This is a genomic window from Nonomuraea sp. NPDC048826 (assembly GCF_043198225.1).
Lineage (GTDB): Bacteria > Actinomycetota > Actinomycetes > Streptosporangiales > Streptosporangiaceae > Nonomuraea.
Genome location: NZ_JBICUQ010000011.1, coordinates 161397 through 216821 on the forward strand (window position 1 = coordinate 161397; position 55425 = coordinate 216821).

Here is a 55425-nt window from a genome sequence, read left to right on the forward strand (position 1 = left end):
AGGTCGGCGACTACACTGTGAGCCTCGACGGGCGGCTGAAGCCCGGCGAGTCGAGCAAGCTGACGCTCCGGGTGAGCAAGGACGGCAAGCCGGTCACCGACCTGCAGCCCTACCTCGGCGCCTACGGCCACCTGGTGGCGCTCCGGGCAGGCGATCTCGCCTACCTGCACGTCCACCCCGAGGACACCGGCCGGGCGGGTCCGGAGATCACGTTCTACGCGGAGGTGCCGAGTGACGGCGCGTACCGCCTGTTCCTGGACTTCAAGCACGACGGCAAGGTCCGCACCGCGGCCTTCACGGCCGAGACCCAGCCGCACGGCCACTGAGACGCCGGAGAGGAGATAGGTGATGTCATCGCTCACCGACGACCGCGGGAGCGCGGTCGAGCTCTCGATCGGCGGCATGACCTGCGCTTCCTGCGCCAACCGGATCGAGCGCAAGCTCAACAAGCTCGACGGCGTGACGGCGACGGTCAACTACGCGACCGAGAAGGCCAAGGTCGTCTTCCCCGCCGACCTGGACCCGCACCTGCTGGTCCAGGAGGTGGAGAAGGCCGGCTACACGGCCGAACTGCCTCGCGAGCAGTCCGAGGACGAGGCGGGGCAGGAGCCGGAGAAGCCGGACAACAGCCTGCGCGACCGGTTGATCGTCGCGGTGGTGCTGAGCGTCCCGGTGGTGGCCATGGCCATGATCCCGGCCCTGCAGTTCCGCAACTGGCAGTGGGCCTCGCTGGCGCTGGCGGGGCCGGTGGTGGTGTACGCGGGCTGGCCGTTCCACAAGGCGGCCTGGACCAACCTGCGCCACGGCGCCGCCACCATGGACACGCTGATCTCGATGGGCACGCTCGCGGCGTTCGGCTGGTCGCTGTGGGCGCTGTTCTTCGGCACGGCCGGGATGCCGGGCATGACCCACCCGTTCGAGCTGACGATCCAGCGCACCGACGGCTCCGGCAACATCTATCTGGAGGCCGCGGCGGGGGTGACGGCGTTCATCCTGGCCGGGCGCTACTTCGAGACGCGGTCCAAGCGGCGGGCCGGGGCGGCGCTGCGCGCGCTGATGGAGCTGGGCGCCAAGGACGTGGAGCTGGTCGACGGCCGTCGCGTGCCGACCAGCGGGCTCGCGGCCGGCGACCGGTTCGTGGTCCGGCCGGGCGAGAAGATCGCCACGGACGGCGTGGTCGAGGAGGGCGTGTCGGCCGTCGACGCCTCGATGCTGACCGGTGAGTCGGTGCCGGTCGAGGTGCGGCCCGGCGACGCGGTGACGGGCGCGACGGTGAACGCGAGCGGCCGGCTGGTGGTCCGCGCCACCCGGGTCGGCGCCGACACCCAGCTCGCGCAGATGGCGAAGCTGGTGGAGGAGGCCCAGACGGGCAAGGCCGAGGTGCAGCGGCTCGCCGACCGCATCTCGGGCGTGTTCGTGCCGATCGTGATCGCGCTCGCGGTGGGGACGCTCGGGTTCTGGCTCGGTACGGGCAACGGCGCCGGCGCGGCGTTCACCGCGGCGGTGGCGGTGCTGATCATCGCCTGCCCGTGCGCGCTGGGTCTGGCGACGCCGACGGCGCTGCTGGTCGGCTCGGGCAGGGGCGCCCAGCTCGGCATCCTGATCAAGGGTCCCGAGGTGCTGGAGTCCACCCGCAAGGCGGACACGATCGTGCTCGACAAGACCGGCACGGTCACCGAGGGCCGGATGACGCTCGCCGAGGTCCACGTGGCCGAGGGCGAGGACGAGGCCGAGGTGCTGCGCCTGGCCGGGGCCCTGGAGCACGCCTCCGAGCACCCGATCGCGCAGGCCGTGGCCAGGGCCGCCGAGTCCGACGCGACGGTCGAGGACTTCGCGAACGTCGAGGGGCTCGGCGTGCAGGGCGTCGTCGACGGGCACGCGGTGCTGGTCGGCCGGCCCAGGCTGCTGGAGGAGTGGTCGCAGCACCTCCCGCCCGAGCTGGAGGAGGCCATGGAGCGGGCGCGGGCGGCGGGCCGCACCGCGGTCGCGGTCGGCTGGGACGGCCGGGCGCGCGCCGTGCTGGTGGTGTCCGACGTGGTGAAGCCCACCAGCGCCGAGGCGGTGGCCGAGCTGAAGCGGCTCGGGCTCACGCCGATCCTGCTCACCGGCGACGACGAGAAGGTGGCCCGCACGGTGGCGGCCGAGGTCGGCATCGACGAGGTGATCGCCGGGGTGCTGCCGGCGGAGAAGGTCGACGTGGTCAAGCGCCTGCAGGGCGAGGGCAAGGTCGTGGCGATGGTGGGCGACGGCGTCAACGACGCGGCCGCGCTCGCCCAGGCCGACCTGGGGCTGGCCATGGGCACGGGCACCGACGCGGCCATCGAGGCGTCCGACCTGACGCTGGTCCGCGGTGACCTGCGGGTGGCGGCCGACGCCCTGCGCCTGTCGCGCAGGACGCTCGCCACCATCAAGGGCAACCTGTTCTGGGCGTTCGCCTACAACGTGGCCGCGCTTCCGCTGGCCGCGATGGGGCTGCTCAACCCGATGATCGCGGGGGGCGCGATGGCGTTCTCCAGCGTGTTCGTGGTGAGCAACAGCCTGCGGCTGCGCGCGTTCAAGTGATCAGCCCTTGGCCGACTCGGGCGTCATGCGGGTGGCGACGCCCATCCGGTTCCAGGCGTTGATGGTGGCCACGGCCACCACCAGCGCCGCCAGCTCCGGCTCGGTGAAGCAGTCCGCCGCCTGCCGCCAGATCTCGTCGCTCACGTCGTGGGTGGACAGCCGGGTGGCGGCCTCGGTGAAGGCCAGGGCGGCGCGCTCCTGCTCGGTGAAGAACGGCGCCTCCTGCCAGACGGACACCGCGTGCAGGCGGGCGTCGCTCTCCCCCGCCGCCTTGGCGTCGGAGCTGTGCATGTCCACGCAGTAGACGCAGCCGTTGATCTGACTGGCCCGCAGCCGGACGAGTTCCAGCAGCGGCTTGGGCAGGGTGCTCTCTCGTACGAACCGGTCGAGGCCGGACATGGCCTTGTAGGCGTCGGCGGCGAGGGCGCCGAGATCCATGCGTTCGGTCATGACGGCAACGCTAAATCGCGACTTGTCCCAAGATAAGCTCCAATTCACTGCGAGTTGATTGGGCCAACGTGGACGTGCACGTCTCTCTCACCGGGCGCGGCGACCTGGCGGCGCAGATCTACCGTCAGCTCCTGGACGCCATCCTGGACGGCCGGCTCCGCTCCGGCGAGCGGCTCCCGCCGACCAGGGAGCTGGCCAGGCGCCTGGAGGTCTCCAGGAACACGGTCGCCGTCGCCTACGAACGCCTGGTCGCCGACGGGTTCCTGATCGGCCGCGCGGGCGCGGGCACGTTCGTCTCCGGGGAGCCGGTGCGCGGCCGCGCCGCGCCCGCGGGCGTGGTCCTGCCGAGGCCCGTGTGGTCCTCGCTGCCGGAGCCCCCGCCCCTGGACGGCCCGGTCCCGTACGACTTCCGCGCGGGCGTCCCCGACCCCCGGCTCTTCCCGATGGCGACCTGGCGCAGGCTCGTCACGGCGGAGCTGCGGGGCGCACTCGCCGCGTACGGCGACCCGTCGGGGCACGAGGGCCTGCGCGAGGCCATCGCCCGGCACATCGGCATCAGCCGCTCGGTACGGGCGAGCGCCGCGGACGTGCTCGTCACCAGCGGCGCCCAGCAGGCGCTCGACCTGGTCGGCCGGGTGCTGATCGAGCCGGGGGCGGGCGTGGCGGTCGAGGAGCCCGGCTACCCGCCGGCCAGGGACCTGTTCCGCTCGCTCGGCGCCCGCGTGATCGGCGTGCCGGTGGACGAGGAGGGCATCGACGTGGCGGCCATCCCGGACGGGGCGCGGCTGGTGTACGTGACGCCGTCGCACCAGTTCCCGCTGGGCACGCCGATGTCCCCGGCCCGCAGGGCGGCGCTGCTGGCCTGGGCGGAGCGGCGGCAGGCGGTGGTGATCGAGGACGACTACGACAGCGAGTTCCGGTTCGGCGACCGCCCGCTGGAGCCGCTGCAGAGCCTGGACCGGGCCGGCCGGGTCATCTACGTCGGCTCGTTCTCCAAGACGCTGCTGCCGATCCTCAGGCTCGGCTTCCTGGTCGCGCCGGCCTCGCTGGGGCCCGCGTTGCGCGCCGCCAAGCGGCTGGCGGACTGGCACGGCGAGCTGCCCACGCAGGCGGCGCTGGCCCGTTTCATCGACGAGGGCCTGCTGGCCAGGCACATCAGGAAGGCCACCCGGGTCTACGCGGCACGGCACGCGATGATCGCCGAGGCGCTGGCCGGGGACGACCGGCTGCTCCCCGTCCCGTCGTCCGCGGGCCTGCACCTGTGCGCGCGGCTCGCGCCGGGGCTGACGGTACGGGAGCGCGAAGGGCTGCGCGTCGAGCGGCTGGAAGCGTACTGCGGGCAGGCTCCGGCGCAGCCGGGACTGGTGATCGGCTACGGCATGATCCACGAGCAGGCCGTGCCCGCCGGGCTGCGCCTGCTGCGCGCGTCAATCGTGCCCGCGGCTCCAGAAGCGGCGCGAGCGGTCCTCTGACAGCTCCGGTTCGTCGGGCGGGGTGGGCTGCTGCACGATCACCACCGTCGTCTTGGCGTGGCGGGCGCAGTACATGCTGGTCGAGGGCAGGAACATGCGGCTGAACAGGCCGCGGCGGCTGCGTCCGAGCACCAGCAGGTCGCCTTCGCGGGCCAGGTCGACGAGGTGGTAGCCGGGGTCGCCGACCCTGGACACCATGACCGTGTGCAGGTCTTCGGGAAGCCCGCCCGCGACGTCCTCGAACACGCCCGCGATGAGCTCGTTGCAGCGGGCCTCCTCACCCGACCGGATGGCGTGCTGCACGGGCAGCGCCTCGGGGAACGGGTGCACCGGCGCCCTGCTGACATGAACCGCGACGAGAGCCATGCGGCGCAGCCTGGCGGTCCCGATGGCCCAGGCGAGTGCCCAGCGCGAGGCCGGGGTCTCGTCGATGCCCACGATGAGCCGCGCGCCGCCGGGCAGGTCCTGATCCACCACGCCCCTCCCTAGTCGAGGTACGTACCATAGTGCGCCTTTCGGCTAGTAACCGGGAGGTATGAGTTTCGGACCCTCACACCAGGGCGAGCAAGCCCTTGTGGAGGAATTCCCGGTCCTGTTCCGAAAGGCATGCGTACGGAGGCGCCGCGCGGCGGTTGGTGTCGGCCTCGATGCGCTCGCGCAGGCCGCCGGGCGCCAGCGCGACGACCTCCGCCGCGGTGAGACCGGCCGCCTGCCACGCCGCCGCGTGGGCGTCGGCGCGGGCGTAGCGTAGCGCCGCCAGCCGGTTGAACAGCAGCAGCCCCGCCGGTGACTCGTCGGGCTCGTAGGGCGGGGTCATCACGGCGAGCGCGGGGCCCGGCTCGGCCATGGCCTTGCCGAGCACCCGTCCGGCCAGCTCGGCGAGGGTCTCGACGTCGTGGTCGGGCCAGATCCGCGCGGCCGTGGCGGCGTGTGTCGCGTACAGCTCGCGCACGGTCTCCAGGCCGCGCTCCGTCAGCCGCAGTGTGTCGCCGTCGTCGGCCAGCTCGCCGCGCCGGACGTGCTCCCTCACGTCTTCCTCGCGGTCGGTCCCGTACCGGTGGACGGCGGCGAGGTCGCGTCTCGTGAGAGGGCGCAGGGGGAGGGTGTACCGCAGATCGTTCAACAATCCGAGTGCTTCGGGTCTGCGGGTGGCGGCGTGCAGGGTGACGTGGACCGCGTCGATGACCGGGGCGATCGCCGCCGCGTACGCGTACGGATCCGTGGGCGTCAGCATCCCGCGCCATTATGCCCCTCTCGCCCGGATCGGGGGCCGGGCCGGGAAAAGGACCAGGGGGTGACGTGTGGATCCCGGGGTCGGGCCGAGGAAAGGACCGGCGGTCTCGCCGAGATCCGGGGCCGCGCCGGACGAGGGACCGACGGGGTGGCGTGGGATCATGGCGGCATCGTGCCTTCCAGCCTGCCGTTCCGCCTCGTCCGCGCCGCGGTGTTCGCCGCGGTGTGTCTTGGCCTGGGCATGGTGGCGCACGTCTTCGGGGGCGGGAGCGTGCCGGGGCCGGCCATGGTGGCCGGGTTCTGCGTGGCCGCCGCGTGCGCCTATCCGGTGGCGGGGCGGGAGCGGGGCCAGGGGACGATCCTGGCGCTGCTGGGCGGGCTCCAGCTCGTGCTGCACGTGCTGTTCTCGCTCTCGCACGGCGGCTCCCCCGCCGAGGTGGTCGCGCACGTGGTGCACCCCGGATCCGGGCTGGTGCCCGGGCTGGGGATGCTCGTCGCCCACGGCTGGGCGGTCGGGCTGACCGCGCTCTGGCTGGCGCGCGGCGAGGCCGCGCTGTGGGGTCTGCTGCGCCGCCTGGCCGTACGGCTCGTCGCCGTGCTGGTGCCGGTGCCGGTGACGCCGTTCGCGGCGCCGCCCCACGCTGAGCCCCCTGTGCTGCGCTCGGCGATCCTCCGGCATGCCGTCAGCGGGCGCGGGCCGCCCGCGGTCATCGGAACCCGCTGACCTTTTCCGATGACCGACGCCCCGGCGACTGCGCCGCGGGCGCAGGAAGGCATGTCCATGAACACCCGCTACACCCTGCTCGTCACCACCACGGCCGTGCTGCTCGCCGGCTGCGGCACCACCGCCACCCCGGCCGCCACCCCGGCCGCCGCGCCCGCGCCCACCGCGAGCGTCCAGGCGCCGGCGCTGACCATCACCGACCCCTGGGTGAAGGCGGTGGAGAAGGGGATGACCGCCGCGTTCGGCACCCTGGTCAACCACACCGACCGCCCGATCACCGTCGTCGGCGCCGCCTCGCCGCTGTCGCCCGAGATGGAGCTGCACGAGGTGGTCGCGTCCGACAACAAGATGGTCATGCGGCCGAAGCAGGGCGGGATCGTCGTCCCTGCTCGCGGCAGCCACGAGCTCAAGCCCGGCGGCGACCACATCATGCTGATGGGCGTCACGGAGGAGGTGCGGCCGGGCGCGGAGATCCCGTTCACGCTGACCGTGGAGGGCGGTCCGGCGCTGGAGTTCACCGCCGTGGGCAAGGACTTCGCGGGCGCGAAGGAGGACTACCAGCCGGGCATGGACCACTGATGGCCGAGCGGAGGATCACCCGGCGGGGGCTGTTCGCGGCCGGGGCGGTGACGGCCGTGGGCACGGCGGCCGGCGCGGTGGCCGGTATCGCAGCCGGGGCCTCGCCGGAAGACGCTCCCACGGTCGGCAGACCCGGCGGGACGGAGACCGAGCCGTTCCACGGCGTCCACCAGGCCGGGGTCGCCACGGCCCCGCAGGCGCACGCCGTGTTCGTCGCGTTCGACCTCAAGCCGGGCGTCGGCCGCGAGCCGATCGTCCGGCTGATGCGGCTGCTGACCGACGACGCGCGCCGGCTCGCCGAGGGCCGGGGCGCGCTCGCCGACACCGAGCCCGAGCTGGCCGTCTCCCCTGCCCGGCTGACGGTCACGTTCGGGTTCGGGCCCGGCCTGTTCGAGGCGGCCGGGGTGGACCCGCCGGTCCGGCAGCTGCCCGCGTTCGAGACGGACAAGCTGGCGGACCGCTGGTCCGGCGGCGACCTGCTGGCCCAGATCTGCGCCGACGACCCGATCACCGTCGCGCACGCGCTGCGGATGCTGGTCAAGGACGCGCGCGCGTTCGCCACGGTGCGCTGGACCCAGCGCGGCTTCCGGCGCGGCGCGCACGTCCAGCCCGCCGGGGCCACCCAGCGCAACCTGATGGGCCAGCTCGACGGCACGGTCAACCCGGCCGGCCTGGACCGCGCGGTCTGGGTCGGCCAGGGCCCGCTGCGCGGCGGCACCACGCTGGTGCTGCGCCGGATCCGGATGGACCTGGAGTCGTGGGACGAGCTGGACCGTACCGGCAGGGAGTTCACGATCGGCCGCCGTCTCTCCGACGGCGCCCCGCTCACCGGCGCGGCCGAGCACGACGAGCCCGACTTCGACCGGGTGAACAAGCTGGGCTTCCCCGTCATCGCCGAGTACGCGCACATCAGGCGGGCACGGGTGGCCGACCCCGGCGCCCGCATCCTGCGCCGCCCGTACAACTACGACGACGGGCTGGCCGGGGACGGCACCCCCGACTCGGGGCTGCTCTTCGCCTCCTACCAGGCGGACGTGGACAAGCAGTTCGTCCCGGTCCAGCGGCGGCTGGCCGAAGGCGACCTGCTCAACGCGTGGATCACCGCGATCGGCTCGGCGGTGTTCGCGATCCCGCCCGGGTGCGGCCCGGCGGGCTGGATCGGGGAGACGCTGCTCGTGGACGGGGCGGGCGGAGCCGCTCAGAATCGAGGGCATGGCTGACAGCGCGTACGTAGGATCCCGGACACCCCGAGTCGAGGACGCCCGGCTGCTGGCGGGCCGCGGCCGGTACGTCGGGGCGACCAGGCTGCCCGGCATGGCGTACGCGGCCGTGGTGCGCAGCCCGGTCGCGCACGCCCGGCTGACCGGGTGCGACGCCAAGGCGGCGCGGGCCGCGGCCGGGGTGCTCGACGTGATCACCCCGGCGGACGCGGCCGGGCTCCGGCTCCCCTGCGCGGGGCTGGTGCCCGGCCAGCCGGTCGACTCCTACCCCGTGCTGGACGAGACGGTCCGCTACGCCGGGCAGCCGGTGGCGCTCGTGGTGGCGGCCACGCCGGAGGCCGCCGAGGACGCGGCCGCCCTCGTCGACCTGGACCTCGACGAGCTGCCCGCCGTGGTCGGCGTGGAGCGCGCGCTGGCGGCGGGCGCGCCGCTCCTCTACCCGGAGTGGGGCGCCAACGTCGCCGCCGACTTCGCGCTGGGCGACGACTGCGAGGCCGCGATCGCCGCCGCCGACCTGGTGGTCGACCTGACGTTCACGTTCGGCCGCGTCTCCCCGTACCCGATGGAGACGCGCGGCGTGGTGGCCGCGTACGACGGCGAGGAGCTGACCGTCCGGCTGTCCACGCAGGCGGCGCACCAGGCGCGCGAGCAGGCGGCGGGCGCGCTCGGGCTGTCTCACGACCGGGTACGGGTGATCGGCGCGGACGTCGGCGGCGGGTTCGGCGGGAAGGAGCACGTCTACCCGGACGAGCTGCTGGTGTGCCTGGCCGCGCTGCGGCTGCGCCGCCCGGTGTGCTGGACCGAGTCGCCCGGCGACCGGCTGGTGGCCACGCTGCCGTCGCGGGCCGCGGTGCACCGGGGGCGGCTGGCGCTGGACTCCGGCGGGCGGTTCGTGGCGCTGCACGCGGACATCGCCGGCGACCTGGGGGCGCACCCGTCGAACGTGGGCGCGGGGCCGTTCGCGGTGACGGCGATGATGCTGCCAGGGCCGTACCGGTTCGACCTGGCCGGGGCGCGGGTGCGCGGGGTGGTCACCACGACCACGCCGACCGGCTCCTACCGCGGCTACGGCCAGCCGGAGGCGGCCTGGACGCGGGAGCGGCTGGTGGACGAGGCGGCCCGCAGGCTCGGCGCGGACCCGGTCGAGCTGCGGCTGCGCAACATGCTCGGGCCGGACGACCTGCCGTGCGGGAACCGGATCTGGCAGACCTACGACTCGGGCGACTACCCGAGGGCGCTGCGCACGCTGCGCGACCTGGTGTCGCCGCCGGTGCGGGACGACGGCCGCCGCCGCGGCGTCGGCTACTCGTGCCACGTGGAGATCACCGGCATGGGCGCGTCGGCGGCGATGAAGGCGGCCGGCATCATGAGCGGCGGGTTCGAGTCGGCGCGGCTGCGCATGGAACCGGACGGGTCGGTGGTGGTCGCCTCGGGGCTGGCCGGGATCGGGCAGGGCATCGAGACCGTGCTCGCCCAGCTCGCCGCCGACCGGCTCGGGGTGCCGATCGACCGGGTGCGGGTGGTGCTGGGCGACACGGCGTCGACCCCGTACTCGCCGATCGGCTCCATCGCCAGCCGGGCGGCGGCGGTCGGCGGGACGGCGCTGGTGCGGGCGGCCGACCGGCTGCGCGACAAGCTGCTGGCGATGGCCGCGCACCGCCTGGAGGCGGCCCCCGGCGACCTGGAGGTGGCCGGCGGGCTGGTGCGGGTGAAGGGCGACCCGCGGGCGTCGGTGCCGCTGGCCGAGCTGGCCGCGTCGGCGTGGCGCGGCTGGGACCTGCCCGAGGGGATGGCGCCGGGGCTGGAGGAGCGTGCGGTGTACGACCCGTCCGACTACACCTACGCCTACGGCGCGCAGGCGGCGGCGGTCGCCGTGGACGTGGAGACCGGGGAGGTGGAGGTCGAGCGCTACTGGGTGGTCAACGACGCCGGGGTGCAGCTGAACCCGGAGATCGTCGAGGGCCAGATCAGGGGCGGGGTGGCGCAGGGCATCGGCATGGCGCTGACCGAGGAGGTCGTCTACACCGACGACGGCCAGCCGGTCGCCGACTACCTCCCGCCGACCGCTCGGGAGGTGCCGGACATCGTCGTCGCGTCGCTGGTGACGCCGTCGGGGGTGACGCCGGGCGGGATGAAGGGCGTCGGCGAGGCGGGCACGATCGGCCCGCCCGCCGCGATCGGCAACGCGGTGGCCGCCGCGCTGCCCGAGATCGCCGACCTGGTCACCGGCACGCCGCTGACCCCGGAGCGGGTCTGGAACCTGCTCAGGGCGCGGCCAGCGCCTCGGTCGGAGAGAGACGGGAGGCCCGGATCGCCGGATACAGACCCGCCACCGCGCCGATGACCAGCGTCGCGGCCAGGCCGCCCACCGTCGCCTCCGCCGGGATCACCGACGGCCACCGCTCGTACGCGGCGTAGCCGACCGTGACGGCGGCGCCGACGCAGACGCCGCCGATCCCGCCGATCGCCGACAGCAGCAGCGACTCGGCGAGGAACTGGGTGCGGATCTGGCCCCGGGTGGCGCCCAGCGAGCGGCGCAGGCCGATCTCGGCCCGGCGCTCCAGCACCGAGATGACCATGGTGTTGGCCACACCGACCCCGCCGACGATCAGCGCCACCGCGCCGACGCCCAGAAGCAGGCCGGTGAACGCCTGGTCGGTGGCCTGCTTGGCGGCCAGCGCGTCCGACGGGCGGGAGACGTCGAGCTCGTTGGGCGCCTCCGGGTTGCCGGTGCCGGCCAGCACGTCCCGTACCGCGTCCATGCGCTGCTCGTCCACCCGCGTGTAGAGGACGGTGGGATGGCCGTCGAAGCCCAGCTTCTCCTCCGCGACGGGCCAGCCGACCAGCGCGGCGGTGTCCAGTTCCACGGCGAGCGCCACCGGCTCCAGGATGCCGACGACGGTGAACCGCTCGCGGCCGATCAGCACCTGGGTGGCGGGGCCGGCCTCGGCGACGCCGAGCCGTTCCGCCGCCGTCGAGCCGAGCACCACGGCCGGGTAGGTGTGCGTGGCCTCGTTGAGCCAGACGCCGCCGCGCAGCGTCGCCCCCACGGCCTCCAGCAGGTCGAGCCGGGCGGCGTAGGTGGTGATGCCGCCGGTCTGCCCCTCGGGGATCGCCTCGGACCGGTAGACCTTGGCGTCCGCGACCTTCCCGATCGACGACGCCGACAGCACCGGGCCTATCCGGTTGATCATCGCCTCGGCCTCCACCGGCATCGTGGCCGTCTCGCCGGAGAGTGTCTGCCCGTTGGAGACGGTCAGCAGGTTCGTGCCCAGCGCCGACAGCTGGCGGTCCAGCTCGGCCCCGGACGAGGAGGAGATGCCCACCACGCCGATCATCGCCGCGATGCCGATGGCGATGCCGAGCGCCGACAGGAACGCGCGCAGCGGGCGGGTGCGCAGCCCCACCGCGCCGACCTTGAGCACGTCGCGCGGGCGCAGCCGGGGCGGGGTGAGGTCGTGACCGGCCATCACGCGACCCCGGCCGGGTGCAGGGCCGAGTCGGAGACGATCCGGCCGTCCCGCATCCGCACCTGGCGGGGCAGGCCGGCGGCGATCTCCCGGTCGTGCGTGATGATCAGCACGGTCGTGCCGGAGGCGTGCAGGTCGCGCAGCAGCTCCATCACCCCCGCGCCGGACACCGAGTCGAGCGCGCCGGTCGGCTCGTCGGCCAGCACCAGCGGCGGGTCGCCGGCCACGGCCCTGGCGATGGCCACCCGCTGCCGCTCGCCGCCGGACAGCTCGTGCGGCTCGTGGTCCATCCGGTGGCCGAGCCCGACCCGCTCCAGCGCGACCCGCGCGCGGCGGCGCCGCTCGGCCGGCGGCAGCCCGCTGTAGAGCAGCCCGTCGGCCACGTTGTCGAGCGCCGGCACGTTCGCGGCCAGGTGGAACTGCTGGAACACGAACCCGATCCTGGTCCCCCGCAGCGCCGACAGCCGGTTGTCCGACAGCGTCGCGATGTCGTAGCCGTCGATCTTGACGGTCCCCGACGTGGGCCGGTCGAGCGTGCCGATGGTGTTGAGCATCGTGGACTTGCCGGACCCGGAAGGCCCCGCGATGGCGACCATCTCGCCGCGGCGGATCTCCAGCGACACCTCCGCCAGCGCGGTGACACCGCCCGGGTAGACCTTGCTCACGCGCGACAGCTCGATCATTTCGCCATCCCCACCGTCGTGCCCTCGGCGAGCCCCTCGCCGGTGATCTCGACCCGGCCGCCGGAGAACAGCCCGGTCTCGACCGGGACGTACCGGGTGGCGCCGCCCTCGACGACCTCCACGCCGAACCCGCCCTCGCGGAGCGCGACCAGGGCGGCGACCGGGACGGTGAGCACGTTCTCGCGCTTCTCGGCGGTGAACGCCACGTCCACCGCGGCCTGGTCGAGTGCGGCGGCCTTCTTGCCGGAGAGCGAGACGAGCGCCTCGATCTTGGTCTCCGGCTCCTGGTCGCCCTGGCCGGGGACGATCACGGTGGCGACCTCGGTGATCTTGCCGGTGACCTCGTCGCCGCCGGGCAGCGTGACCGTCACCTTGCGGCCCTCCTTGGCCAGCCGCTGGTCCGCCGAGTCGAGCTGGGCGGTGACGACCTTCGCGGTGCCCGTGTAGGCGAGCACCTTCTGGCCGGGCGCGGCCGGCTGGCCGGTCTCGGCGGCCAGCGTGTCCACCCGCACCCTACCTTCGGCGAACACCACCCGGCCCAGCTCGACCACGCCGGTCTCGGCCAGGCCGAGGTCCTCCTGCCACTCCTGGACCGCCTGGGCGGTGGACCAGGTGTAGGCGTCGTCGACGGTGAAGCCGTCGTAGCCGAGCTTGCTCAGGTTGCGTTCCAGGTTCGCCACGTCTCGGCCTTCCGTGCCGATCCGCAGGTCCCGGTACGCGGGCGTGCCCCCGTACAGGAGGACCACCGGATCGTTGTCGACCTTGTAGAGCGGCTTGCCGCGGCTGATCACGTCACCGCTGTCCGGCAACCAGGTGACGGTGCCGCGCATGCGGTTGACCGCCGAGGCGGCCGGGCCGTAGCCCAGCTCGCCGTCGACCTCGACCGTGTCCAGCAAGGTCTCCTCGGTGATCGTCGCGGTGGCCGGCGGCAGGGCGGCGGCGGGCTTCCCGGCCGGGCTCCGGTCGAGCAGGCCGAGACCGGCGGCGGCGACCGCCCCGGCCAGGAGGATCCCCGCAACAGGCCAGACCACCCGGCGCCCCCGGCGGCGTGGGGCCTTCACCGCCTGCCCGTCGAGCGTGGCCGTGCCCATCAGTCGCTCCCCGGGCTGGGGCGGCCCATCTGGCACTTCTTCTCCGCCTCCTTGAAGTCGGGATCCTCCCCGACCTCCTGGGTGATGCGGACCCGCCCGCCGTCAGGGTCGGGGAACTTCTCCACGCCGTTCTCGCGCATGCAGGCGGCGAGCTTGCGCAGCTCGTCGTTGCCTTCCTGGCGGGGCCGCATGCCGCCGGACGGCTGCCACTGCTTGCACGCCTCCTCGGCCTTCTTCATCTGGTCCTGGGTGCCCGGCTTCATCGTCATCCGGACCCGCCCGCCCGGCTCGGGGTCGGCCATGTCGACGCCGTTCTCGCGCATGCACTGCGCCCATTTCAGGCCCCGTTCCTCGCCGCTGAGGCTGGGCCCCGCGCTGGCGGTGGCGGTGGCCTCGCCTCCCGCCGAGGCCACGTCGGGGGACTCCGCGCTGCTCGCGCCGCATCCGGTCAACGCCAGCGCGAGCGCCGCGGCCAGGCCGAGCATTCGTACGCCCATCGGGTTCTCCTCGTCCGAGCGGCCGGACCCGTTCCGGCCGTCGGGAGGAGATGCAACCGGTCAGCCGGTTTCCCGGCGGTTTCCATGAACGCTAACGGCGAGCAAACAGGCGGTCCGTCACGATTCGGCCATGCGAGTGCTGGTAGTGGAGGACGAGCGGATCCTGGCCGACGCGATAGCCGAGTGGCTGCGGGACGAGACGCACGCCGTGGACACCGCCAACGACGGCGAGGCCGCGCTGGAACGGCTCGCGGTCAACGACTACGACGTGGTCATCCTGGACCGGGACCTGCCGCGGGTGCACGGCGACGACGTGTGCAGGGAGCTGGTGGACTCGAAGTCGACGGCGCGGGTGCTGATGCTCACCGCGGCGGGCGAGATCGGCGACCGGGTGGCCGGGCTGTCCCTGGGAGCCGACGACTACCTGGCCAAGCCGTTCGCGTTCGCCGAGCTGTCGGCCCGGGTGCAGGCGCTCGGCCGGCGCGCCCGGCCGGCGCTGCCGCCGGTGCTGCGCCGCGCGGGCATCACGCTCGACCCGGCCAGGCGCGAGGTGTACCGGAACGGGCGGTACGTGCCGCTGTCGAACAAGGAGTTCGCCGTGCTCTGCGAGCTGCTGCGCGCCGACGGCGCCGTGGTCTCGTCGGAGCGCCTGCTGGAGAAGGCGTGGGACGAGCACGCGGACCCGTTCACCGGCGTGGTCCGGCTGACGGTGCTCAAGCTGCGGCGCAAGCTGGGCGACCCGCCGGTGGTGCTGACCGTGCCCGGCGCGGGCTACCGCATCCCATGAGGCTGTCGCTGCGCCTGCGGCTCACGGTCGTGTACGGCGCGCTGTTCCTGCTGGCCGGCCTGGTGCTCGTCGGTGTCACGTACCTGCTGTTCAACCAGGAGCTGGTACGGATGTTCGACGAGAAGTACGGCGACCCGGGCGGGGATCGGCACAAGTTCTTCTCCCTCATCCACAACGGGGTGCCGCTCAGCCCCGAGGAGTCGTTGCAGCTGATGGCGGAGCAGGAGGCCGCCCTGCGGGCCGCCGCCACCACCTCCCTGCTGACCCAGGGGGTGATCGCGGTGGTGGTGGTCGCCTTCGTGGCGACGGCGCTCGGCTGGGTGGTGGCCGGGCGGGTGCTGGCCCCGCTGCACAAGGTGACCGCGACCGCTCGCCGGATCGCCGCCGCCCCCGACGCCGACCGCGGCCTGCGCGAGCGGATCGACCTGAGCGGGCCCGTCGACGAGGTCAAGGAGCTGGCCGACACCTTCGACACCATGGTGGCCAGGCTCGACCGGTCCTTCGACGGGCAGCGCAGGTTCGTCGCCAACGCCTCGCACGAGCTGCGCACCCCGCTGACGCTCAACCGCGCCCTGGTCGAGCTGGCCATGCACCGCCGCTCCGCGTCCACCGACGTCAAACAGCTCGGGGAGAGCCTGCTGGAGATCAACGCGCGGCACGAGCGGCTCATCTCCGGGCTGCTGCTGCTCGCGCGGGCCGAGCACGAGGTGACCGACCGCTCGCCGGTGGACCTCGCCGACATCGTGGCGCACGTGGTCGCCCAGACCGCCGCCGAGGCGGAGCAGGAGCGGGTCACCGTGTACGAGGAAGCGTTCCCCGCGCCCACGACCGGCGACGCGCTGCTGCTCGAACGGCTGGTGACGAACCTCGTCGAGAACGGCGTCCGGCACAACCTGCGTGACGGCACCGGCTGGGTCCGGGTCGCCAGCCGCTCGGCCACCGGCGGGCTGGCCACGGTGACGGTCACCAACACCGGGCCGGTCGTGCCGCCGTACGACGTGCCCGAGCTGTTCAAGCCGTTCCGGCGGCTCAACGGCGAGCGCACCGTCACGGGCAAGAGCGCGGGCCTGGGCCTGTCGATCGTCCGGTCGGTGGCCCGCGCCCACGGCGGCGACGTGACGGCCCGGCCCCGGGAGGGCGGCGGCCTGGTGATGACCGCCACGCTCCCCCGCGTCGGCTCAGGTCAGGGCGTCTGACCCGGCCGGTCCACGACCCCGGACCGAGGACCGGCATGGCCGGCTCGGAGCCGTCACGCACGGTGGGTCCGTTGAGCGGGACCCCGCGATCAACGGACCCACCACCGCGCCCCGGCCGTCCGACGGTGGACGGCCGTCCCGCGTGGAGGGTGCGGATGCCGACCACGATGGCCTGCGCGCCCGGCCGTTCACCAGGCCACTTCCTGCCCGGTTTCTGCTCACTCGCCCGGCACGACCGCCCAGGCGCCGACGAGCGGCGGGCCGATCACGTAGCCGTCCTCCGCCGTCAGCTCGGCCAGCAGCCGGTCGGCCAGCGTCTCAGGACCCACCTCGGCGACGGTGGCCACGCCCAGCCGGGCCATCAGCGGCGCCAGCCCGCCGACGAACCAGGCCCACCCCCAGGCCGGCGCCTCCGGACCGCCGCCGGCCACCGCCTCGAACGTCAGCCGCGGCGCGGGCAGCCCGGCGGCCCGGAACGCCCCGTACAGCTCCAGCCCCATGCGGCGGCGCACGCCCGCCTTCTCCAGCGTCTGGAAGAGCCACCCGCGCAGCTGCTCCCACAGCGGGGTGCGCGGGTACGCCCACAGGTAGTCGAGATCGGCTTCGTGCAGGCAGAGCACCCCGCCGGGGCGCAGCCGCCCGGCCGCCCGGCGCAGCGCCCCTGCCGGGTCGGCCAGATACATGAGGACGAGCCGGCCCACGACGGCGTCGAACCCCGGCTCCACGCCTTCCAGCGTCGTCACGTCCCCCTCGCGGAACTCGACGTTCGCCACGCCCGCCTCGGCGGCCAGCCGGCGGGCGCGCTCGACCGCGACGGGGTCGCGCTCCACGCCCACCACCCTGCCCTCGGGCCCGACCAGCCCGGCGGCGATCAGCGCCACGTTGCCCGCGCCGCTGCCCAGGTCGAGCACCCGCATCCCGGGGGTGAGCCCGGCGTCGGCGAGCAGCCGCCTGGTGAGCGGGTCGAACAGCCTGCCCTGCGCGACCAACCGGGCCTCCTCGGCCCGCCGGTCCTCGAACGGGTACTCCATGCCCCACCTCCTCGACGTGTGAGGCCAGCATCGGACCCGGCGGGGCGGGACGTCGTGAGGCAGGCGCGCACAACCCTTCACATCGCGTGCACACCGGCCAGCCGCGCCCAGCGCCGGTACTCCAGCGGGGACATCCCGTGCGCGGCGCGGAAGGCGCGGCTGAAGTCGCTTGGGCTGGCGAACCCCCACCGCCGGCCGATCGCCGACACCGGGGCGGCGGCCAGCGCCGGGTCGGCCAGGTCGCGCCGGCAGCCTTCGAGCCGCCGCCGCCTGATCGACCCGGCCACCGTGCTGCCCTCGCCCTGGAACAGCTTGTGCAGGTAGCGCAGGGAGATGTGGTGGGCCGCCGCGACCATCGGCGGCGACAGGCCGGGGTCGTGCAGGTGCTGCCCGATGAAGGCGTGCACGGAGGTCAGCAGCGCCTGCCGCCGGGCCTCCGGCGACGCCCAGCCGTCGGCGCCCGCCTCGTGGGCGAGCCGGGTGGCCAGCACCTCCAGCGCGGCCGCGGACAGCCGGGCGGCCTCGGCGGGACTGTAATGATCGATGTCACGGGCGAGCTGCATGAGGAACCGCGAGGTGAGCGAGCCGAGCCCGGCGGTCGTCGGGATGCGCACTCCGGTCAGCCGGGCGAGCTGCGCGGCGGGCAGGGGGAGCGCCGAGCGCGGGAACATGAAGGTCAGCCCGCGCACCCGGCCCCCTTCGCCGGCCCCGAAGAGCACCTCGAACGGGCGTCTGGTGTCGTAGAAGACGAACTCCGCCGGGCCGAGGCACGCCGTGTTGCCGCCCTGGCTCACCATGATCGGGCCGGGTCCCCGTACCAGGAGCACCAACTTGAGCAGGTCGGGGTCGGCGCGCCGGATGTGCGCGGGGGTCCGGTGCAGCCGGACGGGCATGCCGTCGATCAGCGTGACGCGCATGACGCCGAGACCGCTCACCCGCATCACGGCGCGGTAGCCGGCCTCGTCGTCCAGCTCGCACCGCATCGGCACCCAGGCCTGCTCGGCGGCCTCCCGCCAGAAGGCCGCCCGGTCGGCCGCGGGCAGATGATCGTCCCTGATCAGCGTGGTCATCGGCTGCCGCCATGCGCTCGCCCGCACGTACGCCCACACGATACGCGCGCCGCGCGCCCCGGCCGATACCTCCCGGCGACACGCACCCGTGCGCGCACGGCAAAGCGCACTGCCCTGACGGACAATGACGACGCGAGAACCCTCCGGACACGATGAGCCCGACCGATCCAGAAGGAGGGTTTCCATGCTGCCCGACCCGTCCCAGCGGTTGCTGGGCTACATCAACGGCGCCTGGGTGGCGTCGGCGGTCTGCGCCGCGGCCGAGCTCGGGTTGGCCGACGCGCTGGCCGGCGGCCCGCGCGACTCCGGCCAGGTGGCGCGGGCCGTGGGCGCCCATCCGGACGCGCTCTACCGGCTGCTGCGGGCGCTCGCCGACCTGGGCGTGCTCCGCGAGCTCGACGGCCGCGTGTTCGAGCTGACCGAGACCGGCGAGCGGCTGCGCCGGGACCACCCCGAGTCGCAGCGCGGGTTCGCCGTGATGCTGGGCTCCTCGTGGCACCGGCAGGCCTGGTCGGGTTTCGCCGACAGCGTGCGCACCGGCGAGCCGGCGTTCGAGCGGGCCTTCGGCCGCCCGGCCTTCGAGCACTTCCGCGACCATCCCGAACACGGCGAGGTGCTGAACGACGCGATGACCTCGGCGTCCGCCGCGTTCGTGTGGCCGGCGGTGCGCGACCACGACTTCACCCCGTACGCGACCGTCGTCGACGTGGGCGGCGGCCACGGCGCGCTGCTGGCCGCCATCCTGGCGGCGCATCCCGGGGCGCGCGGGGTGCTGTTCGACCTGCCGCACGTCATCGAGGGCGCGGGCGGGCCGCTGGCCGAAGCGGGCGTGGCCGACCGGTGCGAGCTGGTGGGCGGCGACTTCTTCGCATCGGTGCCGCCCGGCGGCGACGCCTACCTGATGTCCAACATCATCCACGACTGGGGCGACGACGACGCCGTGCGAATCCTGGCCAACTGCCGGAAGGCGATGAACGACGGCGGCCGGGTGCTGCTGTGCGAGGCCGTGATCCCGGACCCGCCGCGCGAGCCGACCGCCTCGACCCTGATCGACCTGGAGATGCTGGTCATCGCGGGCGGCGCCAGGCAGCGCACGGTGAGCGAGTTCGCCGGGCTGTTCGAGCGGGCCGGTCTGCGGCTGACCGGCGTCACCGGCGAGGGCGTCTTCGACGTCGTGGCGGCAACCGCTGGTTGAGCCCCGGTCCGGTTTACCCGCCGCGCCCGCGGAGCACGATCCTGGCCATGAAGGTGACATCCGGACACGACCACACCAGATGCACACCGGCCGAGCTCTTCGAGATCACGGTCCTGGACACCACGGGTGAGGCCGCACGGTGGCACACCATAGGCTGGGGCATCGGCCGCCAGGACGCCGACGCCCTCGCCCAGTCCTTCGTGACCCGCCCGCTCTGCCCGTACGAGCGAGCCCAGGTCCGCTACAACGGCCGCCTGCTCGCCGAGCATCACCGCCCGGCCGGCTGACGCGTCCTGGCCAGGAGGCGCGAGCGCATCAGCCGCTCCATGAACACGATCCCGGCGGCGCACGGCACCGCCCCGAGCACGACCACGGCCCACGGGTGGGCGGGGAACACCTGCGTCATCGTGAGGAAGGCCGCGTGGAAGCCGGCACCCGCCCACACGCTCCCGGTGATCATGCGCAGGTAGCCGAGTCCGACGCCCAGCCCGAACATCAGCCACGGCTCCCCGTTCCCCAGGGCCAGGCCGAACCCGGTGTAGAGCGCCGCCTGCCCGAGGATGACCGCCCAGCCGCGTACCCGATCGGCGAGCACGGTGATCACGTACCCGCGGAAGACCAGCTCCTCGGCGAACCCGAACAGCACCGCGGCGACCAGCGCGGTGGTGACCGGCGCCGTGGCGACCGCCGGGACCCCGCACGCCGCCGCGACGGCGAGCGCGGCGGCGGCCGGCAGCAGCCACGCGAGCGCCCCGGCCACGAGCAGTGGCAGGCCGGTCAGCCCCAGGTCGGCGAGCCGTCGCCGATCCGCCGGCCAGGCCAGCGCGGCGACGGTCACGGTCACCCAGGTCACCGCCGCGGCGGCCCCCCACAGCCCGGCGTCCCGGCCGAGCAGGAACGCCGCCGTCGGCACGGCGAGCGCCACGCCGATCCGCCACACGCCCCCCACGACACTGACCTTCGCCACATCGCCCTTCACGAGGTTGCTCCGTAGCGGGCGGCGACGGTGTGGAAGGCCTGCTTGGGGGTCCATCGCTCGGGGCCGTCGCCAGGCTCGACGGCGACGAGGCCGTAGCCGGCGAGGTCCAGATCGCGGCCCGGCTGGTCGGAGCGGGTGAGCACCGGCTCGCTGAACGCCCAGACGAACACTCCGTCCACACCCGCCTCCGCGAAGATGTCGAACAGCTCTTCCAGGTAGCGCGCCTGCACCGACTCGTCCCGTTTCAGCCGGGCGGGCACCCGCCCTTCACCGCCGCGCCACCGCAGCACCCCGTACGCCTGCGAGGAGTTCTCCGCCGCCCCCGGATAGGCGCAGCAGCCGAACTCGAACACGATCACCGGCTTGCCCCGCGCCACGCGCGCCCGTACGTCGCCGGCGAACCGCCAGGCGTTGGCCGCCGTCCGGTAGAGGTCCAGCCCCACCACGTCGAAGATCGACCAGTCGGGGCGCTCCCAGTCGCCCGCGCCGTAGCTGATCCGGCCCGAGAACCGCTCGCGCGCGACCCGTGCCAGTGCCCCGAGCAGCCGCCGTAAGCGCAGGTTGGCCAGCGGCAGGATCGGCGCCAGCCACGGCAGCAGCATGCCGCGGACGGCGAAGTTCGGCCCCGGCATGAGCCCCGACGCCGTCAGCGTCAGCTCGCAGCCGACGTTGAGCGACACTCCTCCGTACGCCGCCCGCAGGTCCTCGGCCCGGCCCGCAGCCTCGGCGAGGTTGGCGACCACGGCGTCGGGCCGCGCCTCGAAGAGGCGGGGCTGCAGCCACACCTCCAGCCCGAGCTCGCGGGCCATCGCGCCCGCCTCGGCCAGCCGGTCGAGGTCGGTGGCCATGATGAGCACGGCGTTGGCGCCGAGGTCCTCGCGGATGGCGCGCAGGTCGCGCCGCACGTCGTCGGGGCGCCAGACGGGCCGTGACAGGAAGTCCGCCGCGTAGTCGACGCCGGCGTCGTAGCCGACGCCCTTCCAGGTGAAGTCACGCATCCGGCGCCCCCAGCGCGCGCAGCACCAACCGGACCAGCTCCTTCTCGTACGCCACCAGATCGGTCTCCGGATGGCTCTGGACGCGAGTGAGCGCGCCGTCGACCGCGTGGCTCACGGTGATCGCCGCCACCCGCACGTCGGTGTCGGCGAACTCGCCCGCGCGGCGGCCCTGGTCGATGACCGACTCCAGCAGCGCGATCGCCTCGTCACCGCCTCGCAGGTAGAGCGGCACCCCGTGCTCGTCGCGGTGGGAGATGAGGATCTCGCTTGCGGCCAGCATGGGCTCGCGGTGCTCTCTCAGGTACGCGAGCTCGGCGCGGACGTAGGCGGCCAGCTTGGCGGCGGCGGTCCGCTCGGCGTCGACGGCGTCGGCGACCCGCCGGCCGGCGGCTTCGAAGACGTGCCCGACGACCTGTTCGAGCAGCTCTTCCTTGCCGTCGAAGTGGTACGAGAGCACGCTCTTGGACGTGCCCGCCCGGCGGGCTATCTCGGCGAGCGAGGCGCGCGTGTAGCCGATCTCGTTGACGGTGCGGATGGCGGCCTCGATGATCTGGGCCCGCCGCGCGGCCTCGGTGAACGAACCGCTCCTGGGCTTCTTCGTCCGCATGGCCCAATAGTAGGCCGATCGGCCTGATTATGGACCGGACGGACTGGACACATCTCCGTAGCCGATCTCCCCCGCGGGCCGCACCTCGTTGGCGAGCGTGCCGACGCCCTCGATGACGATCTCCACCCGGTCACCGGGCAGCAGCGTGAAGTCCGGCCCGGGGACCATGCAGGTGCCGGTCGACAGCACCACGCCCCGGGGGTGGCGCTCGGCCCTGAACAGGTAGCTCACCAGCTCGTCGAGGCGGCGGTGGAGCTGGCCGGTGCTCGCCCGGTCGGACCAGGCGACGCGGCCGTCGCGGGTGATGGTTACGGACATGGCCAGGGCGTACGGGTCGGGCACCTCCCAGGCGGGGCGGATGCCGGGGCCGAGCGCGGTCGCTCCCGCGTACATCTTGGCCTGCGGCAGGTAGAGCGGGTTGTCGCCCTCGATCGACCGGCTGCTGACGTCGTCGCAGACCGTGTAGCCGGCGATCTCGCCGCTCGCGGTGACCACCACGGCCAGCTCGGGCTCGGGGACGTCCCAGGTGGAGTCCTCGCGCACGCCGATCGTCTCGCCGTCGCCGCGCACCCGCCAGCCCACTGACTTGAAGAACAGCTCGGGCCGCTCGGCGTCGTAGACCCGCTGGTAGATGTCGGGTTCGGTGCTCTCCTCGACCCGGGCCTCGCGGGAGCGGCGGTAGGTGACGCCGGCCGCCCACACCTCGGTGCCCGGGTCGACGGGGGCGGCGGGGGTGACCGGGTCGACCGGTTCGGCGGCGCGGGTGAGGGTGTCGCGGAAGTGATCGAGGTCGGCCGAGAGCGCGTCGCCGAGGGAGAACCCGGCGGGCAGGGCCCGGTCGCCGTCCTCGGCGCGAACCACCCAGCGGGGCGAGTGAGCGGACCTGACGAGGTGCATGTGTGCCCTTCTGCCGGATTGCCGGGGGTGACCAGCCTAAGACATCCGATGAAAGTTTCAACGGTTTCGCCAGGCAGACGCGGCGGCCGGTTCGGCGCGCTTGACGCGGGGGCCGGTTCTCGCTGATCTGTTCTCTAGGAAAGCGCTTTCCTCTCGGATGGGAGCAGACAGTGAGATCCGTTGCCCGAGCCCGGCGGTGCCTGCTCACCGTCCTGGCCACCCTGGTCATGGCGCTGGCGGGCGTCCTCGTCGCGCTGCCGCCGCCCGCGAGCGCCGCCACCGTGGACACCGGCGCCTGGTACGTCCTGGTCAACCGGCACAGCGGCAAAGCACTCGACCTGTACGAGCTGGCCACCCACGACGGCGCCCCCATCGTCCAATGGGCCCGCAACGACGGCAACCAGCAGCAATGGCAGTTCGTCAGCTCAGGCGACGGCTACTACCGGCTCAAGTCCCGCCACAGCGGCAAAGTCCTCGACCTCTACGCATGGAACGCCGACGGCGGCGCCCAGATCGTCCAATGGGCCGACACCAACGGCTGGAACCAGCAGTTCCGCCTCGCCGACTCCGACGGCGGCCACGTCCGCCTGATCAACCGCCACAGCGGCAAAGCCCTGGAGACCTGGGAATGGTCCACCGCCGACGGCGCCCGCATCTCCCAGTGGGACGACCTCAACGGCGCCAACCAGCAATGGCGACTCGTCAAAATGGGCGGCGGCGGGTCCGCCGACTGCGGCAGCGGCGGCTACAACGCCGAGGCCGTGCTCAGCGGCAGCACCTGGACGGCCAGGAACGGCGGCACCACCCTCTACACCGGCAGCAGCATGATCGAGGCCATGCGCCGCGCCGTCGGCAGCCTCACCGCCGGCCGCACGTCGAAGCAGAAGGTGGTCGTCCGCGGCTCCGGCGGCATGAACGCCAACCAGTCGCTCGACCTGCCCAGCTACACCACGCTCGAAGTGTGCGGCACGATCAACGTGTCCGGCACGATCAGCGCCAACAACGCCGTCGTGCGGGCCCAGAACGTCACCGACGTCGAGGTCACCCGGCTCGCCGTGACGGGCAACCCGTACTTCGCGGTCTTCGTGCGCAACGGCACCAACATCACCTTCGGCCAGCTCGACCTGCGGCTCGGCGCCAACGGGCTGGGCGTGCGCATCGACAACCACGCCAACAGGAACGTCCGCACCAGGAACGTCCGCATCGACAGCGTGTACGCCTCCGGCGGCGGCAGCCACGGCGTGGAGACGTACGGCGTCGACGGCATCACCATCGGCACCGTCACCGCGCGCAACACCGGCGAGTCCGGCCTGCTGCTCAACGACACGATCAACGCCAGCATCGGCACCGTCGACGCGGAGGGCGCGGGCACCGGCACCGGGTACGCGGCCTTCCGGATGGCCAACCGCAACGGCCGCATCGGCAGCTCCTACCCGACCAACATCCGCGTCGGCACCGTCAAGGCGCGCGGCGGCGGCCGGGGCGTCTTCTGCGTGTCGGAGAGCGGCGGCGCGGTGATCGACCGCGTGGACATCGCGCAGACCGGCAGCAACTCGATCCTCATCGAGAACTGCTACAACGTCACGATCGCCGCCCAGAGCGGCACCGTGAACGGCTCCGACATCCGCATCGCGGCCCGCAGCGAGTTCCCCGTGACCTCCGACATCACGCTGCAGAACCTGACGCTGACGAACTCGGCGATCAACGAGAACCCGTGCGGGAACAACATCGTCATCCGTGCCATCACCCTGGTGAACTCGCGGATCAACCGCTGCTGAGGTTTTCCGCAGGCAAGCGTGCGGCCCGCCTCATCCTCCGGGGCGGGCCGCGCTCCCTAGCGTGAGCGTCATGATCCTGACGAAGACCGTGGCGCTCACGCTCGCCCTGACCACCACCGCCGCCACCCCGGCGAACGACGCGCTGAAGAAGCAGCTCGACCGGCTGGTCGAGGCCAAGGCGGTGACGGCCGCGCTGGTGCTGGTCCGGGAGGACGGGCGCGACCGGGTCCTGGCCGCCGGGGTGCGGGACGTGCGGGCGAAGGCCCCCGCCGACCCCCGCGGGTACTTCAGGGCCGGCAGCGTGACCAAGACGTTCGTGGCCGCGGTGCTGCTGCAGCTCGCCGACGAGGGCAAGCTCGCGCTCGACGACCGCGTGGAACGCCACCTGCCCGGGGCGCTGCCCGAGGGCAGCCAGGTCACCGTCCGCCGGCTCCTCGACCACACCAGCGGCATCTTCGACTACGCGGGCGCCGGCATCCCCGGCTGGTCGGCCAGGGACTACCGCCCGCGCGAGTCGCTGTACGACCAGACGCCGCAGGAGCTGCTGGCCGTCGGGCTGTCGAAGAAGCCGTACTTCGAGCCCGGCCGTGGCTGGCGCTACTCCAACACCAACTACGTGGTCGCCGCCCTGCTGATCGAGAAGCTCACCGGCAGGCCGTACGCCGAGGAGATCGGCCGGCGCATCCTGCGTCCGCTCGGCCTGCGTCACACCCTGTTCCCCGGCCATCGCAAGGACCTGCCCCGGCCGCACGCCCGCGGGTACGCCGCCTACCGCGGCACGATGGTGGACGCCACCCGGATGAACCCGTCGCTGGAGTACGGCGCCGGCGAGGTGGTCTCGACCACGAAGGACCTGGCCACGTTCTTCGACGCGCTGCTGGGCGGCAAGCTGGTCAGCGAGCAGGCGCTCAAGCAGATGCGCACGCTCCGGGACGCCGGCGGCGGCATGGGCTACGGGCTCGGCCTGCAGGCGTTCCCGCTGCCGTGCGGCGGCAAGGTGTACGGCCACAGCGGCGGCACGTTCGGCTATCTGACGTACGCGCTCCGGTCCGACTCGGGCCGCACCCTGGTCCTGTCGGCGAACCCGTACACCGGGGAGATCCCGCGGAGCGCCCTGGCCGAGGCGCTGGGCACGGTCTTCTGCCCGTAGCGCCGATGACTTCGCCCGCGCCGCCTGGTCCGCATCGGGGTAAGGTCCGATCGCGGGAGGAACCCATGGCGAAGATGCTCTACTCGGTGACCATGTCGTTGGACGGCTTCATCGCCGGCCCGGGCGGCGACATGTCCTGGCTGACCGAGCACCTCGGGCCCAACCCGACCGTCGACGACCTGCTCCCCCGCATCGGCGCCCTCCTCGTGGGCAACCGCTCCTTCCGGGGCGACGACCCGTACAAGGGCACCGAGCAGGAGGGCGAGGCGTTCGGCGGAGGCTGGAGCGGTCCCCAGTTCGTCCTCACCCACAACCCGCCGGCCGTCCCCGTGCCGGGCGTCGTCTTCGTGACGGACCTGCCCACGGCCATCACCGAGGCGAAGGCGGCGGCGGGCGACAAGTACGTCAACATCATCGGCGCCGACGTGGCCCGCCAGTGCCTCGCCGCGGGCGCGCTCGACGAGATCCTCACCTGCGTCGCCCCGGTCATGCTCGGCGACGGCGTCCGCCTCTTCGACCACCCGGGCGGCGCCGACGTCAAGCTCGAACGCCTCGGCGTGACGCAGGTCCCCCAGGCCACCAACCTCTGGATGCGCGTCCTGTGAAGTACGTCGACCTCGACGCGTCGATGACCCTGCCCAGCGGCGAGGTCATCGACGGCGTCATCAGCCCGCGCGTTCGCCGGCTGCGTGGCGGTCATGGAGCAGGGGAGATCGTGAGCCGGGGCCGGCGCGCCCAGGTGACCCAGCGCCAGAGCCATTCGAGGGGGCCCTGGCGATAACGCCGCAGCCAGAGGGCGGAGAACACCCACTGGGCCACCAGGATGACGCCCGCGGTGCCGAATGCCGTCTCGTAGGACGAGGCGATCGGCAGGCCGAGCACGTGCGCGGCGCCCAGGACGAGCACCGTGGAGGTCAGGTAGTTCGTCAGCGCCATCCGGCCCAGCGGCGCGAAGGCCACCCGCAGCACCGGCCGCAGCGGCGTCCTGAGCAGGACCAGCAGGGCGCACCCGACCACGCCGGCGACCAGCAGGTCGGCCATGCCGGACGCGAAGGACGGGCTCGTCCCGGTCCGCGCCCACAGCGCGACCGCCGTCCCCGCCGCCAGGGCCAGGCCCAGCAGGAGCGGCACCCACGTGGACCGCTCGATCCGCTCGACCACCCCGTACCGGACCAGCGCCGACCCGAGCAGGAACAGCCCGGCGACCAGCAACGGCCCGCCCATGCCCAAGGCCAGGGCGCCCGGGATGAGAACGGCGGCGAGCCCGGCCACGACCCACCGCGGCAGCCGGCTCGTGGGCAGCAGGACCAGCAGGCCGACGACGGCGTACACGGCCAGGATCTCGCCCGGCCACAGCAGCCGGTGCAGGAGCCCGATCACCAGCAGCGCCCCCAACCGGCGCAGCAGCACCAGCCACGGACGGCCGCCGCGGCTCCCGGCGGCATCGAGCAGCAGCGAGAACCCGATGCCGAACAGCACCGAGAAGATCGGCACCCCGAGCCACGGGTCCCACTCGCCTAAAGGCTGCACCGCCACGGCGCTGTCACCGCCGGCGATCAACTGGATGTTGGCGAGCAGGATCTCGCAGAGGGTGAACCCGCGCAGCACGTCGAGCGCGATGATGCGCGGCCGGGCGGGCGCGTCTTCCGTCAGGGGGACCACTTCGTGTGCCATGGGGCCTCATCCTGATGATCAGCCCCGGGGACGGCCCCGGCCGAAAGCAGGGTTCACGCCATCCCCGCTCGTCCTTTCGGCCGGTTCACCGGGTGACGGGCGCCGGGCGGGGAAATCTGGGGGTTTCCTCCCCATGCCCCCGCGGATCCGGCCTCTCGATACTGGCCGCGTGAGCGAGCAGTGGTGGCGGGCGGCCCTGACCCCGGCCGAGCAGGCCGGAGAAGTCCCGTCGTGGGTGGCCAGGGTGCGGACGACGCGCGAGTGCGAGTCCCCCGCCGAGGATCTCACCGCTGTGGTCCGGCCGCTCGCGGAGCAGGCGGGGGACGACCTGATTCGGCTCATCCCCGGAGGACGCGACGGCGAAGAACTAGACGTGGCTGCGATCCGAGCAGGATTCGTCGGTCAGGTCGCGCGCACGTTGGCCGGTCTGGCCGCACGGGTGCTGGTGTTCGAGCTGAACGTCACGCGGGTGCGCGGACGCCTGTCCGGGGACTCGCCCGCCGACCGGTTCCGCGGGTTCGTCGCGGACACGCGGCGGAACCTGCCGGCGCTGCTGCGGGAGTATCCGGTCCTGGGCAGGGTGCTGGGGCAGGCGTGCGAGCACGCGGTGGACGCCGGGGCGGAGCTGCTGAGCAGGTTCGCCGCCGACCGGGCGGAGCTGGGCGAGCTGCTGGGCGCGGCCCCGGGGAAGCTGGTGGGGTTCGCCGCCGTGGGTGACCCGCACCTGCGTGGCCGTACGGTCTCCGTCCTGGCGTTCGCGGACGGCGCGAAGGTGGTCTACCGGCCCCGGCCGGTCCAGGCGCACCTGCACTTCAACGCGGTGGTGGACTGGCTCAACGAGCGGGTGCCAGGACTCGGGCTCGGCACCGTACGGGCGCTCGCCAAGGAGGGGTACGGCTGGGCGGAGTTCGTCGAACCGGCACCCTGTACGCGGCAGGAGCAGGTCAGCCGGTTCTACCGCCGGCAGGGCGCGCTGCTGGCCCTCCTCAACGTGCTGAACGGCACCGACATCCACCACGAGAACCTGATCGCCCGCGCCGACCAGCCGCTCATCGTGGATCTGGAGACCTTGCTGCATCCCGGCGGCCTGGCGGGACCCCCGGTCGCGGACCCGGCGATGGAGGTGCTCCGCGACTCGGTGCGGCGGACGGCGCTGCTGCCCCAGTTCGTGGTGGGTGACCGGGGCGCGCTGGACGTCTCCGGGTTGGGCGGCGACAAGGAGGAGATCGCGCCCTTCTCCGCCGTCGCCTGGGAGGACGCGGGCACGGACACGATGCGCCTGGTGCGCCGGAGCCGCCGCTTCGCCGGCGCGGCCAACCGGCCCGTGCTGGCCGGCGCCGACGCCGATCCCCACGCGTACGCGCAGAGCCTGGTCCAGGGCTTCCAGAGCGCCTACCGCGCCATCGCCGCGGGCCGTGATGAGCTGCTCGGGACGCTGCGGCGCTTCGCGCGCGACCAGGTCCGCGTGGTGGTGCGGCAGAGCCGGGTCTACGCCGAGCTGCTCGACGAGTCGACGCACCCGGACGTGATGCGCCGGGCGCGGGCCAGGGACGAGGTGTTCCACCTGCTGGCCACCATGTCGGACGGCGATCCGGTGCTGACGGCCGCGGTGCCGTACGAGGTCTCGGCGCTCTGGGCCGGTGACATCCCCCTGTTCCGCACCCGGGGCGACTCGCTGGAGTTGTTCGGCCGCGACGAGGGCCGGCCGGTGATCTCCCTGGCGGAGAGCGGGCTGGACGCCGTGGCCAGGAAGGTCGCCGCGATGGGGCCCGCCGACCTGGCGGACCAGGAATGGATCATCAGGGCGTCCCTGGCCGCGCGCGTCACGGGTGAGCACCATCCGGCGCCCGTCGCCGCCCCGTCGCCGCCCGCGCCCGCGCCTCCCCATCCGGAGCTGCTGCTGGCCGCCGCCCGCGACATCGCCGAACAGCTCTGCGCCGACCTGCACAGCGACGGCAGGCGGGTCAACTGGCTCGGCCTGGAGCCCGTCGGCCGGGGCCGCTGGGAGATCATGCCGCTGGGCGGAGGGCTGGCGACCGGGTACACCGGGGTCGCCCTGTTCCTCGCCCAGGCGAGCCACGCCACCGGAGTCACGAAATATCGGGACGTGGCGGTGAAGGCGGTCGCCGGGCTCCCCCAACTGCTGCACACCCTGGCCGCGCACCCTGACCTGGCCGTGGCGGTGGGGCTCGGCGGGTTCAGCGGCCTGGGCGGCATCGCCTACGCGCTCACCCGGCTGTCGGCCCTGCTGGACGACCCCGGGCTCACGACCTGCCTGTCGCAGACCCTGGACCTCGTGGACACCGGCCTCACCGGCCGGGCTCCGCTCGACGTGCACGACGGACTGGCCGGATGCCTGGCCGCCCTGCTCACCGTGCACCGGGCGACCGGGCTGGCGCGGGCCAGGACGTCGGCCGACCGCTGCGCCGAGGTGCTCGCCGCCCGGTCGACGGAAGAAGGGCTGCCCGCCGGGTTCGCCTTCGGGAGCTCCGGTGTCGGCTGGGCGCTGTGCCGCGCCGGTCACGACGATCTCGGCCTGCGGCTGCTCGCCGAAGGCAGGGCCGGAGCGCGTGGCCTGTCATGGTGCCGGGGCGTGCCCGGCGCCCTGCTCGCCTACGCCGACGCCGGGCAGGAAGGCGGGCACGACGTCCTGGCCGGGATCGGCGACGCCCGCCCGCAGGTCACCCACGACCTGTGCCACGGCGAGCTGGGCCGGATCGAGCTCCTGACCACCCTGGCCGGCCGGGGCGACCCGAGAGCCAGGGTCCTCATGAACCGTCATGCCGGCTTCCTGCTCGCCTCGCTGGACAGGTTCGGCCCCCGGTGCGGCACACCCGACCAGGTCGCCACGCCGGGCCTGCTGGCCGGCCTGGCCGGCATCGGCCACGGCCTGCTGCGCCTCGCCGACCCCGGCCGGATCCCGGCCCTGCTGCTCCTCCGCTAGTCATCCATCCATCACCCTCAAGGAGAACCATGACCGACCACTCGTGGGACGACGGTCACCCCGCAGACACGATCGTGATCAGGACCTCCGCGATCACCACGGCCAGCCGCCCGTGGATCCTGGCCGGTCTGGTCGCGGACGCCCCGGCCGAGCCGCCGCCCGCCCTGGTGGGGGTGCCGGGCTGCGGGCACGCCCCGCTGATCATCACCAGTTGCACCTGGGCAGCGTGACCCGCTGCCGTGGAAGCCTAGGTCGACGCCATGCGGTTCCGGTCGCCCCTGCTCATCGGCCGCGAACAGGAGAGCGCGCTGCTCGGGCCGCTGGTGCGGGCCGCGGGGCAGGGGCGCGGCGGAGCCGTCTTCCTCATCGGGGACGCCGGGATCGGCAAGTCCAGACTGGTGGCCGACTGCACCTACCAGGCGATGGACGACGGCATGGTGGTGCTGCGCGGCAGAGGAAGCGGCTCCAGCCGGGGCGTCTCCTGCAAGCCGCTGAAGGAGGCCCTGTTCTCCTTCGCCAGGACCCACGGGCCGCCCGACGACCCCGCACTCGCCCCGTACCTGCCCGCCCTGACCACCCTGCTCCCGGAGTGGCGCACCACGCCGGGGACGACGGAGCACCTCGAATCGCTGATCGTGCTGTCCGAGGCCGTGCTCCGCCTGCTGATCGCGATCGGCAGGGAAAGCGGCTGCGTGCTGGTCCTGGAGGACCTGCACGACGCCGACACCGAGACCCTGGCCGTGGTGGAGTATCTCGCCGACAACCTGCGCGGCTTCCCCGTCCTGCTGCTGGCCGATCTCCGCGGGCACAGCAGCCCGGCCCGCAGGCTCGCCGACGACTGCGCCCGCCGGCGGGCCGCCACCCTGGTCGAGCTCGGGCCGCTGACCGGCGACCACCTCGGCGACCTGGCCGCCGCCTGCCTCGACAGCACGCCGGCCGACCTGCCGCCCGGCCTCCTGCGCCACCTGGAGCGCACCTCGGACGGCAATCCCTTCGTCATCGAGGAACTGCTCAGCGCGATGGCGGGCACCGGCGTCCTGCTGCTGGAGGACGGCCGGTGGCGGCTCACCAGCGACCCGGCCAAGCAGGTGCCCGACACGCTGGTCGAGAGCATCGCGGTACGCGCCGAGCAGATCGGTCCGGACGGGCTGGAGATCCTCCGCGCCGCGGCGATCTTCGGGCGGCGCTTCCCCGTCCTGCCGCTGCGGGAGATCGCCGGCCTGTCCGACCGGGACATGCTGGCCTTCCTGCGCGCCGGGGTGGCCGCCCAGTTGATCACGCCCGACGAGTCCGCGACCGACTGGTACGCCTTCCGCCACGCGCTCACCGCCGAAGCGTTGATCGTCGGCCTGATCCCCACCGAGCGCGCCATGATCGCCCACCGGGCGGTGGCGGCCGTCACCCGGCTGGAGCCCGGCCTGCCCGGCGAGTGGACCCAGGTGGTGGCCTCGCTCCATCTGGCGGCCGGCGAGCAGAACGAGGCGGGCCGCCTGCTGGCCGACGCAGGGCTGCGGCTGCTGGAGAGCGGGGCTGCGGGTTCGGCGATCAGCCTGCTGGAGAACGCCTATGCGCTGCTGCGTACCGACTGCCCGAAGCTCCGGGCGAAGGTCCTGGCGTCGCTGCTGTACGCACTGTCCGAGGGCGGCCAGGCAGAACGGGCCTTCGCCCTGGCCGACGAGCTGCCCGAGGTGGACGGCCCGGTGACCCCGGCGGGCGACCGGATCGCCCTGCGCCTCCGGCTGGCCTGGATCGCCGCGGAGACCGGGCGGCTCGCGGAGGGCCTGGCCCATGTGTCGGCGGCGCGGGAGCTGTTGTCGATCCACCACGACCAGGCGCACTCCACCGCCCTGGACGTGGTCGAGGCCCAGCTGCTCATGCGCGACAGCGGCAGGGAGCCGGAGAAGCTGGCGCGGCGGGCGGCGGAGACGGCCGAGCGCCTGCCCCTGCCCGAGGTGGCCTGCCAGGCGTGGGAGCTGCTGTCCTTCCTGGTCCGGCCGCGTGGCCTGACCGAGGCCGACGCGTGCCTGGGCAAGGTGGCCGCCATCGCCGAGGAGCACGGGCTGGTGCTGTGGAAGATCCGGGCGCTGGTGCGGCTGGCCGTCAACGGGAGCCTGCGCGACGGCGGCACCTCCCGTCTGGAGCAGGCGTTACGCCAAGCCGTGGCGGCCGGCGCGGTCACCTCGGTGCACACCGCCCAGGCGACGCTGGCGATGCTGCTCGCGCTGCGCGGTGACTACCCCGAGGCCGAGGCCCTGGCCGCGTCCTGCGCCGAGACCGGCATCCGGCTCGGCCACGCCGACTACACCCAGTACGTGCTGCTCACCCGTGCCACGGCCGCCGCCCACCGGGGCAGGCGCAAGGAGATGGACCGGGCGCTGGCCGAGTTCCGGCGGTGGGGAGGCGAGGAGGGCGAGTACGTGGCCCTCTCGCACGGCCTGTGCCAGGCGGTCTGCGCCCTGCTGGAGGAGGATCGGGAACGTGCCGTGCGACACCTGGACCGGGCCAGGGCATGGGAGCGGGCGCATCCGGGCGTCTACTCGCTGACCGGCCGGTTCGGACTGGCCGTGCTGCTCGACGCGCTCGCCGGCCGTACGCGAGGAGAGGACGAGCGCGGGAGCGCGGCCGCCACGCTGCTGTGGAACCGGCACTTCCTGCTGCTGGCCGAGGCGGTGGCGCTGGGCCGGTCCGGGCGGGGGGCCGAGGCGCGAGCCGTCGTCGAGCGGGCCCGTGAGGCGGCCAGGCCGTACGCGATGGCGGCCAACCTGGGCCTGCGGCTGGTCGCCGAGGCGGCGCTGGCCGACGGCTGGGGCGACGCGCCCGCCTGGCTGCGTACGGCGGAGGAGTACTTCCACCGGGCCGGCGTCTCCGCGGTCACCGGCGCCTGCCGCACCCTGCTGCGCCGGACCGGGGCCGGCGTGACCCACCGCCGCAACGGCCACGAGCGCATCCCGGAGTCCCTGCGGCGCCTCGGGGTGACGGTGCGGGAGTACGAGGTCTTCGTCCTCCTGGCGGAACGGCGGGGCAACGTGGATCTCGCCAAACGGCTGTTCATCTCGCCGCGGACCGCCGAGAAGCACGTGGCCAGTCTGCTCCTCAAGACGGGCCGCCCCGACCGCACCGCCCTGTGTGACCTGGCCGCCGAGCTGTCCCTCTGAAGTTTCTGGGGGCGTTCACCCCACCCGGACGCTGAGATATCGGGTAGCGGCCCCCCATGTCGCCTCACCCGCCCGGCGGCACAGTGGCCAGCGTGATGGAGTTCCGACTGCTCGGCGCCGTGGAGGCGTTCCACGACGGGCGACGCATCGGGCTGGGGCCGCGCAAGCAGCGCCTGACCCTGGCCGTCCTGGCGCTGGAGGCGAACCGCCCGGTCCCGGTGGCCCGCCTGGTCGCGCTCAACTGGCCGGAGTCGCCCCCTCGCACCGCCGAGCACGCGATCCGCGTGGCGGTCTCCCGGCTGCGCTCGGCCTTCGGCGGCGTCCCCGAGGTGGAACTGCTCTCCCAGGGGCCGGCCTACGTGCTGCGTACCGACCCGCTGCACATCGACGTGCACCGCTTCCGCGACCTGCTGCGGCGGGCGCGCGCCGCCTCCGACGACCGGGCCGGGCTGGGCCTGCTGGAGGCGGCGCTGAGCCTGTGGCGCGGCCCTGTGCTGGCCGGGGCGGCCCCGCCCGAGGTGCAGGAACGCCTCGGCGAGGGCCTGGAGGAGGCCAGGCTCTCGGCCGTGGAGGACCGCGTCGACACCGAGCTGCGTCTGGGCCGCCATCGCGCCCTGCTGGAGGAGCTGACCGCGCTGACGCGCACGCATCCCTTCCGCGAGCGGCTGACCTGCCAGCTCATGACGGCCCTGTACCGCGGCGGGCAGACCCATGCGGCTCTGGAGGTGGCGCGCAGGGCACGGCGACGCCTGGCGGACGAGCTGGGCATCGACCCGTGTCCGGAGTTCCGTGACCTGGAGATGCTCATCCTCCGCAACGAGCCGGCCCCGCCCGACAGGCCGCCCGACAGGCCGGCGCCCGCGCAGCTCCCCCCTGCCGTCCTCCCCTTCACCGGCCGCTCCGCCGAGCTGCGCCTGCTGGACGAGCTGGCGGAGGAGCTCCCGCCACCGGGGGCCGTCGCCATCGTCGGTCCGCCCGGGATCGGCAAGACCGCCCTGGCGGTGCACTGGGCGCACCGGGTCCGCGACCGCTTCCCTGACGGGCAGCTCTACATCGACCTGCACGCGTACGGATCCCGCGGCGCGCTCCCCCGCCTGCTGCGTTCCCTCGGGGCCGACGACACGTCCATGACGACGGACGAGGCCGCGGCGCTCTATCGCACCCTGCTGGCCGACCGGCGGATGCTGGTCGTGCTCGACAACGCCGTCACCTCCGAGCAGGTCAGGCCGCTCCTGCCCGGCGCCGGCGGCAGCCTCACCCTGGCCACCAGCCGGCGGCGGCTGAGCGGGCTGATCGCCCTGGACGGCGCCCGGCCGCTGCGCCTGCGGCCGCTGGACCCCGGCGAGGCCCACGACCTGCTGGCGCGGCTGCTCGGCCAGGAGCGGATGCGCGCCGAGGCCGCGGTCGCCGCCCGGCTGGCCGAGCTCTGCGACCACCTGCCCGCCGCGCTGCGCCTGGCGGCCGCCGACCTCGCCGCGGGACGGGCCATCGCCGACGTCGTGGCCGGCCTCGAAGGGCGGGACGACCTCGTACCGCACGCCGCCCCACCGGTCAGGCCGCCGGAGCGGCGCAAGCTCGGCCTGGCCGGGGTGCACTGTAACCGGACTATGAGGCGACTCTGAAGCCCCGGGACGACGATGCCCGCATGACGGGTACGCCGACCACCCAGACGTTCCGGATCGCCCACGCGTCACGCGGAGCGGGTGTGGACTCCTCGCGGCTCGCGCTGCCGTGCGCGATCACCCGCGAGTGGGCGTGGGGCTCGTCCAGAGGTGCCCGCGTCAGGGTCTGCCTGATCGACAGCGGCGTCGACACGGCGCATCCGGGTCTGGGCGGGCCGGTCACCGCGCTCACCGTCGCCGACAGGCCGGACGACGACGGCAGGCGCTACCGGATCGTCCCGGACGAGTCCGGGGACCAGGCCGGTCACGGCACCGCCTGCGCGGGCGTGATCCGCGCCATGGCCCCGGACTGCGAGCTCACCAGCGTTCGGGTGCTCGGCAGCGGCCTGCGGGGCAGCGGCGAGGCGCTGCTGAGCGCGCTGGAGTGGGCCGTCGAGGACGGCTTCCACCTGGTCAACCTGAGCCTGTCCACCCGTCGTACCGAGCACAAGGAAGCCCTGCACGACCTGGTCGACCGGGCCTACTTCGCCGGGGTCACCATCGTCGCGTCCGCGCACAACCGGCCGGTGCGCAGCTATCCGTGGAACTTCACCAGCGTCATCTCGGTGGGCTCGCACAGCATGGCGGAGAGCGAGTACGTCGAGGTCAACCCCGACCCCCCCGTCGAGTTCTTCGCCCGCGGCGTGGCGGTGGAGGTCCCGCAGCCGGGCGGCGGCAGGTCGCGCCTGTCCGGCAACAGCTTCGCCACCCCGCACGTCACCGGCATGTGCGCCCGCGTCCTGGGGCGCCATCCCGGCCTGCCCACCGGCCAGCTCAAGTACGTGCTGGCCGCGATCGCCGACAACCGGATCTGAGGAGACGACATGGGTCTGGAGACACCCGACTCCCTGACCGCCTCGCTGGGGCGGGTGCTGCTGCCCCGTGCGCACACCGAGCTGATGAGGTCGACGGTACGGCTGGCCCGGCTGACCTTCTCGGCCGGCGCCGCCTCGGTCTTCCTCCATGACGAGCAGCGCGACCGGCTCGTCTTCGAGGCCTCGTCGGGTGAGGGCGAGGACCGCCTGGTGGGCCAGGCCATCCCCGCCGGGCGCGGGCTCGCGGGCTGGGTCTTCCAGACGGGGGAGACCGTGGTGTGCGACGTCCGCGACGACCCCCGCTTCGACCGGGACTTCGCCCGCAGCACCGGGTACGTGCCCGACACGCTGATGGCCGCGCCCCTGGAGCTGGACGAGCGGGTCATCGGCGTGATGCAGGTGCTCGATCCCGCGCTCGGCCGCTTCGGCGAGCTGGCCGCGATCGACCTGCTCACCGAGCTGGCCAACCAGTTGGCGATCACGCTCGCGCTGGTGCTGGTCACGCGCAGGCAGGAGGTCACCTCGCTGCACCGGCTGGAGCACGCGCTCCACCGCGCCGAGGCCCCCAGCGCCGCCGTGGACGAGCTGCTCGACGCGCTCGGCAAGTTCGTGCTCACCAGCTCGGGCCGTACCTAGAGAGGACACCGACCATGTCGTTCGACGCCCTGACCGCCTTGCTGGAGGCGGGCCATCCCCTGGAGTTCCTCACCGACGCGCAGCGCGCCGTCTTCGCCGGCCTGTCCGAGTCCGAGGTGGAACTCCTGAACTCGATCAAGGCCAGGCTGGAGGAGGCCGACGACGACGACGTGGAAGGCCACGAGCTCAAGGTGTTGTGATGTGCCCGAACTGCCGTGCCGAGACCACCCCGCTGGACCGCTTCTGCCGCTCCTGCGGTGCCGGCCTGAACGCCCTTCCCGAACTGCGCAGCCGCAAGAGCGTGGCGGTGCTCTTCATCGACCTGGTCGGCTCGACCGTACTGGCGGAAGGGCTGGATCCGGAGCCGCTGCGAGCCCTGATGGACCGGTACTACCGGGTCTGCACCGAGGCGATCGGCGCGCACGGCGGTGTCATCGAGAAGTTCATCGGCGACGCCGTCATGGCGGTCTTCGGGATGCCGGTGGCGCATGAGGACGACGCCGCGCGGGCGGTGCGGGCGGCCCTGGAGGTCACCGCGGGGGTCCGCGAGCTGGGCGGCGGGCTGGAGGTGCACTCGGGGGTCTTCTCCGGCGAGGTGATCGCCACCGCGCTGCCCACCGGTGACCTGCGGGTCGTGGGCGACGCGGTCAACACGGCCGCCCGGCTGCAGTCGGCCGCCGGCGCCGGGCAGATCCTCGTCGGCAAGAGCGTGGCGCAGGCCGTACGGGATCTCATGGACCTGCGCCCGGTGCCGCCGCTGATGCTGAAGGGCAAGTCCAGGCCGGTGCCCGCGTGGCTGGTCACCGGGGCGAAGGCGACGGTCGAGCGTGATCGGGTGCCCTTCGTCGGCAGGGCCCGCGAGCTCGCCGAGCTCGCGGAGGTCTTCCGCGCTGTGCTGCGCGACCGTGAGTGCCGCGTCGTCACCGTGCTCGGCGTGCCGGGGCTGGGCAAGACCCGGCTGGTACGCGAGTTCCTGTCGTCGTTGCCCAGGGACGAGGCGCGGGTCCTGGTGGGCCACTGCCAGTCGTACGGGAAGGGCATCACCTACCAGCCGGTCGCCGAGCTGTTCCGGGGCCTGCCCGCCGGCGCGGAGCTGGACAGGCGTCTGGCCGTCGACAGCGGCGTGGAGGAGATCGCCTGGGTGGTGCGCCGCCGGCTGGCGGAGCTGGCCGAGGCGCGGCCGCTGATCGTGGTCTGCGAGGACCTGCACTGGGCCGAGCCCACCCTGCTGGACCTCCTGGAGGGGCTGGCGGCCGGCTTGACGGGGCTGCCGGTGCTGCTGATCTGCGTGGCCCGGCCGGAACTCCTGGAGACGCGACCGGGCTGGACCTCCGCGACCACGATCGAGCTGGGCCCGCTGTCCGCCGATCAGCTCGACCTGTTCCTCGCCCACCTCGACGCGGAGGTGCGGGCCCATTCCGTGACCGACGCGCTGGAGCGGGTGGCCGAGACCAGCGGCGGCAACCCGCTGTTCGCCGAGCTCATGATGGACATGCTGGCCGCCGGGGACCAGGACGCCATCCCGCCCACGGTGCAGGCGCTGCTGACCGCCAGGATCGACCGCCTGCCCACCGGCGAGCGCCGGGTGCTGGCCCGTGCCTCCGTCTTCGGCCGCCGCTTCAGCCCCGCAGCCGTGGCCGTGCTGCACGACCCGCCGGAAGAGGTGCCTGACGCACTCCGGCAGGCGTGCCGCCGCCGCCTGGTGGAGCGGGCGGACCGCGACTACCGCTTCGCCCAGGCGCTCACCCGCGAGGTGGTCTACGCGATGACCCCCAAGGCCGAACGCCGGGACTGGCACCTGCGCGTCGCCGACCGGCTCGACGACGTCCACGACGTCGCCTACCACCTCGAAGCCGCCTGCCTGCTGGCCAGGGAGGTCAGCCCGGACGACCCCGGCAACCTCCCGCTGGCCGGGCGGGCGTCCGCGCGGCTGGCCGAGGCGGGCACCCAGGCGCTGGCGCGCAAGGACCTCTCCGCCGCGGTCAACCTGCTCGAACGCGCTCTGCGACTGACGCCGTCGCACCGGCTGCTGGTGATCCGCCTGTGTGACGCGTACGTGCTGCTCGGCCGGCGCGAGGACGCCGCCGCGCTCCTGGACCGGAGCGCGGCCGCCTTCGCCGACGCGCGGGGGCCGGCCGTCGAGCGGCAGCTGCTCGCCCTGCGGGACGGCACCGCGGGCCCCTTCACCGGCCAGGAGCCGGACGAGGGCGACCATCTCGGGTGGTGCCGCATGCGGCAGCTGAGCGCGCTGACCTCGCTCGCCTCCGGCCGGATCGGCGCGGCCGAGGAAGCCATGCGCGCGGCCGTCGGGCACGCCCGTGCGCTGGGCGACGCCTACGAGGAGAAACGGCTGCTCATCGCCAGCTGCGAGCTCGCCCAGTGGTCACCCGCCCACCTCGACGAAGGGCTGGCCCTCTGCGCCGACCTTGCCGGCCGTTTCGCCGCCGATCGGTCGCTCCTGGTCATGGTGCTGTTCACCCGGGCCCGGCTGCTCGCACTCGGCGGCGCGTTCGACGCCGCCCGCGCCCTGCTCGACCAGGCGGGGGAGCACGCCCGTGATCTCGGCCTGCACCTGGCCGGGACCGCGGTGATCCAGACCAGGGCACTGGTCGCCTCGCTGGAAGGCGACCACGCCGCCGCGGCCGCGCTCTACGACGAGGCCGCCAGGACGATCGGCCTCGCGGCGCCCGCCCGCGCCCTGCGGGTGTACGCCGCTCGCGAGCGGTACCACGCCGGGATGCCCCTGACGGAGCTGCCCGCCGGAGGGCTGGAGTTCCGGGCCGAGCTCCTCGCCACCTGCCTGCGCGCCCGCGCGGGCAGCCGCGCGGACGCCGAGGCCGCGCTGGGCATGCTCGACCGTACCGACGACCCGTGCCTGCGCGGCGACGCCCTGGCCGAGCTCGCCCACGTCCACGGCCGGGGGCCCGAGCCCGCTTCCGGACGGGAGCTCGCTCTCGGACGGGAGCTGGCGGAGCGGGCGGTCCGGCTCTACCAGGCGCGCGGCGCCACCGTCCTGGCCGATCGGGTGCGGGCCTGGTTGGGGCGTTGACCTCCCGGCCGTTGGAGTGGCAGCTCGACGATCCGGCCCGGATGCTCGACCTGGGGTCCCCCGTACCGAGGGACCCGGGGACGCCTGCCGTGCCGTGTCCGGTCTTCCTGACCCCGGGGCGCGACCCGGAGACCGACGCGCTGCGGGCAGGTCTGCGACGGCTGGGCATCCCCTCCTTGCGGGCCGGCCTGGGCACCGCCGTCCAGGTGACGGCCGACGGGCCGCGGTTCGACGGGGTGACCCCGACCGTCGTGTGGGTCAGGCGCCTCTCCCCGCGGTCCGCGCCCGCCCACCCGGTGGCGGCGGTCCGGCGCTATCGCGAGGACGCCTGGCGTGCCTTGCTGAGCCAGCTCGACGTCCTGGGCGCCCCCGTGCTCGGCCTCGGTCCCGGCCTGCCGCGCCAGCTGGCCGCCGCCCGGCGGCTCGGGATCAGGACGCCGGAGACGGTGATCACCACCCGGCCGGGGGCCGACGCCGCGCTGCTGCGCTCGCCCCGGGTGGTGGCCAAGGCGCTGGACAGCCACGCCGTCGAGGCCGCCCCCGGCCTGCTCGCCAACGCCTTCGCCCAGGTGCTCCCCCGTGAGGACGCGCTGCGCCTGCCCCGCCAGGCTCCCTTGGTGCTCCAGGAGTACGTGCCGCATGAGGAGGAGTTGCGCGTCTACTACCTGCTGGGCCGGATCCACGGCTTCCGGGTGGTCAAGGATTCGCCCCAGGCGCTCTGGCTCGGCCCGGAGGGCGTGCGCGTGACGTCCCGCCGGGTGCCGGGGGAGGTCATGGCCGCCGTCCAGCGGCTGGCCGAGGTCCTCGGGCTCGGGTACGCCGCATTCGATTTCCTGGTGAGCGGAGGCGAGCCTGTCTTCCTGGAGGCCAACGCCACGGGAGACTGGCGGTGGTTCGAGCGCGGGGCGGGCACCCGGACGATCACCCGGGCCGCGCTCAGGATGCTGGCCGGCCCGGTGCCCTTCCTGGCCGCTATGAGCGGATTGTGAACCGGCTCTGAAGACCCCGTCCGACAGTACTCCTGTGCGACTGACCGAACCCCGAACCGGGCGCTGGGCGCAGTACGGCGTCAAGCCGCGAACGTCCCTGTACGCCGAGCTCGAAACCCTCGCCAGGCAGGCGCTGGCGGACGGCACGGCGAGCGACTTCTTCTTCATGCACAAGGCTCCGGGCCTGCGCATCCGCTTCCAGGGGTCCATCGAGCCCGGCGCCGTGCTGTCCGGCTGGCAGGAAGCGAACCTGATCGAGCGGTGGCGGCCCGGCGTCTACGAGCCGGAGAGCTACCTCTTCGGCGGGGACGCCTCGATGCGCCGGGTGCACCGCGTCTTCACCGCCGACTCGCTGGCCTGGCTGGGCTACCACCGGCTGCCCGCGCCCGGTCCCGCCTGGGCGATGTCCCTGCTGTTGATCCAGTCGCTGCTGGCGACCTTGCGGGTGGTGGGCTGGGAGGACCTCGACGTCTGGGACCGGGTGCGCAGGCACGGACGCGCGCTCCCCGGCGCCGCCGCCGATCCGCGCATCGACGCCCTGGCCGCCGCCCTGCGGGCGGCCTGGCCGTCCAGGGACAGGCTGGCCGCCAAGCTCTCGCCCGAGGCGGTCGAGCTGGCGGAGGAGTTCCACGCGCGGGTCACCGCCGAGGGTCCCCCGTGGTTCGAGGAGTACTTCGAATCCGGCCGGGCTGTCATCGGCCCCCGTGAGGTCGCCGCCTTCCTGATCATCTTCCACTGGAACCGGGCGCGTCTGCCCGCGGCGCGTCAGGCGCTGATCACCGAGGCCCTCCTGGTGCGTGGCACATGAGCGGGCGCCCCGATCGGACCGGCGACGAACGGCCGATGAACGCCCTGCTGCGGATGGCCGGCCTGCCCGTCAGCGCCTGGCTGGCCGGATCGGCGCCGGGCCTGTTCGCGCTGCTGCGCGAGCTGGAGGAGGCCGAGGAGACCTACCGCGAGCAGGCGGCCGCGCTGGCCGAGCGGCTCGGCGGGCTGGTGCCCTGGCTCGCCCTCGCGGACCGCCGCCTGGTGCTGTCGCTGCGGCGCCGCCTCCACCGGGGCGAACGCGTCGACCTCGGCCGGCTGGCCGCGTACGCCGACGTCGACGAGGTGGCCCGGTCCGCGGACCGGGTGCGGGCGCTGGAAGAGCCGGCGCGCCTGCGCGTCGAGACCGAGCACGAGCGGCTGCTGGCCCTGCCCCTGGACCTGGTCGGTCCCGTCCTCCCGGGCAATGACGTCGTCGCCGACATCCGCCGCAGGCTCGACGCGGGCGAGCCGTGGAGCTCCAAACGGCTGCGCAGAAGCAGCGAGTACCTGTGGCGGATGATCGCCAGGGGCTCGGTCAAGACCACCCCGCGGGCCTGGCTCGGTCACGTCGCGCTGCTCCGGCTCGACACGCGGGCCGAGGTGGAGTCGCATGCCGTGGCCGGCCTGTCCGTGGACGACCGGATCGCGTCCGAGTGGACGCAGAACGTGCACGCCCACCGGGCCGGCCTGGCCCTGGCCGGACACCTGGACCCGGACCACCGGATCTCGCTCCCCCCGCTCCACCGGCTGGAGGACGGCAGGCTCACCGTCTGGGCCGTCGACCCGTCCTCACCCACCCCCCGCACGGTGGTCAGCAACGTGCGCCTGGCGCTCGGGCTGGACGAGATAGTCCGGCGGCTGGGCTCCCGCACCCGCACCGTGGCGGAGCTGTCCGGCGTGTCGCCGGACCTCCTCACCAAGCTCGTCCGCCGCGGGGTGCTGGAGGCCTCGGCTCCGCTGAAGCGGCAGCGCCGGCCATGGCGGACGGCCGTGGACCGGGACACCCCCGTCGAGTCCGGGTTCGTCGACGTCTACCGGCGCACGGGCGGAGCGCTCTCCGCCGACCTGGGCGCCCTGCGGCACGCCTACGAGCAGTGCCGCCGCATCTCCGCGCTGATCAGGGCCGACCAGCCGCCCGCCGAGCCCGCCTTCGCCGCCCGCGTGGGCGCACAGCCCCGGCCCGTCCTGGAGGTCTTCGCCGAGGAGGCCACGGCGCGGCTCGGCGAGGACGAACCGGCGCCGCGCAAGGCGAGCAGGTTCGGCTGGCCGCCGGCCCGGCAGGCGGACTCCGGCTACGCCCGGCTGCTCGCCCTGATCGCCTCCGCCGAAGGCCCGGTGACCATCACCGCCGAGACGCTCGACCGCCTCGGCGCGCCGCCGGCCCCGCTCGACTGGCCGGCGGACCTTCTCCTGCGGCCGACGGCGTCGGGCGACTGGGTGCTGGACAACTCCGGCCCGGCCGGGGTGCTGGACGCGCGCTTCGTCGAGGCGCTGCGCTGGCTGCACGGCGACGTTCCCGCGGCCGACGAGCACCGGGCGTTCCTCACCGAGCTGGACCGGGTCACCGGAGTCCCCTCGGTGGAGCTGCTGGTGCCGCCGCTGGCCGAGCGGGCCGCCAACGCGGTGCGCCGCCCCCGGTTCACCAGGCTGTGGACGGGAGACCCGCACGCCGGCTACTACGGCGCCTCCTGGGACGCGGACGGCTTTCTCCCGCTGAGCGAACTCACCGTTCACCGCGCCGACGACGGGCGCGTCGTGATCTCCCACGAGGGCCGTCCGCTGCGCGTCCTCCAGCACGCGACCAGGACCCCGCTGGTGCCGTGGAACGTGCTGACCGCCCTGCTGTGCGCCGACTCCCCGCAGCGCGGCGCGTACTCCCTCCGGCTGGGTCACTCGCTCAGTGCCCATCCCGGGCGGACGTTCGTCCCCCGCATCACGGTGGCCGGCTGCCTGGTGGTCTCCGTCGCCCAGTGGGCGGTCGACGCCGACCGCCTGCCCCTCGGGGACGGCGGAGACCTCGCCGAGCTGCGCGCGCTCGGCAGGCTGCGCGCCGAACTCGGACTCCCCCGCTGGATCTTCGTCTCCGGACCGTACGGCGGGCGGCCGCTCGCCTGCGACCTGGAGAGCGTGCGCGCCCCGCGGGTGCTGGAGCGGGCCCGCAAGAGGCTGGGCGACGGCCCGCGGACGCTCACCTTCGCCGAGATGCTGCCCGCACCCGGCGAGTTCCCCCTCAGGGCCGCGGCCGACCAGGTGGCCGCCGAAATCCTCCTCCGCCTGCCGTTCGGGCTCCCTCCCCAGGAGCCGGCTGCCCGTACGGCCCGAGAAACGGTTCCCGCGCCCTAGCGGAACCGGCCGACCCACGAAAGGAACGCACATGTCCGAGAACCCCAAGAATACCGAGAACACTGAGAACACCGCTCCCGAGCCCAGCCAGGACGAGGTCGAGGAACTCATCGAGGACCTCGAGGTCCACGGCGGCATCATCCAGCCGGGCATCACCGACGACTGCACCAACGACACCTGCGCCTGCACGATCACCTGCTAGGAGACGCCGGAAGGAAGATCGTCATGCCTGAGGATCTCCTCCCTCCCGGCCCGGGCGAGGACGAGGCCGAAGAGCTCATCGAGGAGCTCGAGGTCCACGCCATCCCGATCGCGCAGGACTCGGTCGAGGCGGCCCACGGCCTCACCGGCTGCCGCACCGCCGGCTGCGTCCCGTAGCCGGAACCCCACAGAGGCGACGGCGGCGCACTCACCGTGCGCCGCCGTCGCCCTCGGCGGAAGGCGACACATGACCCACGTAAGCGCACGACTTTCCACCCAGGCCTGCGCCGAACGGCTGCTCCGGGATCTCCCGGCAGCCGCCCCCGACGGCGGCGCCGCGATCCTCGCGGCCGCGCTCCCCAGGCCGTACGCCACCTTGGCGCTGACCTCCTGGCTGCGCGGCCTGAGGCGGCCTCCCCGAGGTTCAGGCCTCTTCGGGGGCGGTGAGGCGGAGCGCCTGCTGATGCTGCGCCTCACCGCGACCTCCTGGCCACGGCTCGCCGGGCCGCTGGCCGAGCACCGAGCCGAGCTCGTGGCCCGGACCGCCGCCGCTGCCTGGCGCGGCCGGCAGGTCGACTGGATCGACTACGACCTCATCTCCGGACCCGCGGGGGTGTTGATCGCCATGGCCGCCGACCCCGGCATCGACGCCGCGGGGCGGGCGCCGCTCACCGCCCACCTGATGCGGCTCTGTGCCGAACCGGACCTGTCCGGGCTCCGGCTGGGGCCGTATCCGGCGGACCGGCGCCGCACCTGGAACATCGGCCGGATCAACCTGGGCGTGGCCCACGGGCTTCCGGGGATCCTGGCCGCGCTGATCGCCGCCGCCGGGGCCGACGGGCTGACCGACGAGCTGGCCGAGATGCTGCGCCGCCTCACCGGCCGGATGGTCGCCGAGTCCTACGCCGACGACCGCGGCGTCGTCTCCTGGCCGACCGCCGCCGGCGCCACCCGTTCGCGACACCCCTTGCAAGCCTGGTGCTACGGATGTCCCGGCAACGCCTGGGTGCTGTGGGAGGCGGCACGGGTCCTGGGCGACACCGAGCTCGCCGCGTTCGCGCTGGAGGCGGCCGCGTCCTTCGTGGCGGCCTACGACGACGACCTCGACCTGCGCAACCTGGCCGTCTGCCACGGGGCGGCCGGGCTCCTGCTCATCTTCGACGCGTTCGCGCGCTTCACCCCGCTGCCCGGCGCCTCGGCGCTCGCCGCGCACCTGAAGGACCACCTCCTGGACCGGCCGGACGAGATCGCCGCCCTGGACTGGACCCTGCCGAACGGGGCCGCCGGCGTGCTGGCCGCCCTGCTGACCGTCGAAGGGGGGGACCGGCGCTGGCTCATCGCACTGGGCCTCAGATGACCGACCGGGCCGTACCGGCGGTGATCAGGGTCCTGCCCAGGGTCTCCGCAGGACTGACCGTGACCCTGCTGGCCGTCCTGCTGCTGCAGGCGCTGCTGAGCGTCGCGTTCATCCTGTCCACCGGCGCCGTCGTGAGCGCCCTGGCCGAGCGGGCGGACACCGTGGGGGTGCACCTGTCCGTCCTCATGGCCGTGTTCGTGGCCCGCCTGGCGATCGTCCCCGTCGCCAACGCCGTCGCCAACGGGCTGGCCCGCCGCGTCACCGCGATGATCAACCAGACCACCCTGGAGGGCGCGCTGCGGCCGGTCGGCATCGGCCATCTCATCGACCCGGCGGTGGCCGACCGCATCCTGCTCGCGCAGGGCGTGACGACGGGGCATCCGCCCGGCGCCGCGGTGACCTCGCTCGCCGGCCTGCTCTCCAGCCGGCTGAGCGGCCTGGCCGCGGCGATCACGCTGGCCACCGTCGAATGGTGGCTGCCGCTGCCCCTGGCGGCCGTGTGGATGCTGCTGTCCCGATGGCGGCTGCGCGACGTGCGGCGGGCGGTGTCGGCCGTCGCCGAGACCGCGCCCGCGCTGAGGCACGCCGGGTACGCGAGGAACCTGGCGATCGGCGACGCCGCCGCCAAGGAGATCCGGGTCTTCGGCCTCCAGGACTGGCTGCTCGGCCGCTTCACCCGCGACTGGCACGTGGGAATGGCCGCGCTGCACAGTTCCTCGGGCGTCCTGGTCAAGGTGACGAGCCTGCTCCTGCTCGCGGCGGCCCACACGTCCGTCTTCCTCTACCTGGCCTTCGCGGTCGCCGGCGGCCGGCTCGGCGTGGCGTCGCTCGTCATCGCGCTGCAGGCCATCACCGGCATGGCCATGCTGGGATACCTCGGGGACGTGCAGTGGATCCTGGCCAACGCGAGCGCCGCCGTACCACCGGCACTCGCGGTCGGCGCGCTGGGCGTGGAGACCGCGCACGAGCGGGCCGCCTCCCTACCTGACACGGCCCTGCCCGCCCAGGGCATCCGTCTCGAAGGGGTGTCCTTCAGCTATCCGGACCGCCCTGTCCTGCGGGACCTGGACCTGGAGATCCCGGCAGGCTCCTCGCTCGCCGTCGTCGGCGTCAACGGCGCAGGGAAGAGCACCATCATCAACCTGCTCTCCCGCCTGTACGAACCGGACACCGGACGCATCACCGTCGACGGCACGGACCTGCGTGACCTCGACGCCCCCGCCTGGCGGCGCCGGCTGGCCATCGTCTTCCAGGACTTCCTCCGTTACGAACTCCCGCTGCGTGACAACGTCGGGTTCGGCAGGGTGGACGCGGGCCGCTCGGACCAGGAGCTGGCGCGGGTGGCCGGGATCGCCGGCCTCGACGACGTCGTGCCCACGCTCGCCTCCGGCTGGGACACGCCGCTCAGCCGGAGGTTCGAAGGCGGCACCGACCTGTCGGGCGGCCAGTGGCAACGCGTCGCGCTGGCCCGCGCCCTCCTGGCCGTCGAGCACGGCGCCCGCGTGCTCGTCCTCGACGAACCCACCGCCAACCTCGACGTGCGCGCGGAGGCCGCGCTCTACGAGCGCTTCCTGGACCTCACCCGGGGGCTCACCACGATCCTGGTCTCGCACCGCTTCGCCACCGTACGGCTCGCGGACCGGATCTGCGTCATCGACGGCGGCCGGGTGGCCGAGCAGGGCTCGCACGAGGAGCTCATGGCGCTCGGCGGCCGGTACGCCCACATGTTCACCCTGCAGAGCGCGCCGTTCCGGGAGACCCACCATGTCTGACCAGAAGCAGGTGACCCCTCGGACAGTGGCGCGCAGCGCCGCCCTGCTGATCAGCACGGCCTTCCGCGCCGACCCGCGGCACGCCCTGCTCGTGCTCTGCTCGGCCCCCGTGGGCGGCGCGGTCACCGCGGTGACCGCGATCGGCCTGCAGCGGATGGTCGACTCCGCCGTCTCCGGCGACCTGCCCGGGATGGCGGTCGCGGCCGCCATGCTGGCGGGCGCGCTGGTCGTCTCGTACTTCACCGTGACCCTGGTCGCCGACGTGCGCAACCGGCTGCAGCAGCGCGTCGGGCTGGTCCTCGACCAGCGCATCATGACCCTGTGCGGCAACCTGCCGCACCTGGATCACCACGAGAACCCCGCCTACCAGGACCGGCTCGACCTGCTGCGCGACCACCGCGCCGGGCTGGGCGCCTCCTTCGGCGTCCTGGTGGGAAACCTGCGCGCCCTCGTCACCTTCGGCTGCACGGTCGTGCTGCTGGCCGGCGTCCGCCCCGAGCTCCTCTTCCTGGTGGTGCTGGCCTTCCCGACCGTGCTCGCGGTGCGCCGGGGGGAACGCGCCACCGCCCGCGCCGAGGAGGAGACGACGGCCGCCGCCCGGCTCAGGCGCAGCCTGTTCACGCTGGTCTGCTCCCCGCTGTCGGCCAAGGAACTCCGCGTCTACGGCCTGCAGCGCGAGCTGGCCGATCGGCACCGCGACCTGCAGGAGCAGGTGGACGGTCCGCGACGGCGGGCCGAGACGCGCACCGCCCTGTGGACCTGCGCCGGCTGGACGGTCTTCGGCCTGGGCTTCGCCGGGGCCCTCTACCTCGTGGTGGCCGCCGTGCTGCGGGGTGAGGCGACCGCCGGCGACGTCATGCTCACGCTCGCACTCGGCGGACAGCTGACCGGCAACGTCTCCGCCATGATCGACCTGCTCTCGTTCCTCCAGCAGGCGGTCCGCTCGGTCGGGTACTACCTCTGGCTGGACGATCACGCCAAGGCCGCCGCCGGGACGCGCCCCGGCTCGGTCGTCCCGCCCGCGCCGGGCGAGGACCTCGTGCTGGAACACCTCAGCTTCCGTTATCCGGGGGTCGCCCGGCCGATCCTCGACGACCTGTCGCTGCGCCTGCCCGCCGGCAGCACGGTGGCCGTCGTGGGGGAGAACGGCGCGGGCAAGACCACCCTGGTCAAGCTGCTCTGCCGGATGTATCAACCGACCGGCGGCCGCATCACCTACGGCGGCAGGGACGTCACCGGCTATGACGTCCAGGCCTGGCGCAGCCGTACCACCGCCTGCTTCCAGGACTACCTGCGGCCGGAGTTCCTGCTGCACGAGTCGGTCGGCCTGGGCGACCTGTCCCGGCTCGACGACCTGGACGCGGTCGGGGGCGCCCTGGACCGGGCCGGCGCCTCGGCCATCCCCGGCCTGCTGCCCCAAGGACTGAGCACCCAGCTCGGATCCACCTTCCCCAGCGGCACCGACCTGTCCGGCGGCCAGTGGCAGAAGGTGGCCATGGCCAGGGCCGGCATGCGCCCGGCCCCGCTGCTGCGGGTGCTGGACGAGCCGGCGGCCAACCTGGACCCCGCGGCGGAGCACGAGATCTTCACCCGTTTCCGGTCGGCCGCGGCGCGGGCGGGCGAGGGCACGATCACCGTCTTCGTCTCCCACCGGTTCGCCACCGTCCGCGACGCCGACCTCATCATCGTCCTGGACGGCAGCAGGATCCGGGAGGCGGGCAGCCACGCGGAGCTGATGGCCGCGGGAGACCTCTACGCCACGCTCTACGAGCTGCACGCCAAGGGCTACCAGGAATCGCCCGCCACGCGCAGGACACGCCGCTGAGCGAGGAAGAGCCGGCGGACCGCGTCTCGGACCGTCTCGTCCCGCACGCGTACGACGAACTCCTCCGGAGTGTCGCCGCACAGGCGGCGCAGCTCGGGGGACTCCTCCAGCAGGCTCCGGATCAGCTCCGGCTGAGCGACCAGGCGACGGGGCCGCCCGCGCCCGTCCGTCAGGCACCCGTGCCGCCCCACGTAGGCGAAGCACCACGGTAATCGGGCCCCCGACTCCAGCGTCACCGGGTGCCGATCGGCGGGCAGGCGGCGGCGCCGGTAGTTGGGCTCGGTCAGGTCCAGCGCCGCCAGCGCGCGATCGTCCAGCCAGAGCACGAAGAGCCGGGAGACCTCCCCCGGCACCGCCACCGGCGCCGCCGGCACGTACCCCCACCGGCTCACATGGGCCGAGACCCCCGGCACGACGCCCACCACGTCCGCCCGCGTCATGGGGACGACCGGCCGGATCGCGTGGCCGGCGAACTTGCGCCACAGCTGGCCCGGCGCGGCGTTCGACCCCACCGCCACCACCGGGTGCCGCCCGGCCATGGCCTCCCCTGATTCCGCCAAGGGCAGGTACGCGCCGTCCACCAGCACCCCGGACGCGTCAGGGACGCGCCCGGGGTAGGTGAGCGGACTGGCCATGGGATCGTCGCGGAAGAGATCCATCACGGCCATCATGCGCTGATCACCCCATCAGGACGAACGAGAAATCCCGAGTCCTCCGGCGGTTCAGCGGGGTGTCCATCTTGACCCGGCGAGCGACCTCGGCCCGGCTGATGCCGAGGCCATGGGCGATCAGCCGCTCGGGTCGTACGGGCACGGGATCCTCGAAGACGACCGTGATCTTCACAGGCCACGGATCGTCGGGCACCGGAGGCGCGTGGAGCTCCCAGCGCCCGTCCCAGTCGAGCGCGAACCCATGGCGCCGATCGAGCAGGACCTCGGCGGCGAGCACGGCCGAGTTGGCCGTGTAACCGTCGAGCAGACGGGCGGGAAGTGAGCGGACAGGGACACGATCGTGGACGGTGAGCTTGCTGGTCCGTCCACAGGAAACACAGTCGGCCAGGAGCCAGACGTCGAGCAGCTTGCCGTTGGCGTTGACGCGGAACCTGCCGTCACCGACGGTGGCATGACCCGAAGGGCAGTCCACGCACCGGAGAACGAGCAGAGGCAGGCGGGTGCGCCGCACTACCCAGGGCAGCACGATATGAGGATGTGAAGACATGATCTCTCTGAAGACCTGACGGAGAGCACGGAAAACAGAGCCGGCGGCGTCGCCGGCGACCGATGCGCGGGGAAGGTGTCAGGTCTAGAGAGCAGGCGGCGTCATGCGCGCGAAGTCCTCACATGGGGGTTGGTCAGCTGAGGCGGGCCCGCAGCAGGCAGAACTCGTTGCCTTCGGGATCCTCCAGGACGTGCCAGGGCTCCTCGCCGGACTGGCCGACGTCGGCCGGGCGCGCCCCGAGCTTCAGCAGGCGGTCGAGCTCGGCGTCCTGATCGCGGTCGGTGGCGTTGACGTCGAAGTGCATCCGCAGCCTGCCCACCTTGGGCTCGGTCGTGGGGCTGAAGATCAGCGTCGGCTGCAGCCCGCCGAACCCTTCCTCCGGCCCGATCTCGATCGCGCCGTGGTCGTCGGGATCCAGCACGACGAAGCCCAGCACCTCGCACCAGAACGCCGCCAGCCGCTGAGGGTCCTGGCAGGGGATGATCAGTTCAGAGATGCGACAAGCCATGGATCGGCACACTACCTGGCCCCCGCCGCACGCGGCCAACACATAAACGCCCGGTCGCCGCGGGCACCAGTCGATCAGTTGACGCAGAACTCGTTGCCCTCAGGGTCCTGCATGACCAGCCAGAAGCCTTCCTCGTGGTCGATCCGCCGGGAGACCGATCCGCCCACGGCCCGCAGCCGGTTCGCGACCTCTTCGATACGTGCCCGGCGCTCCGCGTCCGGCAGGCCGCTCCCGACCTTCACATCGAGATGGACCCGGTTCTTGGTGGTCTTCGGTTCCGGCACGCGCAGGAAGAAGATGTCCGGGCGGTTGCCCTGTTCGTCGACCAGGGTGCGCCCGGCGTTGCGCTCCTCTTCGGGGATCCCGTTGGCATCCGCCCATTCCTCCCAGGTGGCGAAGCCGTCCGGCGGGCCATGCGGGAAGTCGTAACGTGCGAGCCGGTCCGGGTCGGCACAGTCGAACACGATATGGATGTCGGGAATGTGGATGTCGGGAATCAGGCGTCCGACCGTAGTCCGGACGATGAACGACCGCCATCCACGCCGAGCGCCCTCACTGCCCGAAGGAGAACCGGAGCTGAGCATTGATGAGGAAATTGAGCCGATAGCGCAGACGACCGACCACAGCCTGTTCCGGATTCTCCCCAGGCGTCAGCAGGGTCCAGCGCAATGAGCACCCGCCATTCCCGGCCGGCCGAATGTCGAACCGGATCTCGTCATCGGGCCATTCCGGCCACAGCGACGACCAGACCACGAGTTCCGGCTCCACCGCCCGCAGAATGCGCGGCTTGACCTCGTCGGGTCTCAACTCCAGCCACGGCCGCCCACCAGGTCGCCAAGGGTCCGTCAGGCTCTCCCACACGATGCGAGGGGGCGGCGGCTGCTTACGCTCACGCGAACCCAGTTCGATCACTTCCGCAGTCTAAAATGCGGCCATCGCATGATCGTCAACAGCTCGGGGCGGGGGAGCACATGCTTTTACGGGCATGCAGTCGGGTGTTGATGGGGATCGGGCTGACGATCCTCGTTCCCAGCATCCTCATGCACTGGGCGACACAGAATGAGTGGATGCGCGCACGGGTGGTCGAGCCGTCGGCAGCGGACGCGTCCTTCCTGACACCGCTCGTGCTCTCATGGATCGGCATCAGCCTGGGAATCGCATGGGTGCTGGCCGCCATCACCTGCTACCTCATCCCGAAATCCCTGGCCTCTCTGCAGCGTCCACAGGGCCGTCGACGCGGCTCGGGCGCGGTCGTCTGAAACTCGAATCCGGCTCACCCGAACACCATGCGGTGGCCGCGCGCGGTGTCCATGTACTCACGTACGCGATGGATCAGCCCGTCCCGCACCTCGAAGATGAGGCAGTAGTCGTTGACGTAGGAGTTCCCGTTCGCCAGGGTCGCGCTCATCGTCTCCTCCACGACCACGCGGTCCCCTTCGGCATAGACGCCGCGGAAGGAGACGGAGACATCCCGGGTGAAGAGCCGGGGAAAGTCGTCGGCGATGAAGCGGGCGATCGCATTCCTGCCGACCATGTGGCTCGGCACGTCCAGCGCGACAGCGGTCGCGTTCCCGGCCGGAGCCAGCCATTCGGCATCCTCGGTGAAGCAGGCCGCGATCTTCTCAAGATCCCGTTCGGCGAAGGCCCGCCAAGCGTTCAGCACGATCTCCCGGCTGTCCTGTGTCATCCCGCAGAGAGTAGGAGAGGCGGGGTCGGCGGACTGGCGGAAATCAGACGTCATCACCCCAGGGGAGGACCGGGAGAAGTGCACCGGTTGTGCTCGCGGCCTTTTCGCTGCTCTGAGGTGTTACTCCAGCCCCGCTATTCTTCACCCGACGCTCACCTGACGGCGGCGGTACCTGCATTTCAGCGCTTCCACGGAAATCACCGCCATCAAGCATCCGAGGAGCATGTAGGTGATCGTCTCTATCCAGCGGGCTGCCGGGCCCCAGCCTGCGGTGACGAACCCGTCTGGGCTGCCGGTCAAGATCTCGGCTACTCGGGGGAGGGCGATGAAGAGACCCATGACGAGGCCGGACCAGTTCGCCCACGCGCCCAGCCGGTCCATCCCCCGTTCATTGGCCGCGCGCATGCGGACGCTTGATGATCTGCGATTTTCATGGTGCTCCACGATCACCAGCTTGGCATGCCCGCACTGCCAGAGGAAGGACTGCTTCGCGTGGTCCACCGGCTGTGACCTACTCCCGCGCCTGGATCATCAAGGCGGTGAACCTGCGTATTATCCGCGTGCACGACCTGAGACATTTCCTTGCTCAAGAGCTCGGGCGCGCACCGGGGAAATGCGATCAGGATGGTCAACGGGCTGTTCGAGTAAGCCTGTTGCACGACAAACGCCCCGAAGCGTTATCGCTTCGGGGCGTTTCGTTGGTGGGGCTACCAGGACTTGAACCTGGGACCTCTTCCTTATCAGGGAAGCGCTCTAACCGTCTGAGCTATAGCCCCGCGCACCGAAACCGTATCGCATCCGCCGCGCGGAGGCGAACCGGTTGTCTCGGCTGAGGAAAGCTTACCGCCTCCCGCACGCTGCTCGCGCCGCCGGAGAACACAGGCGGCGCGAGCGGCGGGGGGCCGGTTACTCGGCCTCGCTGAAGGTCACCTCGACGCCGCCCACAAGGTCGCTGGAGACGTTGTAGATGACCGCGCCGAGGGTGGCGAGGGCGGTGATGAGAACGACGTTCACGGCGCCGATGAGAGCCGTGTAGCCCAGGATGCGCACCGGCTCGAACCAGGAGGCGATGTCGATCTGCAGCGACCCCTCCCCCTGCTCGCCCTGGCTCAACTGGTTGACCAGGTCGACGATCGAGTCGAACACGCCCAGGGCCGACAGCACCCCGTACAGGACGGCGACCGCGACGAAAAGCACCACGAAGCAGACCAGGGACACCACGAAGCTGAACTTCATGGCCGACCACGGCTCGATGCGGCGCAGCACCAGGTGGGCCTTGCGGGGCAGGCGGGCGCCTCCGCCGCTCGACGACTTCTTCTTCTTGCCGGGCAGTTCGATGGCCGGGGGAGCCTCGGTCGCGAGCGACGGGCGCACGCGCGCGGTGTCGTTGCCGTCGCGCTCCGGCGGGGCCGGAGCCCGCGGGGGAGCCGACGGGGCCGGGCCCGCGGCAGGCGGCCGCGGTTTCTGCCCGTCCGGCTGAAGCGCCGGCTTCGTCGGGTTGCCTTCCTCCTCCTGTGCCTGACGAGGCTCCCTGTCAGGGGCCTTGCCAGGCTGCTGCTGGCCGTTGTCCCGAGCCGCCTGGGTCCTGGCGGCGCCACCCTGGGCGCTCATCTATTACTCTCCTCCCCCGTCTGCTTCACTCTCCACCGAAGTCTCCATCGACTCGGCGTTCCGGGCGAGGGCCACCACGCTGTCACCTTCGGCGAGGTTCATCAATCGGACTCCCATGGTCTGCCGGCCGGACTGCTTGATTTCGCCGGCGCTCGTCCGGATCACCCCGCCTGCGGACGTGATCGCGAAGACCTCGTCCTCCGGGTTGACCATGACGGCTCCGACCAGCTTGCCACGAGAACTCACGATTTTTGCAGTGAGCACGCCCTTTCCGCCACGTCCTTGGACTGGATACTGCTCGACGGGTGTCCGTTTTGCGTACCCAGCCTTCGTGGCGATAAGCACGTCTTGACCGTCCGAGATCCGGTTCATGGCCAGGAGTTCGTCACCGTCGAGGAACCGCATGCCGATGACGCCGCTGGTGGCGCGGCCCATCGGGCGCAGTGCCTCGTCGGACGCGGTGAACCTGATCGACTGCGCGCCCCTGGAGACGAGCAGCAGGTCGTCCTCCTCGGAGATCAGGCGGGCGCCGATGACCTCGTCGTCCTCGCGCAGGTTGATCGCGATCAGACCGCCGGACCTGGGGGAGTCGTACTCCGACAGGCGGGTCTTCTTCACCAGGCCGCTCCGCGTGGCGAGCACGAGGTACGGGGCGACCTCGTAGTCACGCAGGTAGAGGACCTCCATGACCGTCTCGTCGGGCTGCATGGCCAGGAGGTTGGCCAGGTGCATGCCCCGGGCGTCGCGCCCCGCGTCGGGGAGCTCGTACGCCTTGACCCGGTAGACGCGGCCCTTGTTGGTGAAGAACAGCAGCCAGTGGTGGGTCGTGGTGACGAAGAAGTGGTCGACGATGTCGTCCTGGCGCAGCTGCGCGCCGCGCACGCCCTTGCCGCCGCGCTTCTGGGCGCGGTAGAGGTCGGTCTTGGTGCGCTTGGCGTAGCCGCCGCGGGTGATCGTGACGACGATGTCTTCCTCGGCGATGAGGTCCTCGATGGACATGTCGCCGTCGTGCGCGATGATCTCGGTACGGCGCTCGTCGCCGTACCGCGCGACGACCTCGCCCAGCTCCTCGCCGACGATCTCGCGCTGCCGGGCCTCGCTGGCCAGGATCGCGTTGTACTCGGCGATCTGCTCCATCAGGTGGGCGAACTCGTCCTGGATCGCCTGGCGCTCCAGGGCGGCGAGCTTGCGCAGCTGCATGTCGAGGATGGCCTGCGCCTGGACCTCGTCGATCTCCAGCAGCGACATCAGGCCCTGCTGGGCATGAGAGGCGGACTCCGACGCCCGGATCAGCGCGATGACCTCGTCGAGCCGGTCCAGGGCCTTCAGCAGCGCGCGCAGGATGTGGGCGCGCTCCTCCGCCTTGCGCAGCAGATAGCGCGTACGGCGGACGATGACCTCGATCTGGTGGGCCACGTAGTGCCGGATGAACTGGTCGAGCCGGAGCGTGCGCGGCACGCCGTCGACCAGCGCCAGCATGTTGGCGCCGAAGGTGTCCTGCAGC

At 73.1% G+C, this 55425-nt stretch carries 54 protein-coding genes and 1 tRNA gene (2 of these 55 running past the window's edge); 31 read left to right on the forward strand and 24 right to left on the reverse strand.

Annotated features, from left to right (window positions below; translation table 11 throughout):
• On the forward strand, positions 1–326 hold the end of the coding sequence (locus tag ACGFI7_RS35550) for a hypothetical protein (RefSeq protein ID WP_393412532.1). Its footprint begins 676 nt before the window's first position; 326 of the gene's 1002 nt are visible here — the last part of the coding sequence; its start codon lies beyond the left edge, outside the window; its stop codon occupies positions 324–326.
• A 22-nt stretch (positions 327–348) separates the two neighbouring features.
• Complete coding sequence (locus ACGFI7_RS35555; RefSeq protein ID WP_393412534.1) at positions 349–2562, forward strand: heavy metal translocating P-type ATPase; 2214 nt, start codon at positions 349–351, stop codon at positions 2560–2562.
• Here the strand turns inward: ACGFI7_RS35555 and ACGFI7_RS35560 are convergent, their stop codons facing one another.
• A complete protein-coding gene (locus ACGFI7_RS35560) occupies positions 2563–3012 on the reverse strand; it encodes a carboxymuconolactone decarboxylase family protein (protein WP_393412536.1) in 450 nt (149 codons plus the stop codon).
• A gap of 68 nt (positions 3013–3080) precedes the next feature.
• On the opposite strand from ACGFI7_RS35560, the gene ACGFI7_RS35565 reads away from it, so the two are divergent.
• A complete protein-coding gene (locus ACGFI7_RS35565) occupies positions 3081–4484 on the forward strand; it encodes a PLP-dependent aminotransferase family protein (protein ID WP_393412538.1) in 1404 nt (467 codons plus the stop codon).
• Here ACGFI7_RS35565 and ACGFI7_RS35570 read toward each other — a convergent pair.
• A complete protein-coding gene (locus tag ACGFI7_RS35570) occupies positions 4440–4961 on the reverse strand; it encodes a universal stress protein (RefSeq protein ID WP_393412540.1) in 522 nt (173 codons plus the stop codon). The genes ACGFI7_RS35565 and ACGFI7_RS35570 overlap by 45 nt on opposite strands.
• A 73-nt stretch (positions 4962–5034) precedes the next feature.
• The gene (locus ACGFI7_RS35575; protein WP_393412542.1) at positions 5035–5718 is read right to left on the reverse strand and encodes a hypothetical protein; all 684 of its coding nucleotides are present in this window, start codon (positions 5716–5718) and stop codon (positions 5035–5037) included.
• 147 nt (positions 5719–5865) lie between these two features.
• On the opposite strand from ACGFI7_RS35575, the gene ACGFI7_RS35580 reads away from it, so the two are divergent.
• Genes ACGFI7_RS35580 through ACGFI7_RS35595 form a run of 4 tightly spaced genes read left to right on the forward strand, consistent with a single transcriptional unit; the run spans position 5866 to position 10584 of the window.
• Positions 5866–6441 (forward strand): MFS transporter, encoded by a 576-nt coding sequence (locus ACGFI7_RS35580; RefSeq protein ID WP_393412544.1) that lies wholly within the window; start codon positions 5866–5868, stop codon positions 6439–6441.
• Between the two features lie 9 nt (positions 6442–6450).
• Entirely contained in the window at positions 6451–7020 is a 570-nt protein-coding gene (locus ACGFI7_RS35585; protein WP_393412546.1) for a copper chaperone PCu(A)C, read from the forward strand.
• On the forward strand, positions 7020–8240 hold the full coding sequence (locus tag ACGFI7_RS35590; RefSeq protein WP_393412548.1) for a Dyp-type peroxidase: 1221 nt from the start codon (positions 7020–7022) through the stop codon (positions 8238–8240). The genes ACGFI7_RS35585 and ACGFI7_RS35590 overlap by 1 nt, the downstream gene beginning before the upstream one ends.
• Positions 8233–10584, forward strand: a complete 2352-nt coding sequence (locus ACGFI7_RS35595; protein ID WP_393412550.1) for a xanthine dehydrogenase family protein molybdopterin-binding subunit — start codon at positions 8233–8235, stop codon at positions 10582–10584. The genes ACGFI7_RS35590 and ACGFI7_RS35595 overlap by 8 nt, the downstream gene beginning before the upstream one ends.
• Here ACGFI7_RS35595 and ACGFI7_RS35600 read toward each other — a convergent pair.
• From ACGFI7_RS35600 to ACGFI7_RS35615, 4 genes are read right to left on the reverse strand one after another with little or no spacing between them, the layout of a single operon-like run.
• Complete coding sequence (locus ACGFI7_RS35600; protein ID WP_393412552.1) at positions 10505–11710, reverse strand: ABC transporter permease; 1206 nt, start codon at positions 11708–11710, stop codon at positions 10505–10507. The two genes, ACGFI7_RS35595 and ACGFI7_RS35600, sit on opposite strands and share 80 nt — an antisense overlap.
• The gene (locus tag ACGFI7_RS35605) at positions 11710–12393 is read right to left on the reverse strand and encodes an ABC transporter ATP-binding protein (RefSeq protein WP_393412554.1); all 684 of its coding nucleotides are present in this window, start codon (positions 12391–12393) and stop codon (positions 11710–11712) included. Before ACGFI7_RS35605 ends, ACGFI7_RS35600 begins: the two co-directional genes overlap by 1 nt.
• Positions 12390–13484 carry a peptidoglycan-binding protein gene (locus ACGFI7_RS35610; RefSeq protein ID WP_393412556.1) on the reverse strand — a complete coding sequence of 365 codons (1095 nt, stop codon included), beginning with the start codon at positions 13482–13484 and terminating at the stop codon, positions 12390–12392. Before ACGFI7_RS35610 ends, ACGFI7_RS35605 begins: the two co-directional genes overlap by 4 nt.
• Complete coding sequence (locus ACGFI7_RS35615; RefSeq protein WP_393412558.1) at positions 13484–13981, reverse strand: hypothetical protein; 498 nt, start codon at positions 13979–13981, stop codon at positions 13484–13486. Before ACGFI7_RS35615 ends, ACGFI7_RS35610 begins: the two co-directional genes overlap by 1 nt.
• A 130-nt stretch (positions 13982–14111) precedes the next feature.
• On the opposite strand from ACGFI7_RS35615, the gene ACGFI7_RS35620 reads away from it, so the two are divergent.
• Both ACGFI7_RS35620 and ACGFI7_RS35625 read left to right on the forward strand, forming a co-directional pair.
• Entirely contained in the window at positions 14112–14768 is a 657-nt protein-coding gene (locus ACGFI7_RS35620) for a response regulator transcription factor (RefSeq protein ID WP_393412560.1), read from the forward strand.
• Positions 14765–15964 (forward strand): sensor histidine kinase, encoded by a 1200-nt coding sequence (locus tag ACGFI7_RS35625; RefSeq protein ID WP_393412562.1) that lies wholly within the window; start codon positions 14765–14767, stop codon positions 15962–15964. Before ACGFI7_RS35620 ends, ACGFI7_RS35625 begins: the two co-directional genes overlap by 4 nt.
• Before the next feature lie 218 nt (positions 15965–16182).
• Here ACGFI7_RS35625 and ACGFI7_RS35630 read toward each other — a convergent pair whose 3' ends face one another.
• Both ACGFI7_RS35630 and ACGFI7_RS35635 read right to left on the reverse strand, forming a co-directional pair.
• Positions 16183–16995 carry a class I SAM-dependent methyltransferase gene (locus tag ACGFI7_RS35630; RefSeq protein WP_393412564.1) on the reverse strand — a complete coding sequence of 271 codons (813 nt, stop codon included), beginning with the start codon at positions 16993–16995 and terminating at the stop codon, positions 16183–16185.
• A gap of 77 nt (positions 16996–17072) precedes the next feature.
• Positions 17073–18092: a helix-turn-helix domain-containing protein gene (locus tag ACGFI7_RS35635; protein ID WP_393412566.1), complete on the reverse strand. Its 1020-nt coding sequence runs from the start codon at positions 18090–18092 to the stop codon at positions 17073–17075.
• A 157-nt stretch (positions 18093–18249) separates the two neighbouring features.
• On the opposite strand from ACGFI7_RS35635, the gene ACGFI7_RS35640 reads away from it, so the two are divergent.
• On the forward strand, positions 18250–19260 hold the full coding sequence (locus ACGFI7_RS35640; RefSeq protein WP_393412568.1) for a methyltransferase: 1011 nt from the start codon (positions 18250–18252) through the stop codon (positions 19258–19260).
• A 47-nt stretch (positions 19261–19307) separates the two neighbouring features.
• Positions 19308–19547, forward strand: a complete 240-nt coding sequence (locus tag ACGFI7_RS35645) for a hypothetical protein (protein ID WP_393412570.1) — start codon at positions 19308–19310, stop codon at positions 19545–19547.
• On the opposite strand, the gene ACGFI7_RS35650 is transcribed toward ACGFI7_RS35645, so the two are convergent.
• Genes ACGFI7_RS35650 through ACGFI7_RS35665 form a run of 4 tightly spaced genes read right to left on the reverse strand, consistent with a single transcriptional unit; the run spans position 19529 to position 22741 of the window.
• The gene (locus tag ACGFI7_RS35650) at positions 19529–20239 is read right to left on the reverse strand and encodes a CPBP family intramembrane glutamic endopeptidase (protein ID WP_393412572.1); all 711 of its coding nucleotides are present in this window, start codon (positions 20237–20239) and stop codon (positions 19529–19531) included. The two genes, ACGFI7_RS35645 and ACGFI7_RS35650, sit on opposite strands and share 19 nt — an antisense overlap.
• Positions 20236–21237, reverse strand: a complete 1002-nt coding sequence (locus tag ACGFI7_RS35655; RefSeq protein WP_393412574.1) for a hypothetical protein — start codon at positions 21235–21237, stop codon at positions 20236–20238. The genes ACGFI7_RS35650 and ACGFI7_RS35655 overlap by 4 nt, the downstream gene beginning before the upstream one ends.
• Positions 21230–21844 carry a TetR/AcrR family transcriptional regulator gene (locus ACGFI7_RS35660; RefSeq protein ID WP_393412576.1) on the reverse strand — a complete coding sequence of 205 codons (615 nt, stop codon included), beginning with the start codon at positions 21842–21844 and terminating at the stop codon, positions 21230–21232. The genes ACGFI7_RS35655 and ACGFI7_RS35660 overlap by 8 nt, the downstream gene beginning before the upstream one ends.
• A gap of 27 nt (positions 21845–21871) precedes the next feature.
• On the reverse strand, positions 21872–22741 hold the full coding sequence (locus ACGFI7_RS35665) for a fumarylacetoacetate hydrolase family protein (protein ID WP_393412579.1): 870 nt from the start codon (positions 22739–22741) through the stop codon (positions 21872–21874).
• Between the two features lie 170 nt (positions 22742–22911).
• Here ACGFI7_RS35665 and ACGFI7_RS35670 point away from each other — a divergent pair, with 170 nt between their 5' ends.
• From ACGFI7_RS35670 to ACGFI7_RS35680, 3 genes are all read left to right on the forward strand, one after another.
• Positions 22912–24519 (forward strand): RICIN domain-containing protein, encoded by a 1608-nt coding sequence (locus ACGFI7_RS35670; protein WP_393412581.1) that lies wholly within the window; start codon positions 22912–22914, stop codon positions 24517–24519.
• Between the two features lie 70 nt (positions 24520–24589).
• Positions 24590–25669 carry a serine hydrolase domain-containing protein gene (locus ACGFI7_RS35675; protein ID WP_393412583.1) on the forward strand — a complete coding sequence of 360 codons (1080 nt, stop codon included), beginning with the start codon at positions 24590–24592 and terminating at the stop codon, positions 25667–25669.
• A 65-nt stretch (positions 25670–25734) separates the two neighbouring features.
• Entirely contained in the window at positions 25735–26274 is a 540-nt protein-coding gene (locus tag ACGFI7_RS35680; RefSeq protein ID WP_393412585.1) for a dihydrofolate reductase family protein, read from the forward strand.
• A gap of 91 nt (positions 26275–26365) precedes the next feature.
• Here the strand turns inward: ACGFI7_RS35680 and ACGFI7_RS35685 are convergent, their stop codons facing one another.
• Positions 26366–27343: a DUF418 domain-containing protein gene (locus ACGFI7_RS35685; protein WP_393412587.1), complete on the reverse strand. Its 978-nt coding sequence runs from the start codon at positions 27341–27343 to the stop codon at positions 26366–26368.
• 169 nt (positions 27344–27512) lie between these two features.
• Between ACGFI7_RS35685 and ACGFI7_RS35690 the strand changes: the two genes are divergently transcribed.
• From ACGFI7_RS35690 to ACGFI7_RS35765, 16 genes are all read left to right on the forward strand, one after another.
• Positions 27513–30287, forward strand: a complete 2775-nt coding sequence (locus ACGFI7_RS35690) for a type 2 lanthipeptide synthetase LanM family protein (protein WP_393412589.1) — start codon at positions 27513–27515, stop codon at positions 30285–30287.
• A 29-nt stretch (positions 30288–30316) separates the two neighbouring features.
• Positions 30317–30517 carry a hypothetical protein gene (locus ACGFI7_RS35695; protein ID WP_393412591.1) on the forward strand — a complete coding sequence of 67 codons (201 nt, stop codon included), beginning with the start codon at positions 30317–30319 and terminating at the stop codon, positions 30515–30517.
• A 30-nt stretch (positions 30518–30547) separates the two neighbouring features.
• On the forward strand, positions 30548–33442 hold the full coding sequence (locus tag ACGFI7_RS35700) for an ATP-binding protein (RefSeq protein WP_393412593.1): 2895 nt from the start codon (positions 30548–30550) through the stop codon (positions 33440–33442).
• A 95-nt stretch (positions 33443–33537) separates the two neighbouring features.
• Positions 33538–35064 carry a BTAD domain-containing putative transcriptional regulator gene (locus tag ACGFI7_RS35705; RefSeq protein ID WP_393412862.1) on the forward strand — a complete coding sequence of 509 codons (1527 nt, stop codon included), beginning with the start codon at positions 33538–33540 and terminating at the stop codon, positions 35062–35064.
• 23 nt (positions 35065–35087) lie between these two features.
• On the forward strand, positions 35088–35918 hold the full coding sequence (locus ACGFI7_RS35710; protein WP_393412595.1) for a S8 family serine peptidase: 831 nt from the start codon (positions 35088–35090) through the stop codon (positions 35916–35918).
• A gap of 9 nt (positions 35919–35927) precedes the next feature.
• Positions 35928–36554, forward strand: a complete 627-nt coding sequence (locus tag ACGFI7_RS35715; protein WP_393412597.1) for a GAF domain-containing protein — start codon at positions 35928–35930, stop codon at positions 36552–36554.
• Positions 36555–36568: 14 nt separating this feature from the next.
• Positions 36569–36754 carry an aroma-sacti cluster domain-containing protein gene (locus tag ACGFI7_RS35720; RefSeq protein WP_393412599.1) on the forward strand — a complete coding sequence of 62 codons (186 nt, stop codon included), beginning with the start codon at positions 36569–36571 and terminating at the stop codon, positions 36752–36754.
• The gene (locus ACGFI7_RS35725; RefSeq protein ID WP_393412601.1) at positions 36754–39603 is read left to right on the forward strand and encodes an AAA family ATPase; all 2850 of its coding nucleotides are present in this window, start codon (positions 36754–36756) and stop codon (positions 39601–39603) included. The genes ACGFI7_RS35720 and ACGFI7_RS35725 overlap by 1 nt, the downstream gene beginning before the upstream one ends.
• An 89-nt stretch (positions 39604–39692) precedes the next feature.
• A complete protein-coding gene (locus ACGFI7_RS35730) occupies positions 39693–40592 on the forward strand; it encodes a RimK family alpha-L-glutamate ligase (protein WP_393412603.1) in 900 nt (299 codons plus the stop codon).
• Between the two features lie 34 nt (positions 40593–40626).
• On the forward strand, positions 40627–41400 hold the full coding sequence (locus ACGFI7_RS35735) for a thiopeptide-type bacteriocin biosynthesis protein (RefSeq protein WP_393412605.1): 774 nt from the start codon (positions 40627–40629) through the stop codon (positions 41398–41400).
• The gene (locus ACGFI7_RS35740; RefSeq protein WP_393412607.1) at positions 41397–43742 is read left to right on the forward strand and encodes a hypothetical protein; all 2346 of its coding nucleotides are present in this window, start codon (positions 41397–41399) and stop codon (positions 43740–43742) included. Before ACGFI7_RS35735 ends, ACGFI7_RS35740 begins: the two co-directional genes overlap by 4 nt.
• 31 nt (positions 43743–43773) lie before the next feature.
• A complete protein-coding gene (locus tag ACGFI7_RS35745) occupies positions 43774–43944 on the forward strand; it encodes a hypothetical protein (RefSeq protein ID WP_393412609.1) in 171 nt (56 codons plus the stop codon).
• Positions 43945–43967: 23 nt separating this feature from the next.
• Positions 43968–44120 (forward strand): hypothetical protein, encoded by a 153-nt coding sequence (locus ACGFI7_RS35750; protein WP_393412611.1) that lies wholly within the window; start codon positions 43968–43970, stop codon positions 44118–44120.
• 70 nt (positions 44121–44190) lie between these two features.
• On the forward strand, positions 44191–45300 hold the full coding sequence (locus ACGFI7_RS35755) for a lanthionine synthetase LanC family protein (protein ID WP_393412613.1): 1110 nt from the start codon (positions 44191–44193) through the stop codon (positions 45298–45300).
• Positions 45297–47072 (forward strand): ABC transporter ATP-binding protein, encoded by a 1776-nt coding sequence (locus tag ACGFI7_RS35760; protein WP_393412615.1) that lies wholly within the window; start codon positions 45297–45299, stop codon positions 47070–47072. The genes ACGFI7_RS35755 and ACGFI7_RS35760 overlap by 4 nt, the downstream gene beginning before the upstream one ends.
• Entirely contained in the window at positions 47065–48897 is a 1833-nt protein-coding gene (locus ACGFI7_RS35765) for an ABC transporter ATP-binding protein (RefSeq protein WP_393412617.1), read from the forward strand. The genes ACGFI7_RS35760 and ACGFI7_RS35765 overlap by 8 nt, the downstream gene beginning before the upstream one ends.
• On the opposite strand, the gene ACGFI7_RS35770 is transcribed toward ACGFI7_RS35765, so the two are convergent.
• The 5 genes from ACGFI7_RS35770 to ACGFI7_RS35790 all read right to left on the reverse strand — a co-directional run bounded on the left by ACGFI7_RS35770 (position 48858) and on the right by ACGFI7_RS35790 (position 51535).
• Entirely contained in the window at positions 48858–49556 is a 699-nt protein-coding gene (locus ACGFI7_RS35770) for a hypothetical protein (RefSeq protein WP_393412619.1), read from the reverse strand. The genes ACGFI7_RS35765 and ACGFI7_RS35770 overlap by 40 nt on opposite strands.
• Positions 49557–49575: 19 nt before the next feature.
• The gene (locus ACGFI7_RS35775) at positions 49576–50094 is read right to left on the reverse strand and encodes a DUF1062 domain-containing protein (protein WP_393412621.1); all 519 of its coding nucleotides are present in this window, start codon (positions 50092–50094) and stop codon (positions 49576–49578) included.
• A gap of 154 nt (positions 50095–50248) precedes the next feature.
• Positions 50249–50623, reverse strand: coding sequence for a VOC family protein (locus ACGFI7_RS35780; RefSeq protein WP_393412623.1), 375 nt, complete (start codon positions 50621–50623; stop codon positions 50249–50251).
• Between the two features lie 74 nt (positions 50624–50697).
• Positions 50698–51207: a VOC family protein gene (locus tag ACGFI7_RS35785; RefSeq protein WP_393412625.1), complete on the reverse strand. Its 510-nt coding sequence runs from the start codon at positions 51205–51207 to the stop codon at positions 50698–50700.
• Positions 51176–51535 carry a hypothetical protein gene (locus tag ACGFI7_RS35790; RefSeq protein ID WP_393412627.1) on the reverse strand — a complete coding sequence of 120 codons (360 nt, stop codon included), beginning with the start codon at positions 51533–51535 and terminating at the stop codon, positions 51176–51178. The genes ACGFI7_RS35785 and ACGFI7_RS35790 overlap by 32 nt, the downstream gene beginning before the upstream one ends.
• Positions 51536–51624: 89 nt before the next feature.
• Here ACGFI7_RS35790 and ACGFI7_RS35795 point away from each other — a divergent pair, with 89 nt between their 5' ends.
• Positions 51625–51882, forward strand: a complete 258-nt coding sequence (locus tag ACGFI7_RS35795; protein ID WP_393412630.1) for a hypothetical protein — start codon at positions 51625–51627, stop codon at positions 51880–51882.
• A gap of 14 nt (positions 51883–51896) precedes the next feature.
• Here the strand turns inward: ACGFI7_RS35795 and ACGFI7_RS35800 are convergent, their stop codons facing one another.
• The 5 genes from ACGFI7_RS35800 to gyrA form a co-directional block, all read right to left on the reverse strand.
• A complete protein-coding gene (locus ACGFI7_RS35800) occupies positions 51897–52310 on the reverse strand; it encodes a nuclear transport factor 2 family protein (RefSeq protein WP_393412632.1) in 414 nt (137 codons plus the stop codon).
• Positions 52311–52451: 141 nt separating this feature from the next.
• Entirely contained in the window at positions 52452–52811 is a 360-nt protein-coding gene (locus ACGFI7_RS35805; RefSeq protein WP_393412634.1) for a hypothetical protein, read from the reverse strand.
• A 198-nt stretch (positions 52812–53009) separates the two neighbouring features.
• Positions 53010–53086: transfer RNA gene (locus ACGFI7_RS35810), tRNA-Ile, on the reverse strand.
• Between the two features lie 130 nt (positions 53087–53216).
• Entirely contained in the window at positions 53217–53921 is a 705-nt protein-coding gene (locus ACGFI7_RS35815) for a DUF3566 domain-containing protein (RefSeq protein ID WP_393412636.1), read from the reverse strand.
• A gap of 3 nt (positions 53922–53924) precedes the next feature.
• Positions 53925–55425: the 3' portion of a DNA gyrase subunit A gene (gene gyrA, locus ACGFI7_RS35820; protein ID WP_393412638.1), read on the reverse strand. It continues 1001 nt past the right edge of the window; the window shows 1501 of its 2502 coding nt (coding positions 1002–2502); its start codon lies beyond the right edge, outside the window; the stop codon is at positions 53925–53927.

Bases quoted from the DNA above. Each gene is read 5' to 3' on its own strand.
- ACGFI7_RS35555 (WP_393412534.1), top strand. From the start codon at position 349: ATGTCATCGCTCACCGACGACCGCGGGAGCGCGGTCGAGCTCTCGATC.
- ACGFI7_RS35560 (WP_393412536.1), bottom strand. From the start codon at position 3,012: ATGACCGAACGCATGGATCTCGGCGCCCTCGCCGCCGACGCCTACAAG.
- ACGFI7_RS35575 (WP_393412542.1), bottom strand. From the start codon at position 5,718: ATGCTGACGCCCACGGATCCGTACGCGTACGCGGCGGCGATCGCCCCG.
- ACGFI7_RS35585 (WP_393412546.1), top strand. From the start codon at position 6,451: ATGACCGACGCCCCGGCGACTGCGCCGCGGGCGCAGGAAGGCATGTCC.
- ACGFI7_RS35590 (WP_393412548.1), top strand. From the start codon at position 7,020: ATGGCCGAGCGGAGGATCACCCGGCGGGGGCTGTTCGCGGCCGGGGCG.
- ACGFI7_RS35595 (WP_393412550.1), top strand. From the start codon at position 8,233: ATGGCTGACAGCGCGTACGTAGGATCCCGGACACCCCGAGTCGAGGAC.
- ACGFI7_RS35600 (WP_393412552.1), bottom strand. From the start codon at position 11,710: ATGGCCGGTCACGACCTCACCCCGCCCCGGCTGCGCCCGCGCGACGTG.
- ACGFI7_RS35605 (WP_393412554.1), bottom strand. From the start codon at position 12,393: ATGATCGAGCTGTCGCGCGTGAGCAAGGTCTACCCGGGCGGTGTCACC.
- ACGFI7_RS35610 (WP_393412556.1), bottom strand. From the start codon at position 13,484: ATGGGCACGGCCACGCTCGACGGGCAGGCGGTGAAGGCCCCACGCCGC.
- ACGFI7_RS35615 (WP_393412558.1), bottom strand. From the start codon at position 13,981: ATGGGCGTACGAATGCTCGGCCTGGCCGCGGCGCTCGCGCTGGCGTTG.
- ACGFI7_RS35620 (WP_393412560.1), top strand. From the start codon at position 14,112: ATGCGAGTGCTGGTAGTGGAGGACGAGCGGATCCTGGCCGACGCGATA.
- ACGFI7_RS35625 (WP_393412562.1), top strand. From the start codon at position 14,765: ATGAGGCTGTCGCTGCGCCTGCGGCTCACGGTCGTGTACGGCGCGCTG.
- ACGFI7_RS35630 (WP_393412564.1), bottom strand. From the start codon at position 16,995: ATGGAGTACCCGTTCGAGGACCGGCGGGCCGAGGAGGCCCGGTTGGTC.
- ACGFI7_RS35640 (WP_393412568.1), top strand. From the start codon at position 18,250: ATGCTGCCCGACCCGTCCCAGCGGTTGCTGGGCTACATCAACGGCGCC.
- ACGFI7_RS35645 (WP_393412570.1), top strand. From the start codon at position 19,308: ATGAAGGTGACATCCGGACACGACCACACCAGATGCACACCGGCCGAG.
- ACGFI7_RS35655 (WP_393412574.1), bottom strand. From the start codon at position 21,237: ATGCGTGACTTCACCTGGAAGGGCGTCGGCTACGACGCCGGCGTCGAC.
- ACGFI7_RS35660 (WP_393412576.1), bottom strand. From the start codon at position 21,844: ATGCGGACGAAGAAGCCCAGGAGCGGTTCGTTCACCGAGGCCGCGCGG.
- ACGFI7_RS35665 (WP_393412579.1), bottom strand. From the start codon at position 22,741: ATGCACCTCGTCAGGTCCGCTCACTCGCCCCGCTGGGTGGTTCGCGCC.
- ACGFI7_RS35675 (WP_393412583.1), top strand. From the start codon at position 24,590: ATGATCCTGACGAAGACCGTGGCGCTCACGCTCGCCCTGACCACCACC.
- ACGFI7_RS35680 (WP_393412585.1), top strand. From the start codon at position 25,735: ATGGCGAAGATGCTCTACTCGGTGACCATGTCGTTGGACGGCTTCATC.
- ACGFI7_RS35685 (WP_393412587.1), bottom strand. From the start codon at position 27,343: ATGGCACACGAAGTGGTCCCCCTGACGGAAGACGCGCCCGCCCGGCCG.
- ACGFI7_RS35695 (WP_393412591.1), top strand. From the start codon at position 30,317: ATGACCGACCACTCGTGGGACGACGGTCACCCCGCAGACACGATCGTG.
- ACGFI7_RS35700 (WP_393412593.1), top strand. From the start codon at position 30,548: ATGCGGTTCCGGTCGCCCCTGCTCATCGGCCGCGAACAGGAGAGCGCG.
- ACGFI7_RS35705 (WP_393412862.1), top strand. From the start codon at position 33,538: ATGGAGTTCCGACTGCTCGGCGCCGTGGAGGCGTTCCACGACGGGCGA.
- ACGFI7_RS35710 (WP_393412595.1), top strand. From the start codon at position 35,088: ATGACGGGTACGCCGACCACCCAGACGTTCCGGATCGCCCACGCGTCA.
- ACGFI7_RS35715 (WP_393412597.1), top strand. From the start codon at position 35,928: ATGGGTCTGGAGACACCCGACTCCCTGACCGCCTCGCTGGGGCGGGTG.
- ACGFI7_RS35720 (WP_393412599.1), top strand. From the start codon at position 36,569: ATGTCGTTCGACGCCCTGACCGCCTTGCTGGAGGCGGGCCATCCCCTG.
- ACGFI7_RS35725 (WP_393412601.1), top strand. From the start codon at position 36,754: ATGTGCCCGAACTGCCGTGCCGAGACCACCCCGCTGGACCGCTTCTGC.
- ACGFI7_RS35740 (WP_393412607.1), top strand. From the start codon at position 41,397: ATGAGCGGGCGCCCCGATCGGACCGGCGACGAACGGCCGATGAACGCC.
- ACGFI7_RS35745 (WP_393412609.1), top strand. From the start codon at position 43,774: ATGTCCGAGAACCCCAAGAATACCGAGAACACTGAGAACACCGCTCCC.
- ACGFI7_RS35750 (WP_393412611.1), top strand. From the start codon at position 43,968: ATGCCTGAGGATCTCCTCCCTCCCGGCCCGGGCGAGGACGAGGCCGAA.
- ACGFI7_RS35755 (WP_393412613.1), top strand. From the start codon at position 44,191: ATGACCCACGTAAGCGCACGACTTTCCACCCAGGCCTGCGCCGAACGG.
- ACGFI7_RS35760 (WP_393412615.1), top strand. From the start codon at position 45,297: ATGACCGACCGGGCCGTACCGGCGGTGATCAGGGTCCTGCCCAGGGTC.
- ACGFI7_RS35765 (WP_393412617.1), top strand. From the start codon at position 47,065: ATGTCTGACCAGAAGCAGGTGACCCCTCGGACAGTGGCGCGCAGCGCC.
- ACGFI7_RS35770 (WP_393412619.1), bottom strand. From the start codon at position 49,556: ATGGATCTCTTCCGCGACGATCCCATGGCCAGTCCGCTCACCTACCCC.
- ACGFI7_RS35780 (WP_393412623.1), bottom strand. From the start codon at position 50,623: ATGGCTTGTCGCATCTCTGAACTGATCATCCCCTGCCAGGACCCTCAG.
- ACGFI7_RS35785 (WP_393412625.1), bottom strand. From the start codon at position 51,207: ATGCTCAGCTCCGGTTCTCCTTCGGGCAGTGAGGGCGCTCGGCGTGGA.
- ACGFI7_RS35795 (WP_393412630.1), top strand. From the start codon at position 51,625: ATGGGGATCGGGCTGACGATCCTCGTTCCCAGCATCCTCATGCACTGG.
- ACGFI7_RS35800 (WP_393412632.1), bottom strand. From the start codon at position 52,310: ATGACACAGGACAGCCGGGAGATCGTGCTGAACGCTTGGCGGGCCTTC.
- ACGFI7_RS35815 (WP_393412636.1), bottom strand. From the start codon at position 53,921: ATGAGCGCCCAGGGTGGCGCCGCCAGGACCCAGGCGGCTCGGGACAAC.